39 protein-coding genes and 1 tRNA gene are annotated in these 40,603 nt (G+C 71.6%); 25 read left to right on the top strand and 15 right to left on the bottom strand.

The annotated features are described in order from the left end of the window. The 3 genes from ABD120_RS35200 to ABD120_RS35190 all read left to right on the top strand — a co-directional run. A partial coding sequence (locus tag ABD120_RS35200; RefSeq protein ID WP_343954662.1) for a transposase family protein occupies window positions 1–540 on the top strand: 540 nt, incomplete at its 5' end. Window positions 541–562: 22 nt separating this feature from the next. Further along, the gene (locus ABD120_RS35195) at window positions 563–1,564 is read left to right on the top strand and encodes an ATP-binding protein (protein ID WP_343954660.1); all 1,002 of its coding nucleotides are present in this window, start codon (window positions 563–565) and stop codon (window positions 1,562–1,564) included. Between the two features lie 1,262 nt (window positions 1,565–2,826). Further along, window positions 2,827–3,054, top strand: coding sequence for a hypothetical protein (locus ABD120_RS35190; RefSeq protein WP_343954659.1), 228 nt, complete (start codon window positions 2,827–2,829; stop codon window positions 3,052–3,054). 206 nt (window positions 3,055–3,260) lie between these two features. On the opposite strand, the gene ABD120_RS35185 is transcribed toward ABD120_RS35190, so the two are convergent. After that, window positions 3,261–3,334: transfer RNA gene (locus ABD120_RS35185), tRNA-Lys, on the bottom strand. Between the two features lie 94 nt (window positions 3,335–3,428). Between ABD120_RS35185 and ABD120_RS35180 the strand changes: the two genes are divergently transcribed. Then, window positions 3,429–4,259 (top strand): AAA family ATPase, encoded by an 831-nt coding sequence (locus tag ABD120_RS35180; RefSeq protein ID WP_343954658.1) that lies wholly within the window; start codon window positions 3,429–3,431, stop codon window positions 4,257–4,259. Next, window positions 4,259–5,575 (top strand): vWA domain-containing protein, encoded by a 1,317-nt coding sequence (locus ABD120_RS35175; protein ID WP_343954657.1) that lies wholly within the window; start codon window positions 4,259–4,261, stop codon window positions 5,573–5,575. Before ABD120_RS35180 ends, ABD120_RS35175 begins: the two co-directional genes overlap by 1 nt. Window positions 5,576–5,588: 13 nt before the next feature. Here ABD120_RS35175 and ABD120_RS35170 read toward each other — a convergent pair whose 3' ends face one another. Beyond that, window positions 5,589–6,353, bottom strand: a complete 765-nt coding sequence (locus ABD120_RS35170) for a nuclease-related domain-containing protein (protein ID WP_343954656.1) — start codon at window positions 6,351–6,353, stop codon at window positions 5,589–5,591. A gap of 155 nt (window positions 6,354–6,508) precedes the next feature. Here ABD120_RS35170 and ABD120_RS35165 point away from each other — a divergent pair, with 155 nt between their 5' ends. Beyond that, window positions 6,509–7,090, top strand: coding sequence for a TetR/AcrR family transcriptional regulator (locus ABD120_RS35165; RefSeq protein ID WP_343954655.1), 582 nt, complete (start codon window positions 6,509–6,511; stop codon window positions 7,088–7,090). A 15-nt stretch (window positions 7,091–7,105) separates the two neighbouring features. After that, window positions 7,106–10,372: an nSTAND1 domain-containing NTPase gene (locus ABD120_RS35160; protein ID WP_343954654.1), complete on the top strand. Its 3,267-nt coding sequence runs from the start codon at window positions 7,106–7,108 to the stop codon at window positions 10,370–10,372. A gap of 20 nt (window positions 10,373–10,392) precedes the next feature. Here ABD120_RS35160 and ABD120_RS35155 read toward each other — a convergent pair whose 3' ends face one another. Further along, entirely contained in the window at window positions 10,393–10,602 is a 210-nt protein-coding gene (locus ABD120_RS35155; RefSeq protein WP_343954653.1) for a hypothetical protein, read from the bottom strand. A gap of 438 nt (window positions 10,603–11,040) precedes the next feature. On the opposite strand from ABD120_RS35155, the gene ABD120_RS35150 reads away from it, so the two are divergent. Then, complete coding sequence (locus ABD120_RS35150; RefSeq protein ID WP_343954652.1) at window positions 11,041–12,363, top strand: NsdA family TPR-like regulatory protein; 1,323 nt, start codon at window positions 11,041–11,043, stop codon at window positions 12,361–12,363. Next, entirely contained in the window at window positions 12,360–13,259 is a 900-nt protein-coding gene (locus ABD120_RS35145) for a phosphotransferase (RefSeq protein WP_343954651.1), read from the top strand. The genes ABD120_RS35150 and ABD120_RS35145 overlap by 4 nt, the downstream gene beginning before the upstream one ends. A 6-nt stretch (window positions 13,260–13,265) precedes the next feature. Here the strand turns inward: ABD120_RS35145 and ABD120_RS35140 are convergent, their stop codons facing one another. Then, window positions 13,266–14,468, bottom strand: a complete 1,203-nt coding sequence (locus ABD120_RS35140) for an acyl-CoA dehydrogenase family protein (protein ID WP_343954650.1) — start codon at window positions 14,466–14,468, stop codon at window positions 13,266–13,268. Between ABD120_RS35140 and ABD120_RS35135 the strand changes: the two genes are divergently transcribed. From ABD120_RS35135 to ABD120_RS35120, 4 genes are read left to right on the top strand one after another with little or no spacing between them, the layout of a single operon-like run. After that, window positions 14,467–14,700: a hypothetical protein gene (locus ABD120_RS35135; RefSeq protein WP_343954649.1), complete on the top strand. Its 234-nt coding sequence runs from the start codon at window positions 14,467–14,469 to the stop codon at window positions 14,698–14,700. The genes ABD120_RS35140 and ABD120_RS35135 overlap by 2 nt on opposite strands. Before the next feature lie 45 nt (window positions 14,701–14,745). Continuing rightward, entirely contained in the window at window positions 14,746–15,072 is a 327-nt protein-coding gene (locus ABD120_RS35130; protein WP_343954648.1) for a PadR family transcriptional regulator, read from the top strand. After that, a complete protein-coding gene (locus ABD120_RS35125; RefSeq protein WP_343954647.1) occupies window positions 15,069–15,425 on the top strand; it encodes a DUF1048 domain-containing protein in 357 nt (118 codons plus the stop codon). Before ABD120_RS35130 ends, ABD120_RS35125 begins: the two co-directional genes overlap by 4 nt. Before the next feature lies 1 nt (window position 15,426). After that, window positions 15,427–15,744 (top strand): DUF1048 domain-containing protein, encoded by a 318-nt coding sequence (locus ABD120_RS35120; protein ID WP_343954646.1) that lies wholly within the window; start codon window positions 15,427–15,429, stop codon window positions 15,742–15,744. Between the two features lie 49 nt (window positions 15,745–15,793). Here ABD120_RS35120 and ABD120_RS35115 read toward each other — a convergent pair whose 3' ends face one another. Beyond that, complete coding sequence (locus tag ABD120_RS35115) at window positions 15,794–16,669, bottom strand: DMT family transporter (RefSeq protein WP_343954645.1); 876 nt, start codon at window positions 16,667–16,669, stop codon at window positions 15,794–15,796. Window positions 16,670–16,760: 91 nt separating this feature from the next. Next, window positions 16,761–17,132 carry a VOC family protein gene (locus ABD120_RS35110; RefSeq protein ID WP_343954643.1) on the bottom strand — a complete coding sequence of 124 codons (372 nt, stop codon included), beginning with the start codon at window positions 17,130–17,132 and terminating at the stop codon, window positions 16,761–16,763. Between the two features lie 194 nt (window positions 17,133–17,326). Here ABD120_RS35110 and ABD120_RS35105 point away from each other — a divergent pair, with 194 nt between their 5' ends. Then, window positions 17,327–18,175: a DMT family transporter gene (locus ABD120_RS35105; RefSeq protein ID WP_343954642.1), complete on the top strand. Its 849-nt coding sequence runs from the start codon at window positions 17,327–17,329 to the stop codon at window positions 18,173–18,175. 146 nt (window positions 18,176–18,321) lie between these two features. Next, the gene (gene secA2 / locus ABD120_RS35100; RefSeq protein WP_425564090.1) at window positions 18,322–20,472 is read left to right on the top strand and encodes an accessory Sec system translocase SecA2; all 2,151 of its coding nucleotides are present in this window, start codon (window positions 18,322–18,324) and stop codon (window positions 20,470–20,472) included. On the opposite strand, the gene ABD120_RS35095 is transcribed toward secA2, so the two are convergent. Continuing rightward, window positions 20,447–21,031, bottom strand: a complete 585-nt coding sequence (locus ABD120_RS35095; RefSeq protein ID WP_343954641.1) for a TetR family transcriptional regulator — start codon at window positions 21,029–21,031, stop codon at window positions 20,447–20,449. The two genes, secA2 and ABD120_RS35095, sit on opposite strands and share 26 nt — an antisense overlap. A gap of 70 nt (window positions 21,032–21,101) precedes the next feature. Here ABD120_RS35095 and ABD120_RS35090 point away from each other — a divergent pair, with 70 nt between their 5' ends. Beyond that, window positions 21,102–22,442, top strand: coding sequence for an MFS transporter (locus ABD120_RS35090; protein ID WP_343954640.1), 1,341 nt, complete (start codon window positions 21,102–21,104; stop codon window positions 22,440–22,442). Here ABD120_RS35090 and ABD120_RS35085 read toward each other — a convergent pair. From ABD120_RS35085 to ABD120_RS35050, 8 genes are all read right to left on the bottom strand, one after another. After that, window positions 22,378–22,869 carry a DoxX family protein gene (locus ABD120_RS35085; RefSeq protein WP_343954639.1) on the bottom strand — a complete coding sequence of 164 codons (492 nt, stop codon included), beginning with the start codon at window positions 22,867–22,869 and terminating at the stop codon, window positions 22,378–22,380. The two genes, ABD120_RS35090 and ABD120_RS35085, sit on opposite strands and share 65 nt — an antisense overlap. A gap of 69 nt (window positions 22,870–22,938) precedes the next feature. Further along, a complete protein-coding gene (locus ABD120_RS35080; protein WP_343954638.1) occupies window positions 22,939–24,045 on the bottom strand; it encodes a winged helix DNA-binding domain-containing protein in 1,107 nt (368 codons plus the stop codon). A 42-nt stretch (window positions 24,046–24,087) separates the two neighbouring features. Further along, window positions 24,088–27,483, bottom strand: a complete 3,396-nt coding sequence (locus ABD120_RS35075; RefSeq protein ID WP_343954637.1) for a WD40 repeat domain-containing serine/threonine protein kinase — start codon at window positions 27,481–27,483, stop codon at window positions 24,088–24,090. Window positions 27,484–27,581: 98 nt separating this feature from the next. Continuing rightward, window positions 27,582–28,127 (bottom strand): GNAT family N-acetyltransferase, encoded by a 546-nt coding sequence (locus ABD120_RS35070; RefSeq protein ID WP_343954636.1) that lies wholly within the window; start codon window positions 28,125–28,127, stop codon window positions 27,582–27,584. A gap of 10 nt (window positions 28,128–28,137) precedes the next feature. After that, window positions 28,138–28,617, bottom strand: coding sequence for a shikimate kinase (locus tag ABD120_RS35065; RefSeq protein ID WP_343954635.1), 480 nt, complete (start codon window positions 28,615–28,617; stop codon window positions 28,138–28,140). Window positions 28,618–28,893: 276 nt separating this feature from the next. Next, the gene (locus ABD120_RS35060; protein ID WP_343954634.1) at window positions 28,894–29,706 is read right to left on the bottom strand and encodes a carbohydrate ABC transporter permease; all 813 of its coding nucleotides are present in this window, start codon (window positions 29,704–29,706) and stop codon (window positions 28,894–28,896) included. After that, window positions 29,703–30,596 (bottom strand): carbohydrate ABC transporter permease, encoded by an 894-nt coding sequence (locus ABD120_RS35055; protein ID WP_343954633.1) that lies wholly within the window; start codon window positions 30,594–30,596, stop codon window positions 29,703–29,705. Before ABD120_RS35055 ends, ABD120_RS35060 begins: the two co-directional genes overlap by 4 nt. Then, window positions 30,593–31,804, bottom strand: coding sequence for an extracellular solute-binding protein (locus ABD120_RS35050; RefSeq protein WP_343954632.1), 1,212 nt, complete (start codon window positions 31,802–31,804; stop codon window positions 30,593–30,595). The genes ABD120_RS35055 and ABD120_RS35050 overlap by 4 nt, the downstream gene beginning before the upstream one ends. Before the next feature lie 149 nt (window positions 31,805–31,953). Here ABD120_RS35050 and ABD120_RS35045 point away from each other — a divergent pair, with 149 nt between their 5' ends. The 9 genes from ABD120_RS35045 to ABD120_RS35005 form a co-directional block, all read left to right on the top strand. Continuing rightward, entirely contained in the window at window positions 31,954–32,715 is a 762-nt protein-coding gene (locus ABD120_RS35045; RefSeq protein WP_343954631.1) for an IclR family transcriptional regulator, read from the top strand. After that, window positions 32,712–33,647 (top strand): sugar kinase, encoded by a 936-nt coding sequence (locus tag ABD120_RS35040; RefSeq protein WP_343954630.1) that lies wholly within the window; start codon window positions 32,712–32,714, stop codon window positions 33,645–33,647. Before ABD120_RS35045 ends, ABD120_RS35040 begins: the two co-directional genes overlap by 4 nt. A gap of 74 nt (window positions 33,648–33,721) precedes the next feature. Continuing rightward, a complete protein-coding gene (locus tag ABD120_RS35035; protein ID WP_343954629.1) occupies window positions 33,722–35,308 on the top strand; it encodes an ABC transporter substrate-binding protein in 1,587 nt (528 codons plus the stop codon). Beyond that, entirely contained in the window at window positions 35,305–36,222 is a 918-nt protein-coding gene (locus ABD120_RS35030) for an ABC transporter permease (protein ID WP_343954628.1), read from the top strand. The genes ABD120_RS35035 and ABD120_RS35030 overlap by 4 nt, the downstream gene beginning before the upstream one ends. After that, window positions 36,219–37,046: an ABC transporter permease gene (locus ABD120_RS35025; protein ID WP_343954627.1), complete on the top strand. Its 828-nt coding sequence runs from the start codon at window positions 36,219–36,221 to the stop codon at window positions 37,044–37,046. The genes ABD120_RS35030 and ABD120_RS35025 overlap by 4 nt, the downstream gene beginning before the upstream one ends. Next, window positions 37,043–38,698, top strand: a complete 1,656-nt coding sequence (locus tag ABD120_RS35020) for an ABC transporter ATP-binding protein (protein WP_343954626.1) — start codon at window positions 37,043–37,045, stop codon at window positions 38,696–38,698. Before ABD120_RS35025 ends, ABD120_RS35020 begins: the two co-directional genes overlap by 4 nt. A gap of 19 nt (window positions 38,699–38,717) precedes the next feature. Continuing rightward, window positions 38,718–39,467 (top strand): (2Fe-2S)-binding protein, encoded by a 750-nt coding sequence (locus ABD120_RS35015; RefSeq protein WP_343954625.1) that lies wholly within the window; start codon window positions 38,718–38,720, stop codon window positions 39,465–39,467. 18 nt (window positions 39,468–39,485) lie between these two features. Further along, window positions 39,486–39,860 (top strand): BlaI/MecI/CopY family transcriptional regulator, encoded by a 375-nt coding sequence (locus tag ABD120_RS35010; RefSeq protein ID WP_343954624.1) that lies wholly within the window; start codon window positions 39,486–39,488, stop codon window positions 39,858–39,860. Between the two features lie 28 nt (window positions 39,861–39,888). Then, a partial coding sequence (locus ABD120_RS35005; protein ID WP_343954623.1) for a M56 family metallopeptidase occupies window positions 39,889–40,603 on the top strand: 715 nt, incomplete at its 3' end.

The following is a 40,603-nucleotide window of genomic DNA, read 5'->3' as shown; positions in this document are numbered from 1 at the left end:
GCCCTGCTGCGCGCCCGCGCTCCCAAGCTCGACCGCGCCTTACACAACGCCGTGCGAAAGGGCCTGCACTATCTGGTGCTGGACGGCATGCTCATTCCCATCGACCGTGTGCGCGCCGACCGGCCGTACTACTCGGCCAAGCATCGTATGCACGGGATGAACGTCCAGGTGATCGCCTCCCCGGACGGCGGCATCGTCTGGACCTCCGGCTCGCTGCCGGGCAGCACGCACGACCTGACCGCCGCCCGCACCTGGGGCATCCTGCGCGCACTGGCACAGGCCGGTGCCCATACCCTGGCCGACAAGGGCTACCAAGGCGCCGAAGGCCCGGTGACCACACCGTACAAGGGCCGCGACAAGCCTCTCTCGAAGAAGGCGGCCAACCGCTCCCACGCTCGGCTCCGCGGGCCGGGCGAACGCGCCAACGCCCAGCTCAAGAGCTGGCGCGTCCTCCGTAAGCTCCGCTGCTGCCCGCACAAGGCCGGCCAGCTCTGCAAGGCGATCGCCGTCCTGCAGAACTACGAGCTCACCCACAGATGAAAAGAGCTCAAGGGTCAACCTCATGGGAGAACACTTCCTGCTCCAACTTAATCCGCAGCAGCAGTCGTTCCCGATAGCACCAGTCTCACTGGTAGAACAGCACCTGAAGCTCCTGGTGGCGACGGTGTGGATTATGGTGATCAACCCGTCTACCAGGAGCTTCTCTACATCATTGACCGGACACCGGCATCGCGATCATGCTGTAACCAGGGCACTCGCCATGGAGCCTGTAGGGTCGGGAGCTGGCGCGGTGGCGGCTGACGGCGGTAGGGCTCAGGGCCTTTCTTCCGCCGGTTTCCCGGCCGGCTGTGCTTTCCCGATGACCATGGCCAGGCCGTCCCGTTTCCAGCTCCCGCCCGTCGAACCGTGCATGCGGTTCTCCCGCACACCGCTCACCGACGTCGTTCACCGCCGGCATTCGGCCTTTCCCGCCAGGGCTTACCAGCCCTGGGTGCAACGACGATTCCATACAAGCCGATCAGTCCCAGATCGACCGGTTGGGAACGGGTCAGCACCCACCAACCGAACGCTCGCCTCGCTGGAGTGGATCCGCGCCAGCGAGAACTACTGCGCGGTCGGCCCAGCCGGGACGGGCAAGTCCCACAGTCTGGTCGCCTTCGGCGTCGCGGCCGTCCACGCTGGTCACAAGGTGCGCTACTTCACCGCGGCCGACCTGGTCGAGACGCTCTATCGGGGCCTGGCCGACAACTCCGTCGGCCGCGTCATCGACAACCTGCTCCGCCACGACCTGGTAATCATCGACGAAGTAGGGTTCGCACCGCTGGACGACACCGGCGCCCAGTTGCTGTTCCGGTTCGTGGCCGCCGCCTACGAACGCCGGGCACTCGCTATCGGCTCGCACTGGCCCTTCGACCAGTGGGGCCGCTTCCTACCCGAGCACACCACCGCCGTCAGCCTGCTGGACCGACTCCTGCACCACAGCGTCGTCGTGGTCACCGAAGGTGAGTCCTTCCGCATGAAACAGGCACGAACCCGGACAGGCACACGCTCCGCCAAAAAGTAGTCAACTACGAAGACGTGGGGACCCCGACCTGGCCACCAGCGGCGACACGCACTCGGCCGTTGACAGCTTCACCTCCTGCTCTGCTGGGCGCACGAAAAGGGCTCACTGCGGTCGCCACGGGAAACAACCCAGACCTGAGTGGCGAGTCGAACCCCGACCACTTCCTCCTCAGCCTGACCTGGGCCGAAGGCGACAAGCTCTGCCTTGAAGCCACGTCCACCTGTGTTTGGCCTCAAGGGACCCGCCCATACGGTAGTCGTCGCCCATCAACACCCAGTTCCAGGTACTAAGGCGAATATGGTGAAGTCGGCTGCGGGTTGGGGCCGTCCGGTGGGAGGGACGCCATGGCCAGGTGACCCGAAAGAAGCACCTGGATCCGTTTCGAAATCCCATGGACCTTCCGCGGCGGGCGAGGCAGAATCCGTGGGCAGTCGAAGCGTGAGAGCTCGTTTGGATGTGTTCGCGTGCGCCGGGTGTGGCACGGAGCTAACGGCGCCGGTGTCTCGGGTCGCCCTCCCCGTCCCTACCCATCACGGGGGGCGGGAGGAACTCCATCCTCCTTTATGGAGCCTGCGACGTACGCCATCGATCCCCAGCCCACCGGACCTCCCTGGCGGTTGTGGGAGGAGGTCGGGGAGGACACAGCTGCCCGGCAGGGTGTGTACGCGCCGGTTACTCGGTCTCCTTCGGCGCGCGGAACAGGATCGTCATCGCCCCGGCGACTCCCGGTCTATGGCCTTGATCCCCGAGAAGTGCGAGGGGTACTGCAGGGGCGTGGACGGCCGGGCCGGTCCCAACCTGGCCTGTGAGGGGTGTGGGCGGACCGCGGCAACCCGCATCGACGACTGCGGATCGTGACAGACGGTGTGGCTGGAACCCGGCGCGGTCGTACGCCGCCCCTCGGGGATCCCGGCCGGTCCACCTCCCGACTGGGAGGACCTGGAGCGCGCCGAGCACCGCGTCCCACCCGTCGAACCCGACGGGTCCTGGAGTCGCCGCGGGGAGGCGGCGGTCGGGGTCGCGCTGGCCCACCTCGTAGTGGTCACCGAAGGCCAGCCGGTGACCCTCTCGGCCGAACCCCTCGCCGAGCTGCTCGGCCACGGGGTCGGTCTGTACCTCCCAGGTGGGCCCGGCGCCCGGTCCGTCGGGCTGGCCGGTCCGGGGATCGACACCCTCCGGGGCCCCGTCCCGACGTCCTCCTCGTGCCCCGCCACCCCGTCACGGGCGTCCCCTGGCGTCCGCCTGGCGATGAGGAGGCCGTGGTGTCGCTGGACAGCGGGGTCTGGGCGTACCTCGCCTTCCCGGGTGAGACCTCGCCGATGCCCGCGACAGGGGTGCTTCCAGATGGCGTCCTGCGCGACGACTACCCGCTGCCGCCACTTCCCCGGTACCCGCTGACACCCCACCGCCACGCCTTCCAGGACACCCTGGTCGGGCTTCCCGCCGTACGTACCCCGGGGCTGCGCAGGTACCGCGACGCGTGCCGCTAATCAGGCGTCGGATGGCTGCAAGCTGGACTTCTCACGCTCCAGACCATGTCCGAAATGGATGATCGACGATCAAACGGATCCGACATCGATACTCGCGAGCACGCCACGAGCACGACAAAGATCATCAAGCGCTTAGATAGGCGAATAAGTCGAGAAGTCGGACGAAGAAACCCCAGCGGGTATACCCGGCTGGGGTTTCTGTCAGGTGCGCCGCCAGGGACTCGAACCCCGGACCCGCTGATTAAGAGTCAGCTGCTCTAACCAACTGAGCTAGCGGCGCCCGCAGACAGGAATATACCGGTCATCCCCCTCCCGCGCGAATCGCGCCGAACCACCCCGGATAGAATAAAGTTCCGCTCGTCCCAGGAGCCTCGATGTTCGATTCCCCCGCCGACGTGACCACCCGGCTGGCCGCCACCGGCTACCTGGCCGACACCGCCACGGCCACCTCCGTCTACCTGGCCGCCGCGCTCGGCAAGCCGCTCCTCGCCGAGGGTCCGGCGGGCGTGGGCAAGACCCAGCTCGCCAAGGCCGTCGCCGAGGCCACCGGCGCGCGGCTGATCAGGCTCCAGTGCTACGAGGGGCTGGACGAGGCCCGCGCCCTCTACGAGTGGAACTACCGCAAGCAACTGCTGCGCATCCAGGCCGAGGGCACCGACGAGGACATCTTCGGCGAGGAGTTCCTCCTGGAACGCCCCCTGCTGAAGGCGATCCGCTCGGCCGAGCCGACGGTGCTGCTCATCGACGAGACCGACAAGGCCGACATCGAGGTCGAGGGCCTGCTGCTGGAGCTCCTGTCGGACTACCAGGTGACGATCCCGGAACTGGGCACGATCACGGCGGTGCGCAGGCCGCAGGTGATCCTCACCTCGAACGCCACCCGCGAACTGTCCGAGGCCCTGAAGCGGCGCTGCCTGTACCTCCATCTGACGTACCCGACGCCGGAGCGCGAGCGCGAGATCCTCCTCAGCCAGGTGCCGACGCTGCGCGCCGACCTCGCCGACCGACTGGCCGCGACGGTGGCCGCGCTGCGGGCGCTGGAGCTGAAGAAGGCCCCGTCGGTGGCCGAGACGGTCGACTGGGCGCGCACCCTGCTGGCGCTCGGCCGGGCCGACCTCGACGAGCAGACCGTGGCGCAGACGCTGGGCGTGGTCCTGAAGCACGCCTCCGACCACACGCGCGCGGCGAAGGAACTCGGCCTCTGATGTCGCTGATCGAGCGGCACACCGGATTCGTGAACGCGCTGCGTGAGGCGGGCATGCCGGTCTCGGTGGCCGAGGGTCTGGACGCCGCGCGGGCGCTGCGGGTGGTCGAGCTGACCGACCGCGAGTCGCTGCGGGCCGCCTACGCGGCCACGCTGATCAAGCGGCCGGGTTACCGGGACGGCTTCGACGTACTGTTCGACCTGTGGTTCCCGCCCTCGACCACCGGCCTGTACGCCGAGGGCCCGCAGCCGGCCGACCCGAGGTCCCACCTGGCCGAGCTCCTGCGGACGGGCGCCGACACCCGGGCCTTCGCCAGGGCGATGGTGGACCGGTTCGGCCGCCGGGAGGCGAGCCCCGGGCGGCAGCGGTGGTTCTCCTACAGCGTGCTGGCCGCCCTGTCGCCGCAGACGCTGATCGCCGGAATCCTGCGCGAGTCCGCCCAGGACGCCCTGGCCCAGAAGGCGGCCAGGCGGGCGGTGACCGACGGTATCCGGCGTTTCGAGGAGGCGGTCGCGGCCGACGTGCGGCGCCGGATCGCGGAGGACGCGGGCATCGAGCGGATCGCCCGCTCGGCGGTGCGCCCGCCGCCGGAGCGGCTGGACTTCCTGCGCGCCACCGGCGAGGACCTGGCACGGCTGCGCCGCGAGGTGCACCCGCTGGCGCGGCGGCTGGCCACGCGGCTGGCGACCAGGCACCGGCGGGGCCGGCACGGGCGGCTGGACTTCCGTCGCACCGTACGGGCGTCGCTGCAGAGCGGCGGGGTGCCGCTGACGACGGTGTTCCGGCCGCCGCGCCCGCACCGGCCCGAGTTGGTGGTGCTGTGCGACACCAGCGACTCGGTCTCGGCGTTCGCGCAGTTCACGCTGCTGCTGACGTACGCGCTGCGGGAGCGTTTCACCAAGGTTCGGGCGTTCGGCTTCGTGGACCGGGTGGATGAGATCACCCGGTTCTTCGCGCCGGGCGCGGACATGGCCGAGTCCATGGCGGCGCTGGCGCGCGAGGCGGACATGGTGCGCTTCGGCCGCACGGACTACGGCCGCGCCTTCGAGGGCTTCCTGTCCGGGTACGGCGACGCGATCGGCCCGAAGACCTCGCTGCTGATCCTGGGCGACGCCCGTACCAACTACCGGCCGCCCGCGACGGAGGCGCTGCGGACGATGGCGGGCCGGGCCCGCCGGGCGTACTGGCTGAATCCGGAGCCGGTGGCGCAGTGGGACACCGGCGACTCGGTCGCCTCGGAGTACGCGGCGGTGGTGCCCATGCACGAGTGCCGCGACGTGGCCCAGTTGTCGGCGTTCATCGAGACGATCACCTGACGATCGGCCGGCGTCAGAGCCGCTGGAGCTCGCGGGCGGCGGTGCGGGCCAGCAGTTCGACCTGCTCGTCGGACAGCGCGCCGGAGGCGGTCGCCCGGATGAGCTTGGGCGCGAGCCGGGGCTTGAGCAGGGTGACGTCCTCGGCGGTGACCATGCCGCCGCGCGGCAGCAGGCCGCAGTGGACGGCGATCATCGGGGTGATCGTGACGGGTACGCCGGTCTCGCGGGTGAGCAGGTCGGCGAAGGCTCCGGCGGTCTCGACCAGCGGCTTGGCGGTCTTGGTGCCGTATTTCTCGCCGAAGAACAGTCGCCCGTTGTAGGTGGCGATCTCGGTGTCGGGGCTCCAGGACTCGTTGTCGACGATCCACAGCCCGCCGGGGCCGATGATCAGGTGGTCGATCGACGCCTGCCCCCGGATGGCCCGTCCGTCGAGGATGCGGTAGCCCTTCTTGGCCAGTCTCCGGCGCAGGTGGCGCTTGGTGATGACCTCGCCCCGGCGCCGGCCGCGCCACACGGCGGTCGCCTGGAAGCGGCTCCAGTGCCACCACGCGTCGGCGGCGGCGACCAGCCCGGCCAGCCCGACGGCGTACGGCACCGGGTAGGCCAGGTTGAAGCGCAGAGCAAGGCCCATGCCGACGACGAAGCCGATTCCGGCCATGATCGCGCGGCTGCGCCGCCTGCTCCGGGTGCCCTCGCGCCAGTACTTCTCGTAGTACCACTGCGGGGACGACCCGGTGAACTTCTCGTCCTGCTGTACGTAGATCGAGCCACCAGGCACGGCAAACTCCCCGACCGCTAGAGACACCCATGGATCTGCCACGTCGGAGATCCCTCGCTGCACCCATGATTACCCCATAGAACGGCAAGGGCACCCTAAGGTGAGGGAAATAGCACCGGCACGAAGTTCAACCGACCAGTCGGTATGCTGGTGTGGTGAGGGGCAAGGAAGAGCCAGTACGCCAGAGGCTCCTGCACGCGGCCACCCGACTGTTCGCGGAGCGCGGATTCGAGGGTACCTCCGTCCAGGAGATCGTGACGGCGGCAGGCGTCACCAAGGGCGCGATGTACCACTACTTCGATTCCAAGGACGACCTGCTGTTCGAGATCTACGCCCGCATGCTGCGGATGCAGACCGAGCGCCTGACGGTGATCGCCGACGCGGCCGGGCCGGTGGCCGAGCGGCTGCACGCCGCCGCCGCCGACGTCGTCGAGACCTCGGCCGCCAACCTGGACGACTCCAAGATCTTCTTCCGGTCGATGCACCTGCTCGCGCCGGAGACCCAGCGCACCGTGCGCGCCGAGCGCCGCCGCTACCACGTACGCTTCCGCGACCTCGTCACCGAGGGCCAGCGCGAGGGCGTCTTCCGCGCCGACATCCCGGCGGAGATCGTCGTCGACTACTTCTTCGGCTCCGTCCACCATCTGGGCAGCTGGTTCCACCCCGGCGGGCGCCTGTCGGGCGCGCAGGTCGGCAGGCAATTCGCCGATCTGCTATTGACGTCGCTGCGCCCGTGACCATCATCGATCTTTGTGAACAACGATCCCGACCACCTGGCCGGCTACTGGATAGCCGGACGCCTGGGCAGCGGCGCCCGGGGAGTGGTCTACGAGGCCTACGACGACGCGGGCGACCGGTTCGCCTTACGGGTGCAGACCCACCCCCTGGAGCCCGGCGGGCGCGCGCGGCTGGAGAAGGCCGCCGAGGTGGCCTCGCCGTGCGTCGCGCGGCTGCTGGCGGCAGGGACGCAGCCGGTCCCGCATCTGGTGACCGAGTTCGTCGCGGGGGCGAGCCTGCGGGTGCGGGTGGGCGAGGCGGGGCCGTACGCGGGCGGTGAGGTCCACGCGCTGGCGATCGGGGTCGCCACCGCGCTGGCGGCCGTTCACGGGCGCGGCCTGGCGCACGGCGACCTGCGCCCCGACAACGTGCTGATCGGTCCGGACGGCCCGCGCGTGGTGGACTTCGGCCTGGCGGCGGGCAGCGAGGCCGAGGACGTCCGCGACTGGGGGCGGCTGGTCAGGTTCGCCGCCGACGGCGAGAGCGGCCGCCGGGCGACGCTGGGGCAGCCGCTGCGCGACCTGGTGGAGCAGGCCCTCGACGCCGATCCCGGCCGCCGGCCGACGGCGCGCGACCTGCTGCTGAAGCTGCTCGACACCGCCCAGGACCCGCTGACGGAGGGCGCGCAGACGGCCCGCGCGCTCGCCTGCGGCCCGGAGGGGCCGACGCTGGGCGACCTGGCCGAGGAGGTCTACGGCGGGCTGTCACGCCGGGAGCAGCAGGCCGTGCCCGACGTGTTCCTGCGGCTGGTCGAGGCGGGCGGCGCCGATGGGCGGCGCACCGCCGTACTGGCCGAACTCCTGGACGAGGCCGGTGCGGCGGCCGGGCCCGTGGTGGGGCGCTATCGCGAGGCGGGACTGCTGCTGGCGGGCGAGACCGTGACGCTGGCGCACGCGGCTCTCGTGCGCGCCTGGCCCCGGCTGCGCGAGTGGCTGGACGCCGAGCGCGACGGGCTGACCAGGTATCGGACGTTGGCCGAGTCCGCCCGCGCGTGGGACAGGGGCGGGCGGCGCCGTCGGCGCCTGCTGGGGGCGGAGGACCTGGACGCGGCGCTGTCGTGGGCGGCGACCGGCCGCAGGCACCTGTCGCTCGGCGCGGCCGAGCGCGCCTTCCTGGACGAGAGCACCGCGCGCGGGCGCCGCCGCACGCGGCGCCGCAGGGTGCTGCCCGGAGTGCTGGCCTCCCTGCTGGTGGTCGCCTCGGCCGTCGTGGGGCTGACGTTCTACCAGGGCAGTACGGCACGGCAGGCGCTCACCGACACCTCCGCCCGCGCACTGGCCGGGCGGGTGGGCGCGCTGCGCGCCACGGACCCGGCGACCGCGCGACGGCTGAGCGCGGCGGCCTGGCGGCTGTCGCCGGTGGCGGAGACCCGTTCGGCGGTGCTGGCGGCGGCGGCCGACCCGGTCCGCTCGATCTTCCCCGACCCCGACGTGGGCGCCGGGTCGGTGTACGCCTGGGGCCGCTCCGGCCAGTGGCTGGTGGCCATCAGGGGCGGACTGGCGCGGATCTGGGATCCGTCGGCGCGACGGCTGCTCATGGAGGTCAGGGGCGTGGGCCACTCGGCCGCGACGGCGGCGCTCGACGACTCCGGGCGGCTCCTGGCGGTGGGCACCTCTCCGGAGGTGCGGATCTTCGACACGCGCTCGGGCTGGCAACTCGGCACACTGCCGGTGCGCAAGGCCGCGCGTGTGTCGTTCCAGGGCGGCCTGATCGCCACCACGGACGCCGACGGCGAACACGCCCTCTGGCACCCCACCGGGCAACGGTTCATCCCGCGGAACCGGCTCTCCGGCGAGCGGGAGACCGTACAGACGCGACAGGTCGGCGGACGCGTCGCCTCTCAGACGCGAGCCACCGGCGGACGCGCCACCTCCGCCGCCGACGGCGGCGGCGGCCCGGTGCTGCTGCCCGCGCACGCCGGGCAGCCCGCGCGGCTTCTGACGGACGGGCACCGGCGCGACCTGCCGTGGCTGAACGCCGGAGCGGCCGAGCCGACGGCGCTCAGCCCGGACGGCCGCCACGTCGCGGCCGGCACCCGCCTGTACGCGTCGGCGACCGGCAGGAAACTCGCCGACCTCCCGGGTACGGCCCGCAGGCTGGCCTTCTCCGCCGACGGCTCCCGCCTGGCGGTGGGCTTCGAGGGCCGGGTCACGGTCCTCGACACGGCCACGGGCGAGCGACTGCTCAGCGTCCGCGACCCGGACGGGCGTACTCTGCTTCCCTCGGTGAGCCGCGACAGCCTGTTCTTCGTCGGCGCGAACGGGCGGGCCAGGACGTACACGCTGCCCGCCGCGCCCCCCGACCCGATCGGCCGCAGGAAGGACCTGCGCGTGCTCAGCCGCGACGGCAGGACACTGGCCCTCGCCGGCGACCGCGAGGTGTCCCTGTGGGATCCGGTGGCCGGGCGGCGGCTCGGCCGCCTGCCGGTCCGCGCGAAGCTGGCCGCCTTCAGCTGGAACGGCACCCGCCTCGCCGTCGCGGCCGGACGCCCGGACCGGGTGGAGGTGTGGGACCTCGCCACCCGGACCAAGGTCTCGACCCTGGACACGGGCCCCGCCACCGGCCTCGCCCTGTCCCCCGACGGCAGGACGGTCGCCGTGGCCGAGGACGGCACGGTCGCGCTGCACACGGGCGGCCAGGTGCGCCGCGTGCCCGAGGTGGCGGGCTCCGGCCTCGCCTTCCGCCCCGACGGCCGGGTACTCGCCGTGTACGGCGAAAGCCGCGTGCACACGATCGACACGACGACGGCGACGCTCACGGAGCCGAACGCCGCCGGCCGCGCGGCGGGCGCGCTGGCCTTCAGCCCCGACGGCCGGATGGCCGCGACCGGCGACCCACTGGGCCAGGTCACCCTCTGGGACGCGGGCCTGCGTCAGCCGCTCGGCCCGGCGATCGACACCGGCGGCCGGGTGGGCGCACTGGCCTTCTCCGGCGACAGCCGGGTGCTCGCCGTGGCGGGCGCCGAGCTCAGCTCGTGGGACGTGGCCACCGGCACCCCGCTGGGCCGGGGGCCGGGCCTGGGCGGCATCGACGAGACGCCGGAACGGGACCCGTACGGTCGGCCCGCCCACGCCTTGGCGGCGGGCGCCGACCTGGTCGGCGTGGGACCGTCCGGTGAGGTGCGGACCCTGGTGATCGACCCGGAACGAGCACTCGGCCGCATCTGCGCCCAGGACGGCGACCTACCGCCGACCGGCTGGGCCCAGCACGTACGCGGCCTCTCACCCCGTCAGATCTGCTAGCCCGTTCCACGGTTTGGTGCTCACCTCGCGTCCCCGGACATGATCAGGCTCCACAACTCACTCACCTTGCTGTGCACGGCCTCGGGGCTGATGAGGGCCACGAGGCCGTGGTCCGTTCGCTCGATGCGGCGGATCCAGTGCCGGCCGCCGATGGCCAGTTCCTCGTACTCCACCGGCCGGCAGCGGCAGCTCACCCGCACGACCCGGGGTTGCCTCCCGAACCGGAGCACCCACATGTTCCTTTCAGCCTGCCACCCCACCCGATAGGCCCTCGCCGAGGCCGTGGCCGGGCAGTCATCCTCACCGCACCTGACCTCCCGACGCTCCACAGGTTCCCGCTGGGCGGGTACCACCGCCGCATCCGGGCTCACGACGACGACCTCCCGCCCGCTGGCAGCCCGCACTCGGCGACGGCCTTCATGAGCGGCCGACTCACTCGTCGGCGTGTGCGACTCGACCGGTCGATCGAGATCCGCGTCGTTTACCCGCATGGTCTGCTGCTCCTCATGTGCGGTGAAGGATCGCCTCCACCTTGGCGCCGTGTCGAGCAGGTGCCAACGCCAGAGAGAGGGGCGGTCAAGGGGCAGATTGGGGGCAGACTGCTGGGCACCGCCCGCTGCCCCATGCGACGATGCGGCTGCATGCGACCTTCGGAAGGGAGCAGTTCGATGCCTGACCGTAACGACGCTCTGCGCGGTGCCCGGGAACGACTGCCCTCCCCTGTGGCCCTCGGCCAGCCCACCAGTCGGCAGGAACTGGCTGAACTCGTCAATGCCTGGATCTACCGGCGGTATCACCGCGAAACCTGCTTGACCGCGAACTATCTCGGCAAACTGGAACGCGGCCTGGTGCGCTGGCCTCGGTCCGACTACCGAGAGGCACTGCGCGCGATCTTCAACGTCGAGACCGATGTCGCACTAGGGTTCCGCCGTCCCACGAGAGCACCCGCCGCATCAGCGGTGAAAGAGGGAGGGGTGAACCGCAAGACGTTCCTCCGTACGGCGGCGGGCGCCGCCGTCACCGTCTCGTTGACCGACATCGCCCATCTCGGCCAGGTCACCGAGCCCCCCGGTAGAGTGCGAGCGGCTGACATCCATGAGCTACGGGCGCTCGCCGGAGTGTTCTCGACCTGGGACCACACCTACGGCGGCAGCCTCGTTCGCGAGGCCGTCAACGCCCAGTTGCGGCACTCGGTGTCCCTTCTCCAGCATGCGACGTGCCCGCGCCCGCTCCGCGACGAGTTGTACACGGCTGTGGGGTGGCTCGCCCACTCCGGGGCGGCGATGGCGTTCGATGCCTTCGCCCACGACGACGCCCGCAAGATGTTCCGCTTCGCCCTGTCCTGCGCCGAGGAGGCGCAGAACTGGCACCTGCGGGCCAAGGTCCTGTCACTCATGGCCCGGCAGGCCATCTGGTGCGGCGACGCGGACGGCGGGCTGACGCTCGTCGAACTCGCTCTGGTGCGGGCTGATCGGCTCACACCCGGCGAGCGCGCCATGCTCCACACCGCGCGGGCTCGCGCCATGGCCAAGCTCGGCAGGGTGACCGAGACGCTGGAATCCGTGAGCCGCGCCGACGACCACTTCGCCCGTGTCCGCCCGCGCGACGAAGCACCGTGGATGCGCTACTACGACGCCGCCCAGCACGCGGGAGACACCGGGCACGCCCTGTTCGATCTGGCGTTCCGGGTCGATTGGCGGTACGCGGCGGACGCGGCGGCCCGGCTGGAGTCCGCGATCGGAGGCCATGGGGCGCCGTACGTCCGCTCCCGCGCCTTCAGCGGGATCAAGCTCGCTTCCCTCACGATGGCCACCGGCGACCCGGAAGAGGCGGCTGGGATCGGGATGCGCGCGCTTCGCGACGCAGGGCGGATCCGCTCCTGCCGCGCCCGTGACGACATGCGAGAGCTGGCCGCACTCGCCCACCTCCACGAAGGGCGCCCTCCGGTCGCCGAACTGACCGGCCGGATTCGGACGGTGGTCCAGGCATGACGGGCTCCTCCGCTGCGGAGTCCGAGGCCCGTGCCGTCCTGGAGGCCGCCTGTCGGCAGGCCGGGGTCGGCGTCGAGGGGGCGAGTCTGATGCGGCTCAGCGAGAACGCCCTGTATCGGCTGCCCGGCGGTGTGGTCGCCCGTGTCTCGCGTGCCGGGCAGAGCGCGGTCGCCATCCGGGAGGTGCGGGTCGCCCGCTGGATGCGGGCGCAGGGCGTACCCGCCGTGCAGCCGGTGCCCGGCCTCGACCAGCCGGTCGAAGTTCGGGGGCGGGCGGTCACGTGGTGGCTGGAGTTGCCGCCGCACCGGCACGGCACCGCCGTGGAGGTCGCCGCCGCTCTCCGCCGACTCCACGATCAGCCGATCCCGGCCGAGTTCGAGATCGGACGGCTCGACCCCTTCGTACGGCTGGCCGAGCGCATCGACCGGGCCACCACGCTGGCCGAGGCCGATCGGGCGTGGATGCGCGGGCGGCTGTCCGAACTGCGCAGCCGCTGGGCGGCCCGGTCCGAGGGGCTGCCGGACAGCGTCGTGCACGGTGACGCCTGGATCGGGAACGTCGTGGGCACGACGGACGGCCGCGTGGTGCTGCTCGACCTGGAGCGCTGCTCGATCGGACCTCCTGAGTGGGATCTCACGTCCACTGCGGTGAAGACGTTCACACTGGCCGGGATCACGACGGCGGACTATCGGCGGTTCGTGGCCGCCTACGGGCACGACGTCACCGGCTGGGCGGGGTTTGAGACGTTGCGGGACATCCGTGAGTTCCGGATGGCGTGCATGGCCGCCCAGGTCGCGGCGGAGAACCCGGGGCGGCGGGCCGAGGTGCTGCACCGGGTGGCGTGTCTACGCGGCGAGCGCGGCCCGCGCCCCTGGCATTGGACACCGGTCCCGTGAAACCGGTCACGTCCACTTCTTGAGTTCGCGGTGGGCGAGGGAGCGTTTGTGGACCTCGTCGGGGCCGTCGGCCAGGCGCAGGGAGCGGGCGCCCGCCCATAGGGCGGCGAGGGGGAAGTCCTGGGAGACGCCGCCCGCGCCGTGGACCTGGATGGCCTTGTCGAGGATCCATTCGACGGCGGCCGGGGTGGAGATCTTGATGGCCTGGATCTCGGTGTGGGCGCCCCGGTTGCCGACAGTGTCCATGAGCCAGGCGGTCTTGAGGACGAGCAGCCGCGACTGTTCGATGCGGATCCGGGACTCGGCGATCCAGTCCTGGACGACGCCCTGTTGGGCGATGGGCTTGCCGAAGGCGCTGCGGGCCAGCGCGCGGCGGCACATGAGCTCGACCGCGCGTTCGGCCATGCCGATCAGGCGCATGCAGTGGTGGATCCGGCCGGGCCCGAGGCGGGCCTGGGCGATGGCGAAGCCGCCGCCCTCCTCGCCGATGAGGTTGCCCGCAGGGACGCGGACGTCCTCGAAGACGACCTCGGCGTGGCCGCCGTGGTCGGCGTCGTCGTAGCCGAAGACCCGCATGCCGCGCCTGACGTGCAGGCCGGGGGTGTCTCGTGGGACGAGGACCATGCTCTGCTGGCGGTGGGTCGGCGCCTGCGGGTCGGTCTTGCCCATGACGATGAAGATCCGGCAGTCGGGGTTCATGGCGCCGGAGATGAACCACTTGCGGCCGTTGATCACGTACTCGGTGCCGTCGCGGACGATCGAGGTGGCGATGTTGGTGGCGTCGGAGGAGGCGACGTCGGGCTCGGTCATCGCGAACGCCGAGCGGATCTCGCCGTCGAGCAGCGGGCGCAGCCACTGCTCGCGCTGCCGGGCGCTGCCGAACATGGACAGGACCTCCATGTTGCCGGTGTCCGGCGCGGCGCAGTTGGTGGCGGCGGGCGCGATGGCCGGTGACCTGCCCATGATCTCCGCCAGGGGCGCGTACTGGAGGTTGGTCAGCCCGGCGCCGTCCTCGCCGGGCAGGAACAGGTTCCACAGCCCGCGCTTCCTGGCCTCGTCCTTGAGGTCGCCGAGCAGCGGCGGGGCGCTCCAGCCCGAGGCCGCCGTCTGCTCGGCGAAGGCGGGCTCGGCGGGATGGACGCACTCGTCCATGAACCGGATCAGTCGCTCGCGCAGGTCCTCGGTGACGGAGTCGAAGGCGAAGTCCATGGCACGACCTTACCGACCGGTCGGTATGACGTCCACCGAGCGGTCGCCACGCAGCGAGGGGAAACTCGCCCGGGTCGCCGAGGGGGCCCTGCGCAGGCACCGCAGGCGGCCGGACGGCACCTGGCGCGACACCGTGTACTTCGACATCCTCGACGAGGAGTGGCCGGGGCACCGCGCCCGGCTGATCGGCCCTGGCGGTATTGCGCGCCCACTACCCCGTGATACCGTGTAGCAGTGCTCGGTACTACAAAGTACCAAGGATCGAAGAGGACCCACGATGGACGACCTGACGGAGATGCTGAAGGGCACGCTCGAAGGCTGCGTGCTCGAAATCATCGGCGGCGAGGAGACCTACGGGTATGCCATCACGCGTCGGCTGAACGAACTCGGCTTCGCCGACGTCGTCGAGGGGACGGTTTACACCATCCTGCTGCGGCTGGAGAGGAACGGACTCGTCCAGGCGGCGAAACGACCGTCCGAACAGGGCCCGCCGCGCAAGTTCTACGCGCTCAACGACGCGGGGCGCAAGGAACTCGCGACGTTCTGGGCCAAGTGGGAGTACGTCTCATCACGGATCGACAAGCTCAAGGAGGGCGGGAGATGAGTTTCTGGGAGACCATGACCGGCAGCGATCTCACCAGGGAGTGGCAAGCGCTCGAAAGCCGGGCCAAGGCACTGCCGGCCGACCATCGGGCGGCTTGGGAGGAGATCAAGGGACATCTTTCTCCCTACGCGGACTTCACCGGCCGCAGCCTGATGCCGATCCTCGACAATGCGCTGGGGCTGCTCGAAGAGACGGCGGCAGACGGGCAGAGCGTTCGCGAGGTGCTGGGTGACGACATCAAGGGCTTCTGCACGGCGCTGACCGGCGGAGAAAGGTCCCGGACCCATCGCGACCGGTGGCGCGAGCAGTTGAACAGGAACGTCGCAAGGAAACTGGGCAGGCTGGGAGTCTGACGTGGGTATCCAGGACATCGTCGAGGGCAAGAAGCAGTGGCGGGCGCACACGGCACGGGTCAAGGCGCTCCCGCCCGATTATCAGATCGTCTACAAGGAGATCCAGAGGTACCTTTTCAAAGTCGGGCCGATCGACCTGGCGGACGGGAATCTGCTCACCGGGATCGTCGACTTCTTCGAGGAGGGCGCCTCGGCGGGCAAGGGAGTCCTCGAACTCATCGGCGCCGATGTCGCCGCCTTCTGCGACGGCCTGACCAAGGACTCCCGCACCAACGCGGACGTCTACCAGGAGTCCCTGAGCGGCAGACCCGGGAAGTGACGCCGGCGGGCGATCACCCGGACCGCCCTTGGCACAACACGCCGCGAAGCTAGCCCCGGTCGGAGGTGGCGGGCTCGGGGAGGGGAGCCGGGGTCTTCTTGGAATGGTCGGGCGCCAGGCGGCCGAGTGTGATCGTGCCGCCGATCGTGAGCGCGGCGGCCAGCAGCGCGGGGACCGCCGTGGCCGGGTCCGTCGGCAGCGGCTCGCCCAGCAGCACCGCGCCCGCCAGCACCGAGGTGATCGGGTCCACGACCTGCACACCGGCGTAGGCGATGCCGAAGTAGCCCACGGCGTACGAGCGCTGGAGCAGCACGACGGCGCAGATCAGCAGGGTGGGGATGGCGAGGGTGAACCAGTGCAGCAGCCTGCTGAGGTCGCCTTCGAGCCCGCCGCCGACCACGCGGACGAACGTCGAGACGCTCGCGGTCACCACACCCGCGCCGAGCGCGAGCAGCAGCGCCTTGTTGGCACCCTGCACCCGGCTCGCCCAGATCTGGCTGATGAGCACGATCACCCCGATCACGCCCAGGAATCCGAGCGCGGCGGGGGTGCTGAGCCTCGGGGTCACGTCGTGGTCGGGGTCGACCAGCAGCATCAGCCACAGCAGGCCGACCGCGACGGCGATCGAACCGAAGATCTCCGCCTTGTACGGCCTGCGCCCGTACATGAACGCGGCCAGGGGCACCGCGAACACCAGTGTGGCCACGCTGATCGGCTGCACCATGATCAGCGGCGCGTAGGCCAGCGCCACCGCGTGCAGGCAGGCGCCGGTGAACCCGATGATCCCGCCGATCCACCAGCGCGGCCGTTTCACCAGCTTGAGCGTGGCCCCCTCGGCCACCGCCTCGTACTGCTGGAGCGCCGCGCCGAGCGCGTATCCCAGTGCCCCCGCCAGAGCGACCGCCAGGCCGACCCACGTCGTCATGCGCGCCCGCCGAGGGGCAAGGAACCTTTCAAGAGCATTGCTCCAGCTTATGGCTCCCTGTCCGCTGTGGGATCAGACTTTGGAACGACCCTCACTTCTGCGGGCATACGCAGAACAGGTGTCCGTCGGGGTCCTGGAGGACGATCCAGCCCGTCCCCTCCTCGGTCACACCCGGCTGGAAGTCGGGTTTCACCGCCCCGAGTTCGAGGTAGTCGGCCACCGCCCGCTCCACGTCCGGCACCCGGAAATCGAGATGGAACTGCTTGTCCGGGCCCGGCCACGCGGCCGGCTTGCGGTCGGGGACGTGGCCGAAGTAGATGCTCACGGTGCCGTCGCCGATGGCGGCGTACTGGTCGTCGGCGTACTGGATCTCGAACCCGGTCACCCGGTGGTAGAACTCGGCCAGCCCCTTCGGGTCGGTGCAGTCGATGGAGAAGGCGAGGAGCTTCGCTGTCGTCGTCATGGCTCCACCGTTCCAGCCGTACCTGCCATCTTCTGTCAGGTATGTACGATGGCGTCATGCCGCGTCCCTTGATCACCTCTCCCCCCACCGCCCGCTAAGCGGGCGGCTCCTCGGTACGGATCACACCGGATCCGGTGGTGAGCGCTGCCCGCGTACGGGCCCTTTCACCACCTCCCGATCCGGAGAGATCACTCATGTCTTCCCTGATGAGCGCGCGGCGCGGCGCCGCGTACGTCTCCATCGCCGCGCTCGCGTGGGGCACCGGCGGCGCGGCCGGCGCGCTGCTGTTCGCCCACGGCTCCCTCGACCCGATCGCGGTCTCGTTCTGGCGCTACCTGCTGGGCGCCGGATTCCTGCTGATGTTCCTGCCGCGCCTGCCCGCCTTCTCATCGCCTGTGCTGGTGGCGGGCGTCGGCATGGCCCTCTACCAGGCCGCCTACTTCCTCGCCGTCGCCGAGACCGGGGTCACGGTCGCCACGATGGTGACGATGGGCGCGACGCCGGTCCTCACCGCCGTCGGCGGGCGCCTGTTCCTGAACGAACGGCTCGGCCGGGCGGGGACGGCGGCGCTGGCCGTCGCCCTGACCGGGCTGCTGCTCCTGACCGGCACCCCGGCGGGCGGCTCGCTCACGGGTATCGGGTACGCGCTGGCCTCCGCCGTGGGGTACGCGGCGATCACGCTCCACTCGCGCCGCCACTCCGGCGACCCGCAGGGCATGGCGGTCGGCGGCTTCCTGGTGGCGACCCTCGTCACGGCGCCGTTCGCGCTGGCCACGGGCATCGTCCCGGAGCTGACGGCCGCCTCGGCGGGGCTGCTGCTTTTCCTCGGCGCGATCCCGACCGCGCTGGCGTACTGGCTGTTCTTCCGGGCGCTCGGCACGCTCAGGGCGAGCACGGTCTCGACGATCTCGCTGGGTGAGGCGGCGGGGGCGGCGGTGCTCGGCGTGCTGGTGTTCGGCGAGCGGCTGACGGCGGCCGGCTGGGCGGGCTGCGTTCTGCTCCTGGCCGCTGTCGTGGTACTGACCGCGCAGGCTTCCACATGAGCTAAGGTCCGGTACGGCGGCGTCTGCCGTACCGGACCCCCTTTCTCCGGGGGCCGGTGGGGAACGGTGCCGACGTAGCGCGCGTTGGAGGAACCGTGGCCTCGATTTCCGGATTCGTCAGGAACCTTCTGGATCGTCCAGGAGGGGTGAACCTGAGCCCGTACAACAAGATCGTCAACGCGGCGCACGCCCGCGCCGACCGGATAGGCAAGCTGGAGGAGCTGCCGGAGCCCGCGATGGACGATCTGGCGGAATTCTGCGCCGTCGCCCGCGAGGCCGCCGACCGCACCCTCGGGCTGCGCCCGTACGACGTGCAGTTGCTGGGTACGCTCGCACTCCTGCACGGTCACGTGGCCGAGATGGCCACCGGCGAGGGCAAGACCCTGTCCGGCGCGATGGCGGCGGCGGGCTACGCGCTGCAGGGCAAGCGCGTGCACGTCATGTCGGTCAACGACTACCTCGCCAAACGCGACGCCGAGTGGATGGAGCCGTTCTACACGGCCATGGGCGTCACCGTCGGCTGGGTCGGCCAGAACTCCACGAGGGAGGAGCGCCGGGCCGCCTACCAGTGCGACGTCACCTACGGGCCGGTCAGCGAGATCGGCTTCGACGTCCTGCGCGACCGGCTGTGCACCGCCGCCGACGAGCGCATCGTGCCGACGCCCGAGGTGGCGCTGATCGACGAGGCCGACTCGGTGCTGGTCGACGAGGCGCGGGTGCCGCTGGTGATGGCGGGCGCGGCCGACGCGGGCGACGCCGTACCCGAGATGGCGGCGCTGGTGCGCACGCTGGTGCGCGGCTACCACTACGAGATCGACGAGGGCGCCCGCAACGTCTACCTGACGCCCAAGGGCGCCGACAGTGTCGAGAACATCCTCGGCGTCGAGCTGTACGACGAGAACGAGCCCGGCACGCTCATCGAGGTCAACCTGGCGCTGCACGCCCACGCGCTGCTGGCCAAGGACGTCGACTACATCGTGCGCGACGGCAGGGTCCAGCTCATCAACCCCTCGCGCGGCCGGGTGGCGCTGCTGCAGCGCTGGCCCGACGGCCTCCAGGCGGCCGTCGAGGCCAAGGAGGCGCTGCCGCCCAGCGAGAAGGGGGAGATCCTCGACTCGATCACCATCCAGGGCCTGATCCGCCGCTATCCCAAGATCTCCGGCATGACGGGTACGGCGGTCGCGGTCAGCGAGCAGCTCGGCGAGTTCTACGGCCTGAAGGTCGCGGTGATCCCGCCCAACCGGCCCTGCGTGCGTGAGGACGAGCCCGACCGCATCTACCCGACCGTGCCGGACAAGGACGCGGCGCTGGTCGAGGAGATCCAGCGGGTCCACGCCACCGGCCGGCCGATCCTCATCGGCACCCTGGACGTGGCCGAGTCGGAGAACCTCGCCAAGCTGCTGCAGCGCCGCAACCTGGAGCCGGTCGTCCTCAACGCCAAGAACGACGCGGAGGAGGCCGCGATCATCGCCAGGGCGGGCGAGCGCGACGCGATCACCGTCTCGACGCAGATGGCCGGGCGCGGCACCGACATCCGGCTCGGCGAGGAGGTCGCGGAACTCGGCGGCCTGTACGTGATCGGCTCCGGCCGCCACGCCAGCAGCCGGCTCGACGACCAACTGCGCGGGCGCGCGGGCCGCCAGGGCGACCCCGGCGGCTCGGTGTTCTTCGTCAGCACCCAGGACGACCTGATCACCCAGTACGTCCCGGACGAGCGCCCGCCCGCCGCCGACCCCGACGGCCTCGTCCGCCACCGTAGGGGCGTCTACCTCGTCGGCCACGCCCAGCGGGTGGCGGAGGGCGTCAACCTGGAGATCCACCGCAACACCTGGCGCTACACCCGTCTGCTCGAACACCAGCGGGAGCTGATCCTGGAGTGGCGCGACAAGGTGCTGAGCACCGACTCCGCCGCGCGGGCGCTGGAGAAGGCCGACGCCGAGCGCTGGGCGGAGCTGCCCGAGGACGAGCGCGAGGAGCGGGCCAGGCAGATCGTGCTGCACGCGATCGACACCTGCTGGACCGGTCACCTGGCCTTCCTGACCGATCTGCGTGAGGGCATCCACCTGCGGGCGCTCGGGCGGATGAGCCCGATCGACGAGTTCCACCGCGAGGCGGTGGCCGAGTACAAGACGCTGCAGGCCGAGATCGAGCGGCGCTCGCTGGCCTCCTTCGAGGAGCCGGAGCCGGACCTCAGGCGGCCGTCCGCCACCTGGACCTACCTGGTGCAGGACAACCCGTTCGGCACCGAGTGGGACCGTATCCTCAAGCGGGTCACCTCGGCTGCGCGGCGGGGCTAGCCAGCAGCGCGATCGCCTCGCCCAGCTCCGACGCCGTCGGCAGCGGCGGCGGGGCGACCAGCGACTGCACCACCAGGCCCACGATGACGGAGTAGAGCAGCGCGCCCAGGCCGCGCGCGGTCGCGGCGTCCACGTCGGCGGGCGCGACGCCCAGGTAGGCGGCGGCGAGACCGGCCCGCCCCTCCTCGACGGCCTCGGCCAGCGGGGCGCGCACCTGCTCGGCGAACTGCGCCTGCGCGTACGCCTGCACGCTCGCCACCAGCAGTGAGCGGTCGCGCGGCAGCGCGGCCAGCAGTTCCTCCAGCATCAGCCGCAGCCGGTCGCCGGGGGTGGCCGCCTGCGCCGCCCTGGTGGCCGCTTCGAGGATGTGGTCGCCCCACTCCCCCGTCACCTCCAGGACGGCGGTGTTCATCAGGTTGTCCTTCGACCCGAAGTGGTAGCCGATGGAGGCGAGGTGGGCGCCGGAGGCCGCGGCGATGTCGCGCGCGGTGGTGCGGCTGTAGCCCTTCTCGATCAGGCAGGTCTTGGCACCGGCCAGCAGGTCGTCGCGTTGCCCCATGGGGGTGAGCCTAGCATTTTTACGTACGTACGTCTTGAACACGGATTTGTACGGACGTACGATCAGCCCCATGCGACCTCATCGGCTCGGCCTGCCCGTGCTCCTGCTGCCCGCCATGCTGGTCTCGATGGATCTGTCGATCCTGTTCGTGGCCGGCCCGACCCTGTCCAGGGAGTTGGAGCCGACCCCCGGCCAATGGCTGTGGATCATGGACGTCTACGGCTTCGTCATGGCCGGACTGCTGGTCACCATGGGCGGCGTCGGCGACCGGATCGGGCGCAGGCGCCTGCTCCTGATCGGCGCCGGCCTGTTCGGCGCCGCCTCGCTCGCGATCGCGTACGCCGGCACCCCCGAACTCCTCATCGCGGGCCGCGCGCTGCTCGGCATCGGCGGCGCCACGCTGGCCCCCTCGACGCTCTCGCTGATCCGGGGCATGTACGCCGACGAGGACCGGCGGCGGCGCGCGGTCGGCGCCTGGACGGTGGCCTTCACCGGCGGGAGCGTCGCCGGGCCGGTCGTGGGCGGGCTGCTGCTGGAGCACTTCTGGTGGGGCTCGGTGTTCCTCGTCAACGTGCCCGTGATGGCCGTGCTGGTGCTGGCGGCGCCCTTCACGGTGCCGGAGTCGCGCGACCCCGCCCCGCGCGGCTTCGACCTAGCGGGCGCGGCCACGTCACTGGCGGCCGTGCTGTGCCTGGTGTTCGCGATGAAGGAGACCGTCGCCGACGGCCTCACGGCGGGCGGCGCGGCGGCGGCCGTACTCGGGGCGGTGTTCGCGCTGGTCTTTCTGCGCATCCAGGTCAGGGCCGCGCACCCGCTCGTCGACCTGGCGCTCTTTCGCGACCGGCGCTTCGCGGTGGCCGTGGTCGCGGCCACGGTGACCGCGCTGGCCGCGGCGGGCCTCGGCGTGCTGGCCTTCGCACACTTGCAGGGCGTGCACGGGCTGAGCCCGCTGGCGGCCGCGCTGCACGCACTGCCGACGTTCGCGGGCACCTTCGCGGGCGCCTGGCTCGCGGGGCGGGCGGCCGACCGGATCCGGCCCACCGCCCTCCTCGCGGGCGGGCTGCTGGCGACGGCGGCGGGGTTCGCGGTCGTGGCGGGGGCGGGCGGCGTGTGGCCGTTCATCGCCGGGTACACCGTGCTGACGTTCGGCGCCGGTGTCACCGGCACGATCGCGGGCTCGCTCATCCTGTCCACCGCGCCGCCCGAGCGGGCGGGGGCGGCGGCCGGGATCTCGGAGACGGGCCAGGAACTCGGCGCCGCGCTCGGCATCGCCGTACTGGGGACGATCGCGCAGGTGGGCGGGCTGACGACGACGGCGCTCGCGGCGGCCGTCCTGCTGGCCGCCGTCAGCGCGCTGCCCACACTGGTACGGCCGAGCGTTCCCGAAGCGGCCACAGCGCCACGACGATGAACACGATCTGCTCGGGCACCCGCAGCCACAGCGGCGTGGCCGCTTGCCCGGCCATGGGCACCTCGGCGAGCGCCGCGTGGATGTTGGCCGGGAGCATCGCCAGGAACAGCACGGCCAGCGCGACCCCGGCGGGGCGCCGGAAGCGGGTGGTGACCAGCCCGGCCGCGCCGAGCAGTTCGAGGACTCCGGTGAGCAGGACGACCGCGCCGGGGAACGGCACGAACGGCGGCACCATGCGGACCATGTCCCCGTGGTTGGGCATGACGGTGACACTCTCGGGGACGAAGTGCGCGGCGGCCGTGATCACCAGCATCACGGCCAGCGCGTGGGCGCCTGCGGCGGGCCACGTGGCGAACCGGCGCACGCCGAGAGCGCCGAGCCCCCGGAACACCAGCAGGGCGACCACCAGGACGACGACGGGTTGCATGACGACCTCCAATTAGATAGCAACACTATAGATACTGCAGCTATCCAATTGTGTCAACAGCAGGTGGAGTCAGGCTCGGGACGCCCCGACGGCGGGGACGATCTCGTGGCGGTCGCGGGGGGCGAGGAACGCGAGCAGCCGCTCCCCCTCCGCGACGGCCGCGTCGAGGTCCCGTGCGGCGAACGGGCGCCACTGGTGGATCGTGAGCGTCGTGGTGCCCTTGGCCCGCGCGACGGTCCAGTCGCCCGCCGTGAAACCGTCCACGAGGATCAGCCGCCATTGCACGTTGGCCTTCGCGAAGGCCGCCGACACGGCCACCCCCTCCTCGGTGATCACCCGCGACCGGTCCGCGTGGCCGATGAAGGCGTTGTCGAAGTCGTACATGAACCGCACCGGCACCGGCATGTCCTCGGGCGGCGACTCCAGGCCGGGCAGGTCGTACAGGACCCGCCCGTCCTCGCCCCGGTAGCGGACCAGGTCCAGGCCCTCGACCACCTCGGCCAGCCGGGTCAGCCCCGACCAGGTCTGCGCGTCCTTGACCGACGCCGGCCCGAACGCCCGCAGGTAGCGCAGCACCAGTTCGGCCGCCGTCATCGGCGGCTCGTCGAGCTGCAGCCACGCCTGCGCCGAGGTGTGGGCGACCGGCCCGCCACGCCCCCACAGGCCGCGCGGCGGCACCTGCACCAGCGGCACCAGCCAGCGCACCACCTGCGACAGCGCGTGCGCGTCATTGCCCGGCCAGCGCGCGGCCAGCGCCGCACCGAGTTCGGCGAAGGTCAGCGCCCGCTCCTCGGCCAGCTTGCGCCCCACCTCGGCCAGTTCGTCGAGGTCGACGCCGTCCAGCCGCCTGACGAACGTGGAGCGGGTCATCCGCTCGGTCACGGGGTCGAGCAGCGGGCGCATCGCCAGCGCGTCACGGGCGGTGACCAGGTGGATGGTGGAGCGCTGGAGGGCGAGCCGCACCAGCGTACGGTCCTCCAGCAGCGCCGACGCCTCATGCGGGTCGAAGTCCCGCAGGCGGTTCCACAGGCCGGTGTACCAGGTGTGGGGCGTCTGCGCCTGGAGGCCGCCCAGGTGCTCGACCACCTCGACCACCGACAGATCGGTACGGCTCAGCAGCAACTGCCGCTCCAGCGTGGCCCGGTTGAGGGCCCTGGTACTGAGAACACGCTCCATACCGCCACAGTAGAGGCGATCGCGGCACATCACCTTCCGCGTTCAGCAGCTCCGCCGGTACTCCGCCTCGGGGATCAGCTCGGCCCACTCGGCCTCGGACAGCGGGCCGCCCGCGCGGGCGCACACCTGGGCGGCCATCAGCCCGGGATCGACCGGAGTCTCCTGGACCGCCCCGCCGGGCTGCAGCCCGAACAACCGCCGCCCGTCGGGGCTGAAGGCCAGGTCGAAGACGTAGTCGTCGAGCGGGGCGCGGCCCAGTTCGCGCAGGTCGGCGCTCTGCCACAGCTCGACCGCCTCGCCGCCGCCGACCGCGAGGACCCCGCCGTCCGGCGAGAAGCGGGCCAGCGTGGACCCGGCGGGCACGGTGAGCTGCCGGACCGCGCCCGTCCGCAGGTCCTTGAGGATCAGCAGCCCCTCCCCGTCGAAGACGTAGGCGAGCCGGCGGCCGTCGGGGCTGAAGGACACCGCCCGCAACTGCCGCCTGCCGAGGCCGGCGGGGTCGCGGGCGACCCGCCCGGTGGCCGTCTCGACCAGGTGGGGACCGACCGCCAGGGTGGCGCCGTCGGGGCTGAAGGCCAGTTCGGTGTCGATGCCGGACTCGACGACGCCCTCGACCGTGCGCAGCCTGCGCCGCTCGGCCACGCTCCACAGCTCGACGGCCTGCCCGCGCTGCACCGCGAGGCTCGCGCCGTCGGGCGACAACTGTACGACGGGGTGCTCGACGCCGACGTCGAGCGAGGCGACCTGCTTGCCGGTGGCCGCCTCGTGGATCGTGACCGGGGCGCCCGCGACCGCCAGCAGGCTGCCCCCGCCGCCGAACGCCAGCCGGCCCGTGCCCCGGATGCGGCCGAGTTGCTCGCCCTTCGCCCGGTCGGTCAGCTCGATCGCGCCCGCGCGCTCGGTGGCCGCCACCCGCCCGTCCGGCGACAGCCGGGCCGAGGCCGACAGGTCGGCGGGGCGGCCCTCCGGGTCGGGCGGCAGCGAGACGACGGCGCTGATGTCGAGCGTGACCACCGAGGCCCGGCGGGTCAGGTAGCGCAGCTCGCCGCCGTCGCCGGAGAAGGCGACGTCCTCGGCGTCCTGGGCGGGCACCGTCCCGGCGAAGGTACGGTCGGCCAGCCGCCACAGGCCCAGCCGGTCCTCGGCGTCCATGCGCTCGGCCAGGAAGCGGCCGTCGTGGCTGAAGACGACGGGATGGACGGAACCGGAGCGGCCGGCCAGCAGGTCCTTGCGGCCGGTGGCGGTCTCGACGATCGTGACCCCGTCGCTGCCGGTCAGCGCCAGCGTGGCGCCGTCGCGGCTGAAGGCGGCGGGGGGCGCCCCCGCGTCCTCCGTGACCGGAGGATCCACCCGCAGGCTGGTCTTCAGGGTGCGCTCGCCGAGGTCCCACAGCTCGACCCGGCCGTCGGTGCGGCCGAGCGCGGCCCAGCGGCCGTCCGGCGAGACGTCGAGCCTGCCGTCGCCCACCTCGAAGGGCATCCCCTCGCCGACGCGCGGGTAGAGCTCGACCTTGGTCCGGGTGACGACGGACAGCAGCCGCCCGTCGGCCTCCACCATGGTCAGGTCGCCGGTCGGCCGGGCCGAACCGAGCTGCTGGCCGGAGGCCAGATCGACCATGCGGACCCGGCCGCCCTGCGAGACCGCCGCCCGCCTGCCGTCGCGGCTCACCGACTGGGCGGTGCCGTCGGTGACGCGCAGCCTGGTGGGCTCGCCGGAGGACAGGTCCCAGCTCACGACCCGGTCGCCGGACAGCTTCAGCAAACTCCTGCCGTCGTCGGCGAGCTGGTAGGTGGCGCTCGTGTCGGCCTCGGGGTCGGTGAAGCGGGCGACCTCGGGCTGGGCCAGCGAGCGCTGCACCGCCGTACGGGCCTCGAAGACGGGCGACAGCGACCAGGCGGCCACGCTCAGCCGCATGGCGGCCTTCGGGTCGGCGGCGCGCAACGACTCGGCGCGGGCGGCCACCGCCCTGGCGTTGGCGTGGACGAGCTGGTCGCCGAGGTCGCGGCTCTGCCGTACGGCGAGGACCGAGGCGGAGACCGCGACGGCCAGCAGCGCGGCGAGCCCGGCCAGCGCGACGCCTCTGATGCGGACCCGGCGCCTGGCGAGGGCGACGCTGCGGTCGAGGAACTCGCGCTCCAGCTCGTTCAGGTCGAGGTGGCGGCGGGTCGTGGCGGCCCAGCCGAGCGCGGTGTCGAGGGCACCGCCGCTGTAGAGGTCACCGGGTCTGCGGCGGCCCGCCGACCAGCGGAGGGCGGCGGCGCGCAGTTCGGCGTGGACGGCGAGGCCGTCGCGGTCGTCGGCGACCCAGGCGCGCAACCGGGGCCAGGCGTGGAAGAGTGCGGTGCTGGCGGGGGCGACCTGGTCGTCGGAGACCGCGACCAGGCGGCCGGTCTCGGTGTCCTCGGGTCGTACCCGGATGCTGCGCCGCACGACCAGTCCCGCGTCGGCCAGCCGGGCCAGCACGTCCTGGTTGTCGGCCTCCGCCTGGGGGATGCGGCGCATGCCCTCGCCGTCGAGCATCCGCAGCAGGATGCCGGGGACCGCCTGCTGCTGCTGCGGGGTGAGCGCGGCGTAGACCTCCTCGGCCACCTCGCCGAGCGGCCGCGCGCCGGACATGCCGCTCGGCGGCCGGATCACGGCGGCGAGTTCGGCGCCGGCCTCGGGTTCGGCGCTGCCGAGCAGGGCGAGCAGCAGGTCGCGGGCGGCGGGGCGGCCGTCGGGGGACTTGGCGAGGGCGCTGCCGACCAGTTCGCGCATGGGCTCGTCGAGGGCGTCCAGGTCGGGGTCGACGGTGAGGACGCGGTGCATGACGGCGCCCAGGCTCTCGGCCTGGAACGGGTCGGCCCCCGTGGCCGCGTACAGCACCACGCCGCCCCAGGCGAAGACGTCGGCGGGCGCGCCGGCGCTCGCGCCGGTGAAGACCTCCGGCGCCATGTACGTCGGGGTGCCCCCGACGAAGCCGGTGCTGGAGGTGTCGACGGTGCGGGCCACGCCGAAGTCGATGACGCGCGGGCCGTCGGGGCCGAGCAGGACGTTCTCCGGCTTCAGGTCGCGGTGGACGACGCCCGCGCCGTGGACCGCCGCCAGCGCGGTGGCCAGCGCCACGGCGAGTCTGCGCAGGCCGTCGCCGGTGTAGGGCCCGTCGCGTTCGACGGCCTCGCGCAGGTTGGGGCCCTCGACGAACTCGCTGACGATGTAGGGGCGTTCGGCGTCGAGGACGACCTCGACGACCCGGGCCGTGCAGAAGGAGGCGGCGCGGCGGGCGGCCTTCGCCTCCTTGGCGAGTTGCTCGCTGACGCCGCCGTGCAGCACCTTGACGGCGAAGCGGCGGCCGTGCTCGTCGTAGGCGTCGTAGACCACACCCTGACCGCCCGCACCGAGCCGTCCGGCCATCCAGTAACCGCCGAGGCGTTCGGGGTCGCCAGGCACCAAGCGCATCGTCACTGCCCCTTAGATGCGCACAAACCCGAAATGGTTGTGGAAAACGAACGCCACAGGTCCCTCGCGCGCCTCGAGGGACCCGTGCGTCATGATCATTATGGCAGGGGTTTCCAGTCGGGGCGCAGGACCGACATCACGACCGCGTCGTACCACTGGCCCTCCCAGAGCAGAGCGTCACGGAGAACCCCCTCCTCGACGAAGCCGACCTTCTTGTAGACATGTCTGGCCCGCTCGTTGAAGTTGTACACCTCCAAGCCGATCCGGTGCAGCGTAGTCGATCGGAAGGCGTGATCGACGGTCAGCCGCAACGCCTCGGTGCCGTAACCCCGGCCGAACGCCCTCGGGCCGACCAGGGCGATCCGCAGGTTGCAGGAGAGGTTATCGGTGTCGAGCTTGTTGAGGACGACCTCGCCGACGTACTCGCCGTCGGCGACGACGGCCAGGTCGAGGCGGTCCTCGACGGCACCGCGTGTGGAGTACCACTCCCGCAGCGCCTCGCGGGACCAGCCGGAGGCGTGCGAGCCCGTCAGGCGGGCGCCCTCCTCGTCCTCGACGAGTTCGACCAGGCCGTCGAGGTCGTCCGGGCCGACCGGGCGCAGTGTGACGCGCTCGCCGACGAGGGTGGGTTTGACAGCGAACATGGCACTCAACCTACAGAGCCTCGCAAACGCTTTCGACGCTTTCCTCCGGGCTGGCGGTGGAGACGTCCAGGCGGAGAGTGGCGACCTCGCGGAAGTGGGGCTCGCGGCGGGCGCGCATGGCGGCGGGGGCGAAGTCCGGCCGGTGGTCGCCGGAGCGCATGCGCCGGGCCAGGACGTCGTCGGGGGCGTCCACCCAGACCGTGAACGCCCGGCGCAGGGCGTCGCGGACGCGGGGGTCCTCGACGGTGCTGGCGGCGGCGGCGATGACCTGCGGCGGGCCGGACAGCCCGGCGAGCACGTGCTCGGCCTCGTGCTCGTGCAGCACATCGGCGCCGTCCCGGGCGGCGATCTCACGGGCGCTCAGGCCGTGGACGGCCTGAAGGTAGGCGTCGCTGTCGCTGAACTCCACGCCGAGCCGCTCGGCCAGCAGCCGCCCGACGGTGCTCTTCCCGGACCCCATGAGCCCGATCATCACGATATGCCCCACCATGGGGGCAACTGTAGTCACATCACTCTCCCGCCGATCCCGCCCCCTCTGCTCCGCCCTCCGTTACGGCCAGCCCCGCCCACCCCCTCCCACCGCCCCGCGCCAAGGGCCTCCAGGGCGCCACCCACCGCACCCCGTCCCCGCCGAGACGACGCCTTCTAAGCCGCCCGAGGGCGTAACAGGGCGTCGTCACGGTGGGGAGCGGTCAGAGGGGTAGCGCCCTGGAGGCCGTCGGCGAGGACGGCGGGAGGCGCCGGCCAGGCCGGCCGTAACGGAGATTCAGTGTTTGACGGCGCCGCCGAGACCCGAGATCAGCCGCCGCTGGACCGCGACGAAGAAGATCAGGACCGGGATCGTCATCAGCGTGGACGCGGCCATGATGCCGCCCCAGTCGTTCTCGTCCGGTTTGAAGAAGACCAGCAGCGCCGCCGGCAGCGTCTGGTTGTCCTTCGCCGAGATGATGAACGTGCGCGCGAACACGAAGTCGTTCCACGCCACGATGAACGCGAACACGCTGCTGGCCACCAGCCCCGGCGCCACCAGCGGGAACAGGATCCGCCACAGCACCGTGAACCGGCTCGCGCCGTCGATCATCGCCGCCTCCTCCAGCGCCTCCGGCACCGCGGCGACGAACCCGCGCATCATCCAGATCGAGAACGGCAGCGTGAACGCCAGTTGCACCGCCACCAGCGCCCAGAGCGTGTTGAGCATCCCCATGTCCCTGACGACGAAGAACAGCGGGATCGTCAGCGCCTCGACCGGCACCATCTGCGCCACGAGGAACATGATCAGCACGGTCGTCCTGAACCGGAACTTGAAGCGGGTCAGCGCCACGGCCGCCAGGAAGCTCACTCCCGCCGACAGCACCACCACCGCCAGCGTGATCATCGCGCTGTTGAGGAAGTAGCGGCCGAAGCCCTCCCCGGTGATGACCCGGACGAAGTGGTCGAGGGTGGGGTTGGCCGTCCAGAGGCTGACGTCCAGCGACTGGATCTCACCGGCCGGTTTGATCGCCGACAGCACCATCCAGTAGATCGGGAAGGCGGTCACCAGCGCCGCGGCGACGGCGAGGATGTTGGCCAGGCGTCTCACAGCTTCTCCCCACTCCGGTACAACGCCCTGATGTAGACGAGCGTGACGACGAGCAGGATCAGCGTCATCACCACGCCGATGGCGGCGCCGAGCCCGTATTCGGAGGAGCCGAACGCGGTCTGGAAGGCGTACACGTTCAGGACGGTGTTCTGCCCGGCGATCCCCCCGCCGGCGGTCATGATGTAGATCTGGGTGAAGATCTTGAAGTTCCAGATGATCGACTGGATGACCACGATCGTGACCAGCGGCCGGAGCATGGGCAGCACGATCAGCCGGAAGGCGCGCACGGGCGAGGCGCCGTCGAGCGACGCCGCCTCCAGGACCTCGTCCGGGATGGCGCGCATCCCCGCGTACAACGTGACCATGACGAACGGGAAGGAGTGCCACACGACCGTCGCGCCGACGACGCCGAAGGTGACCCACCTGTCGTAGAACCAGTTGTAGCCGTCGATCCCGAGCACCTGGTTGACCAGGCCGAGATCGGCGTCGAACAGGAACATCCAGACCGTCGAGCCGGTCATGGCGGGCGCGGCCCACGCGGCCAGGGCCGCGAGCGCCAGCGCCGTCCGCGCCCACGGCGCGGCCCGGTCCATGACGATGGCCAGCGCCGCCCCCACGAACAGGGTGCCCGCCACGAGCGCGGCGGCGAAACCGACCGTCTGGACGAGCACCTCCCAGAACCGGCCGTCCGACAGCAACCTCGTGTAGTTGCCGAGCCCCAGGAAGGTGGTGGGCTCGCCGCCGCTGACCTGCTCCTGCCGGTAGTCGAACAGCGACAGCAGGCCGAGCATGTACAACGGGTAGGCGAGCAGCGGGATGAGCACCGCGGCCGTGGGCAGCAGGTACACCCACGGCCGCAGCGTGCGCTTGACGCCCTTGGAACGCGTCACTGGCCGAAGGCGGTCTTCACGGCGGCGGCGGCCTCTGTGGTCGCCTCCTCCACCGTGGCCTTCTTGGTGGCGACCTTCTGCAACATGGTCGGGATGACCTTGCCGTTGTCGATCTTCACCCAGGCAGGGTCGAGGGGCACGAACTTGGTGCCCTTGGCGACGCCGTCGAGGAAGGGCCGGACGAAGGCGTCCTTGGCGGCCAGTTCCTCCCTGGCGGCGGTGAGCGTCGGAATGTTGCCCATCGCGTCGTACATCTTGGCCTGGTACGCCTTGCCGCCGAGAAGCTTGACGAACTCCAGGGCGAGGGTACGGTGCTTGGCGCTCTTCATGACGCCGAGGTTGTTGCCTCCGGCGAACACCGGCGCGTACGAGCCCTTGTCGAAGCCGGGCACCGGGACGACGGCCCACTTGCCCGCCGCCGCGCCCGCCTCGACGGCCGAGCGGCTGAAGTTGCCGAGGATGCCCATGGCGGCCTTGCCGCTGGCGAACAGCTCGACGGTCTTGCCGCCGGTCAGCGACGCGCACGCCTGCGGCGGGCAGATCTCGTCCGTCATCAGGTCCGTGTACGCCTTGACGCCCTTGCGCGAGCCGGGGCTGTCGAGGCTGGTGATCTCGCCGCCGCCGCTCCACAGGAACGGCAGGGAGCCGTAGGTGTACTCGCCGCCGACGGCGATGCCGTACAGGTCGGGCTTCTTCTTGCGGATCGTGCGGGCGGTCTCGGTGAGCTCGCCGATCGAGGTCGGCGGCTTGAGGCCGAGTTCCTCGAAGACGTCGGTGCGGTAGTACAGGGCGCGGACGCCGATGAACCACGGCAGGCCGTACGTCTTGCCGTCGACGGTGACCGACTCGACCTGCTCCGGGCTCACGTCGAGGCCGGTCAGGTCGATCTCGGCGAAGCCACCCGCGGCGGCGTACTCGGCGAGGTCGGTGTTGCCGAACTCGGCCACGTCGGGGGCGCTGGCCGGGTCGTTGAAGGCGCCCTTGAACTTCTCGTGGCGGGCGGGGGTGGTGGGGACGTGGGTGACCTCGACCTTGACGTCGGGTCGTGACGCGGTGAACTCCTTGATCGCCTCGGCGACCACCTTGTCCTTGGGAGCGCGGTTGGGCTCGTCGTAGAGCCAAACCCGCAGCGTGCCGGTCTTCTCGTCGCCGCCGCCGGAGGCGGGGGCGGTGGAGGGCGCGCATGCCGCGAGCGCTAGCAGAGCCACAGCACAGTAAACAACCTTCACTATTACCTCCTGCGCAGACACTAGGAAGCCGACCGGCGGTCGTGAAGACCTGTCATGACTTGTTGTGCAATGCACAACGCCGTGCCGCAGAAATGACACCGAACGACATGCGCCGTATTTTTGGCAGGGTGCCCGAACGCAATCAGTCCGCCTCGCTCCGGCGCGCCCTGGCGGTGCTGGAGTACGTCCGCGACCACGCCCACCCCGGAGGCGGGCTGACCCTCACCCAGTTGTCCGACGCCCTCGACCTCACCAAGAGCACCGTGCTGCGCCTGGCCACCCCGCTCGTGGAGAGCAGGCTGCTGGAACGCTGCCGCAGGACCGGCGCCTACCGGCTCGGCCACGGCACACTGGCGCTCGGCCAGAGCTACCTCGCCTCGCTCGACCTGCGCGCGGTCGCCTCCGACGAGGCCCGCCAACTGCTCGCCGCCGCGGGCGAGACCGTACACCTCGTCGTCTACGACCCGCCGCACGTCGTCTACATCGACAAGGTCGAGAACCAGGCCACCGTCCGCATGGCCTCCCGCATCGGCAGCCGGGGCCCGCTGCACTGCACGGCCGTCGGCAAGGCGATCCTCGCCTGGCAGCCCGACGAGGCCCTGCCGGAGGAACTGCCGGCCCGCACCAAGTACACGATCACCGACCCCGACGGCCTGCGCCGCGACCTCGCCAAGATCAGGCAGCGCGGGTACGCCGTGGACGACCGCGAGAACGAGCCCGAGGTGCGCTGCGTCGCCGCCCCCCTGTTCAACCACGCCAACACGGTCTCCGCCGCCATCTCGGTCTCCGGTCTCACCTCGCGCATCACGGCGGCGCGGGTGCGGGACCTCGGGCCGATGGTGGCCGAGGCGGCCGCCCGCATATCGAGAAAGCTGGGTTCGACACGATGACAGAGCTGGTGACCTTCGGCGAGACGATGGCCCTGTTCGCCGCCAGGCGGACAGGGCCGCTGCGCTTCGCCCGCGACTTCGACCTCGGGCTCGGCGGCGCGGAGTCGAACGTGGCCATCGGCGTGCGCCGCCTCGGCCACTCCTCGGCCTGGATGGGCCGGGTGGGCGAGGACGAGTTCGGCGAGCTGATCACCTCCACGCTGCGGGCCGAGCGGGTCGAGGTCCGCGCCGTCACCGACCCCGACGTGCCCACCGGACTGATGATCAAGGGCAGGCGCACCGCCGACCGCGTCGACGTGCGCTACTACCGCAGGGACAGCGCGGGCTCCCGCCTGTCGCCCGGCGACCTGGACACCGACCTGATCGGCGCGGCGCGGGTGCTGCACGTCTCGGCGATCACGCCCGCGCTGTCGGAGTCGGCGCGGGCGACCGTACGGCATGCCATCGACGTGGCCCGCGCGGCCGGGGCGCTGGTCTCGCTCGACGTGAACTACCGCAAGGCGCTCTGGACGCCGCAGGAGGCGGGCGCGTGGCTGCGCTCGGTCGTCGCGGACGTGGACGTGGTGTTCGCGACCGAGGCCGAGGCCCGCCTGATCGCCGACCTCGCGGAGCCGGTCGAGCTGGCGCGGGCGCTCGGGGTGCGGCACGTGCTGCTGAAGTTCGGCGCACGGGGGGCGATGGAGTTGTCCGACGGGGTGGTACGGCACGCCGAGCCGTACCGGGTGACGGAGGTGGACCCCGTGGGCGCCGGGGACGCGTTCGCGGCCGGGTGGCTGGCCGACTGGCTCGCGGGCGCCGACGCCGAGGCCCGCTTGCGCACCGCCTGCGCCGCCGGAGCCTTCGCGGTGACCTCCCAGGGCGACTGGGAGAGCCTGCCGACCCGCCGGGATCTGCGCCTTCTCGGACCGGCCGCCGACGGAGTCAGCCGCTAGCTACTACTCATCATCGGAATTCACGGCTAGAGTGCCACCACCAACCTCGCATACCCCCCGGAGGTTTTATGTCCATGCGAACAGCGACGGCGTTGGGCCTGGTGATCGCGCTGGCCGCGTGTGGTGGCACCCCTGCGGCCCAGACGCCGGGCGCCCAGCAGGCCAAGACCGTGACCATCGCCGTCTCCTCTGACGAGGGTACGCTCACCCCCTTCACCAACGAGTCCGGGTACCCCGGTGACAATCTGGTCAAGCTCGTCTTCGACACGCTGCTGATCCAGAAGGGCGACAAGGCCGAGCCCCTGCTCGCCACCGCCCTGGAGACCACCGACAACAAGGTCTTCAGACTCCCCCTCCGCACCGGCGTCACCTGGCAGGACGGCAAGCCGTTCACCGCCGCCGACGCGGTGTTCAGCGTGGAGTTCTTCAAGAAGAACATGTCCGGCGACTCCAGCATCGACGTGCGCTCGGTCGAAAGCGTCACCGCCGACGGCGACACCCTGACGATCACCCTCGATTCCCCCGACCCCGAGTTCCCCATGCGCGTGCTCACCGACCTGTCGATGCTGCCCAAGCACCTGTGGGAGTCGGTGACCAAGGTCAACGAGGCCGGCGTCGACAAGGCCGTCGGCACCGGGCCCTTCAAACTGACCGGCTACGAGAAGGAACGCGGCTACACCTTCACCGCCAACTCCGGCTACTTCGGGGGCAAGCCCAAGGTCGACACCATCAAGGTGAACGTCATCCCGCAGGAGACCACCCAGTTCGCCGCGCTGCGCACCGGCGAGGTCTCGCTGTCGGTTCGGAACGTTCCGCCGCAGCAGAGCAACGCCCTCAAGCAGCAGCCGAACCTCGCCATCGCCGAGGGCACCGAGTTCGCCTCCACGATGCTGCAGTTCAACACCACCCGGGCGCCCTTCGACAAGGCCGAGGTCAGGCGCGCGATCGCCAAGGCCATCGACGTCCAGGACCTGGTCAAGACCGCCCTGCTCGGCCAGGGCACGGTCGGCGACCCCGGCTTCGTGCACCCGCAGGCGCCCGTCAAGGGCGCCCCGCAGCCGCCGGTGTTCGACGTCGCCGCCGCCAAGAGCGAACTCGACGCGCTCGGCGCCAAGCCCGGCCCCGACGGCGTCCGCGTCCTCGACGGCAAGCCGATGAGCTACGAACTGCTCGTCCAGAGCACCTCGACCGACCGGCTGCGCAGCGCCGAGCTGATCCGCGACATGCTCAAGAACGTCGGCGTCGCCGTCAAGATCAGCTCGCTCGACCCGGACTCGCTCGACGCCAAGGTCTGGCCCGAGTACGACGTCAAGAAGGGCCGCAACTACGACCTGACCATGTGGGGCTGGTCGGCGCCGATCATGCAGACCAGCTCGGACATCGTCCGACTGTTCGCCTCCGACCCGGAGGACGGCACCCTCAACATCGGCGGCTTCGAGAACGCGGCCGTCGACAAGACGATCGCCGAGCTCAAGGCCACCACCACGATGGAGGAGCGGGCCGTCGCCACCGGCAAGCTCCAGAAGCAGGTGGCCGAGCAGATGCCGTTCGTCACCCTCTACTACCGCAACGGCGCCTACGCCTACCGCAAGGACACCTACAGCGGCTGGGTCTGGCAGAACGGCCTCGGCATCCTCCACAAGGGCTCGTTCGTCGGATGAAGTCGCGTCTCCTTGAGTACGGCGCGGTCCTCGTGATCGCGCTGCTGCTCAACTTCCTGCTCCCCCGCGCGCTGCCCGGCGGGCCGATGAAGCTCATCGGCAGCCCGGAAGCCCTGTCCCGGCTCACCGACGACGAGCGCGCGCAGCTCGCCCAGCTCTACGGCTTCGGCCAGCCGCTGCACGAACAACTGCTCACCTACCTCAAGGGCGTCTTCACCCTCGACCTCGGTACCTCCCTGGCCGACGGCCGCCCGGTCGCCGAGGCCATCGGCGAGGCGCTGCCCTGGACGCTGATGCTGGTCGGCACCAGCATCGTCGTCACCGCCGTCCTCGGTGTCATGCTCGGCGTGCTCGGCGCGCTGCGGCGGCGCAAGGGCAAGGGCGCCGGACTGCTCGGCACCGCGATCGTGCTCGACTCCATGCCCTCCTTCTGGCTCGGCATGCTGCTCATCGTGCTGTTCGGCGTGCAGCTCCAGTGGCTGCCGACCTTCGGCGCCGGCACCGTGCAGCAGATGGTCCTGCCGGTGACCACCATGGTGGTCACCGGGCTCGGCTACTTCTTCCTCTACACCCGCTCGTCCATGCTGACCGTGCTCACCAGCGAGCCGGTGCAGCACGCGCACGCCCGCGGCGTCCCGGACGGGCAGATCGTGCGCAGGCACGCTTTGCGTCCCGCGCTGCTGCCCGTCCACACGATCGTGCTCATGGAGATCGGCTTCCTCGCCGCCGGATCCATCGTGATCGAGACCGTCTTCGCCTACCCCGGGCTCGGCCGGCTCACGTTCAACGCGATCACCGCCCGCGACTACCCGCTACTCCAGGGGGCGTTTCTGGTGCTGATGCTGATGGTGGTCGTGATGAACGCGATCGCCGACGCCACCTACCCGCTGATCGACCCCAGGGCCAGACGATGAAGGCCCTCGGACGGCAGGGCACGATCGGGGCCGTCGTCCTCGCCCTCATCGTCGCCGCCGCGATCTACGGAGTGCTCCTTCCCGAGGACGGCGGCAAGGCGCGGGTCGCCGAGCCGTACGCGCCGCCCGGGCCCGGGGTGCCGCTCGGCGCCGACGACCTCGGCCGCAGCCTGCTCGACCAGCTTCTCATCGGCGCCGGGACCTCACTGGCCATCGGGTTCATCGTGGCGACCCTCGTCACGCTGCTCGCGGCCGTCATCGGCGGGATGGCGGGCATCGGCCCGCCCTGGCTGTCGCGGCTGATCATGCGCTCGATCGACGTCATGCTCATCCTGCCGGAACTCATCCTGTTCATCCTGGCCGCCGCCTTCCTCGGGCAGTCCTTCGGCATCAGGGTGGCGATCCTCGCGATCCTCATGTGGCCGGTCCCCGCCCGCGTGCTGCGCTCGGGCGTCATGACCGCCTGGGCGCGCGGGCACCTGGAGGTGGCCCGCGCCATGGGGGCGCCGCGCTGGTGGCTGCTGCTGCGGCACGGCTCCTACCTGATCGGGCCGCTGCTGATCCCGGTGTTCGTCAGGTCCGCGATGCGGGTGATCATCTACGACGCCACCCTGTCGTTCCTCGGCCTGGGCGACCCCACCTCGCCGAGCTGGGGCACCACCCTGTACTGGGTGCAGGTCAACGGGGTGTTCCTCTCCGAGGCGTGGCTGTGGTGGGCGCTGCCGCCCGGCCTCGCGATCACGCTGACGGTGCTGTCGCTGGCGCTGATCGGCGTCTCCGTCGAAGACCGGCTCAACCCGGCGCTGAAGGAGGTGAAGGCGTGACTCTCACCATCAACGAGTTGTCCGTCAGCTACCACGGCCACGCCGCCGTCGACCGGGTCAGCCTGGAGATCGGCGAGCGCGAGGTCGTCGCCCTCGTCGGCGAGAGCGGTTGCGGCAAGACGTCGCTGGCCCGCGCGCTGCTCGGGCTGCTGCCGCCCGGCGCGCAGGTGAGCGGTTCCGCGCTGCTCGGCGACGACGACCTCGCCCGGCGTACCGACTGGGCCGGGGTGCGCGGGCGCCGGGTGGCGATCGTGCCCCAGGGCGCCATGACCGGGCTCAGCCCCGTGCACAAGGTGCGCAGGCAGCTTGAGGAGATGCTGGCGCTGCACGGCGGCACCGCCGCCCCCGCCGACCTGCTCGACCGGGTCGGGCTCAAGACCGAGCACCTCGGCTGCTACCCGCACGAGATGTCCGGCGGGCAGCGGCAGCGGGTCGCCATCGCGCTCGCCCTGGCCGGGGAGCCCGACCTGCTCGTCGCCGACGAGCCCACGACCGGGCTCGACGCCATCATCCAGCGGCAGGTGCTGACCCTGCTGTCGTCGCTCGGCATCGGCCTGCTCGTCGTCTCGCACGACCTGGCCGCCATCGCCCCGTACGCCGACCGGGTCGCGGTCATGTACGCGGGACGGCTGGCGGAGGTGCGGCAGAAGGGCGCGCCGGCGCGGCACCCGTACACGCTGGGGCTGCTCACGGCGACCCCGGCGACCGACCGGGAGGTGCCGTGGGGCAGCGTGCCCGGCGCGGCCCCCGCGCTCGGCCAGGCCCCGGACGGCTGCCGGTTCGCGCCGCGCTGCCCGCGCGCACTGGAGATCTGCCGCAGCGAGCAGCCGCCCCTGGTGGACGGCCTGGCCTGCCACAACCCGGGCGAGGGCGCCTACCCGCTGGTGCCGCGCGCCACGGTGCCGTGCGGCGAGACGGCGGCCCGGCTGACCGGGATCCGCCACGTGTACGAGCGGCGCGGCGTCGAGGCGCTCAAGGGCGTGGACCTGGAGGTCTGCACCGGCGAGATCGTCGGCCTGGTCGGCGAGAGCGGTTCCGGCAAGTCCACGCTGGCCCGCATCACGCTCGGGCTGATCAAGCCGACGGCGGGCCGGGTCGTGATCGGCGGCGAGGAGCTGACCGCCCGCAAGGGCCGGGCGCTGCGGCGCATCCAGCAGCGCGTCGGCTTCGTGCACCAGGACCCGTACGACTCGCTGCACCCGGGCATGCGCGTGGGCGCGCTGGTGGGCGAGCCGCTGGTGCTCGCCAAGGCCGGCGACCGCGAGCGGCGCGTGCTGTCGGCCCTGGAGGCGGCCGGGCTGCCGTGCGACACGGAGTTCCTGCGCCGCTACCCCGGCCAGTTGTCCGGCGGGCAGCGGCAGCGGGTGTCGATCGCCCGCGCGCTGGTGAACGACCCGGTGCTGCTCATCGCGGACGAGTCCACCTCGATGCTCGACGTCTCGACCCGGGCCGGGATCGCCACCACGCTGCGCGCGCTGGCCACCGAACGCGGTCTGGCCGTCGTCTTCGTCACGCACGACCTGGGCGAGGCCGTCCAGTCGTGCGACCGCATCGTGGTGCTGCGCGGCGGCGAGGTCGTCGAGCAGGGCGCGACCGCCGACCTGGCGCGCGAGCCCGCCCACCCGTACACCCGCGAACTCCTCAACCTCTGAACGAACAGGAGTCCCCACCGTGACGGACGTGTTCTCCCGTCTGGAGTCCTTCGGCGACAGGTACCGGCTCGACACCGAGCCCGCCGGGGAGGGCTGGCTGGCCTGCGACCGGCTGCTCGACCCCGGATCCGACGAGCTCGGCCAGGTTCTGGAGGCCGAGCGCGTGGCCAGCGGCCAGGTGTCGGAACACGCCACCGCCCTCACCGTCATGGCCGTGTACTCGGGCACGGTCACGGCCGCCGCGCTGCTGGCGTGGGCGCTGGACGACGTCCTCGTGGACATGCGGCCGCACAACGTGGTGGTGAAGCTGTCGCCGCACCACGGCTTCGAGGCGGTCGGGCTGCGCCGGGCGGACGTGCGGCCGGGCTCGCTGGACACGCTCGTGTCCTGGGTGCTGGACGAGCACCTGCTGCCGCTGGCCGCCTCGATGCGGGAGCGGACCAAGGCCGGGATGCGCCAGCTCAACGGCGGTGTGGCCCACGGGTGCGCGGCCGCGTTCTGCATCGCCAGCCGCCTCGGCGGCGACGTCGGGCAGTTGCACGCCTCCTACGAGCGGTTCCTGGCGGCGGCGCCGGTGCTGGACCCGCTCGGCGAGGTCGTGCGGCTGCAGGAGGGCGAGCGCGAGGGACTGTTCTACCTGCGGCGCACCTGCTGCCTGTATTACACCTCGGCAGAGGCGACCAAGTGTTCGAGCTGCTGCCTGGACAGCGTCGCCGACCGGATCGCCAACTATCGCAGGGTTCTGGCAGCAGGAGTGGTGCCGCACTGACTCGCTACGATGAACGCCATGAAGCGCGGCCTGGGAGAGCTCGAGTCCACGATCATGGACCGGATGTGGGCGTACCACAAGCCAGCCTCGGTGCGCGAGGTCCTCGAAGATCTCCGTAAAGAGCGGGACATCGCCTACACGACGGTGATGACCGTGATGGACAAACTCCACACCAAGGGCCTGCTCAAGCGCAAACCCGTCGGCCGGGCCTACGTGTACGAGCCGACCGCCTCCAAGGAGGCGTACACGGCCGAGCTCATGCGCGACTCCCTGGCCGCGAGCGGCAACCAGGCGGCGACCCTGGTCCACTTCCTCGAACGGCTGAGCCCGGAGGAGGCCAGCGCGCTGGAGGCGGCGCTGCAGGTCTTCCCGCCGAGGGGCCGCAAGGAATGACCCGTCCGTCCGCCCCGGCGGCGCGCCCGTGACCGTCGCGGCGGTGCTCGCCCTGTACTCCGTGGCCGCCGCGGTGTGGCTGCCGCGCGTCCTCCTCCGGGCGGCGTGGACATCACGGGCGCCGCGCCTGGCGATCGGCCTGTGGCAGGCGGCGAGCTTCTCCGTCGTGGCGGCGGCGCTGCTCGCCGCGGTGTCGCTGGCCGTGCCGACCGACCTGATCGGCCACGGCCTGGCCCGCTTCTTCGAGGCGTGCACCGAGTGGCCCGACCTGTCGCTGGCCTGGGTCAGGGCGGGGCTGGCCGCGACGGCGCTGATCGCCGGGCGGTTGCTCTGGTCGGGCGCGCGGGTGCTGTTGCGTACCCGGCGCGAGCGCCACCACCACGCCGAGATGCTCACGCTGCTCGGCAGGCACGACGGCGACCTGGGCGCGGTCGTGATCGACTACACCGAGCGGGTCGCCTACTGCCTGCCGGGGCGCCACGCGCAGACCGTCATCACCACGGCGGCGCTGGAGTCGCTCAGCGCCGAGCAGGTGGCGGCGGTGCTCGCGCACGAGCGGGCGCACCTGCGCGGACGGCACGACCTGGTGCTGTCCGCCTCCGACGTGCTGCTGCGGGCCTTCCCGCCGGTGCCGCTGTTCGTGCGGGCCCGGCAGGAGCTGGCGCGGCTGGTGGAGCTGCGGGGCGACGACGTGGCGGCCATCCTGGCCGACTACCGGATGCCGCAGATGAACGGCGTGCAGT

Origin of the sequence: Nonomuraea longicatena (assembly GCF_039525605.1) — a bacterium.
Taxonomy (GTDB): domain Bacteria; phylum Actinomycetota; class Actinomycetes; order Streptosporangiales; family Streptosporangiaceae; genus Nonomuraea; species Nonomuraea longicatena.
This window is presented reverse-complemented; position numbering and strand designations above follow the sequence as displayed.

What these genes read in the sequence shown, in the direction of transcription:
- ABD120_RS35195 (WP_343954660.1), top strand. Translation starts at nt 563, where the DNA reads ATGGGAGAACACTTCCTGCTCCAACTTAATCCGCAGCAGCAGTCGTTC.
- ABD120_RS35180 (WP_343954658.1), top strand. Translation starts at nt 3,429, where the DNA reads ATGTTCGATTCCCCCGCCGACGTGACCACCCGGCTGGCCGCCACCGGC.
- ABD120_RS35175 (WP_343954657.1), top strand. Translation starts at nt 4,259, where the DNA reads ATGTCGCTGATCGAGCGGCACACCGGATTCGTGAACGCGCTGCGTGAG.
- ABD120_RS35150 (WP_343954652.1), top strand. Translation starts at nt 11,041, where the DNA reads ATGCCTGACCGTAACGACGCTCTGCGCGGTGCCCGGGAACGACTGCCC.
- ABD120_RS35145 (WP_343954651.1), top strand. Translation starts at nt 12,360, where the DNA reads ATGACGGGCTCCTCCGCTGCGGAGTCCGAGGCCCGTGCCGTCCTGGAG.
- ABD120_RS35135 (WP_343954649.1), top strand. Translation starts at nt 14,467, where the DNA reads ATGGCACGACCTTACCGACCGGTCGGTATGACGTCCACCGAGCGGTCG.
- ABD120_RS35140 (WP_343954650.1), bottom strand. Translation starts at nt 14,468, where the DNA reads ATGGACTTCGCCTTCGACTCCGTCACCGAGGACCTGCGCGAGCGACTG.
- ABD120_RS35130 (WP_343954648.1), top strand. Translation starts at nt 14,746, where the DNA reads ATGGACGACCTGACGGAGATGCTGAAGGGCACGCTCGAAGGCTGCGTG.
- ABD120_RS35125 (WP_343954647.1), top strand. Translation starts at nt 15,069, where the DNA reads ATGAGTTTCTGGGAGACCATGACCGGCAGCGATCTCACCAGGGAGTGG.
- ABD120_RS35115 (WP_343954645.1), bottom strand. Translation starts at nt 16,669, where the DNA reads ATGACGACGTGGGTCGGCCTGGCGGTCGCTCTGGCGGGGGCACTGGGA.
- ABD120_RS35110 (WP_343954643.1), bottom strand. Translation starts at nt 17,132, where the DNA reads ATGACGACGACAGCGAAGCTCCTCGCCTTCTCCATCGACTGCACCGAC.
- ABD120_RS35105 (WP_343954642.1), top strand. Translation starts at nt 17,327, where the DNA reads ATGTCTTCCCTGATGAGCGCGCGGCGCGGCGCCGCGTACGTCTCCATC.
- ABD120_RS35095 (WP_343954641.1), bottom strand. Translation starts at nt 21,031, where the DNA reads ATGGGGCAACGCGACGACCTGCTGGCCGGTGCCAAGACCTGCCTGATC.
- ABD120_RS35090 (WP_343954640.1), top strand. Translation starts at nt 21,102, where the DNA reads ATGCGACCTCATCGGCTCGGCCTGCCCGTGCTCCTGCTGCCCGCCATG.
- ABD120_RS35085 (WP_343954639.1), bottom strand. Translation starts at nt 22,869, where the DNA reads ATGCAACCCGTCGTCGTCCTGGTGGTCGCCCTGCTGGTGTTCCGGGGG.
- ABD120_RS35080 (WP_343954638.1), bottom strand. Translation starts at nt 24,045, where the DNA reads ATGGAGCGTGTTCTCAGTACCAGGGCCCTCAACCGGGCCACGCTGGAG.
- ABD120_RS35075 (WP_343954637.1), bottom strand. Translation starts at nt 27,483, where the DNA reads ATGCGCTTGGTGCCTGGCGACCCCGAACGCCTCGGCGGTTACTGGATG.
- ABD120_RS35070 (WP_343954636.1), bottom strand. Translation starts at nt 28,127, where the DNA reads ATGTTCGCTGTCAAACCCACCCTCGTCGGCGAGCGCGTCACACTGCGC.
- ABD120_RS35065 (WP_343954635.1), bottom strand. Translation starts at nt 28,617, where the DNA reads ATGGTGGGGCATATCGTGATGATCGGGCTCATGGGGTCCGGGAAGAGC.
- ABD120_RS35040 (WP_343954630.1), top strand. Translation starts at nt 32,712, where the DNA reads ATGACAGAGCTGGTGACCTTCGGCGAGACGATGGCCCTGTTCGCCGCC.
- ABD120_RS35035 (WP_343954629.1), top strand. Translation starts at nt 33,722, where the DNA reads ATGCGAACAGCGACGGCGTTGGGCCTGGTGATCGCGCTGGCCGCGTGT.
- ABD120_RS35030 (WP_343954628.1), top strand. Translation starts at nt 35,305, where the DNA reads ATGAAGTCGCGTCTCCTTGAGTACGGCGCGGTCCTCGTGATCGCGCTG.
- ABD120_RS35025 (WP_343954627.1), top strand. Translation starts at nt 36,219, where the DNA reads ATGAAGGCCCTCGGACGGCAGGGCACGATCGGGGCCGTCGTCCTCGCC.
- ABD120_RS35010 (WP_343954624.1), top strand. Translation starts at nt 39,486, where the DNA reads ATGAAGCGCGGCCTGGGAGAGCTCGAGTCCACGATCATGGACCGGATG.